The organism is Fodinicola feengrottensis (assembly GCF_039530045.1).
GTDB classification, from domain to species: domain Bacteria; phylum Actinomycetota; class Actinomycetes; order Mycobacteriales; family HKI-0501; genus Fodinicola; species Fodinicola feengrottensis.
Window position 1 is genome coordinate 114440 of record NZ_BAAANY010000036.1, and the last position, 50252, is coordinate 164691.

The window sequence follows — 50252 nt, forward strand, 5'->3', positions numbered from 1 at the left end:
GGAAGCCACTTGAGCATGCCGCCGACCGGCGCGGACCTCACGCCGACCGAGGTGGTGGGGGACTTGCCGCGAGCCCAGGTCGTCGGCCGTTCGCCGTGGCAGCTGGCCTGGCTGCGGTTGCGCCAGGACCGTTGGGCGCTGGCTGGCGCGATCGTGGTGGTGCTGTTCTTCCTGATCGCGATCGGGGCTCCGCTGCTCGCCGCGATCGAAGGTCAGGACCCGTACACATACCACGTCGACCTGCTCGACCCGGTCCAGGCGAACGCGCCGCGTGGTGCGTTCGGTGGGGTGAGCTTGCAGCACTGGTTCGGGGTCGAGCCGCTGACCGGCCGGGACATGTTCGCGATCGTGGTTTACGGCGCGCGAACGTCGTTCCTGATCGGCGTCGCCGCGGCGGCCACCTCGGTGCTGATCGGTACGGCCGCGGGCTTGGTCGCCGGCCTCTCGGGCGGCTTCGTGGACACCCTGATCGGCCGGATCATGGACGTGGTGTTCAGCTTCCCGGCGCTGATCTTCATGATCGCGTTGACCGTGATCGCACCGGACTGGCTGCCCAAACCGGTGCTGCTTATCGCGGTGATGGGCTTCTTCGGCTGGCCGACGGTCGGCCGGGTCGTACGCGCGCAGGTGTTGTCGCTGGTCCGCCGGGAGTTCATCGACGCGGCTCGGACGCTGGGCGCGCAGCCGCTGCGGATCATGGCCCGCGAGCTGCTGCCGAACGTGGCTACCCCGATCATCGTCTACACCACGATCCTGATTCCGAGCATGATCGGCACCGAGGCCGCGCTGTCCTATCTCAGCGTCGGTATTCCGCCGCCGACGCCGGACTGGGGACGCTCGATCAGCGACGCGGTGCAGTGGGTGCAGACCGACCCGATGTTCCTGATCTTTCCCGGTGGCGCGCTTTTCCTGGTAGTGCTGGCATTCAACATCCTGGGCGACGGCATTCGCGACGCTCTCGACCCGAGGCTCGGTCGCCTGTGATCCGATACCTGATCCGCAGACTGCTCGGCATTGTCGTCGTGCTGCTCCTGATCACCGCCGTGACGTACCTGATTTTCTTCGTACTGCCGTCGAATCCGGCGCAGCTGTCGTGTGGCAAGCCGTGTACGCCGGACCGGCTCGCGAACGTCCTGCATTTCGAGCATCTCGACCTGCCGGTGTACGTGCAGTTCTGGGAATTCCTGGTGGGTCTGGTGGCTGGCCGTACGTTCGGTGCCGGCACTGGCCTGGTGCATTGCGTGGCGCCCTGCTTCGGCTATTCGTTCCGGCTCGGTGCGCCGGTCACCGACCTGATTGCCCAGCGTTTCCCGATCACCGCGTCGATCGCGGTCGGCGCCGCGCTGCTGTGGCTGGTGGTGGGGGTCGCCGCTGGGGTGATTTCGGCCGTACGAAGGGGAAGTGTTCTGGACCGTACGTTGATGGTCAGCGCGCTCGCTGGGGTGTCCGCGCCCACGTACCTGGTCGGGTTGCTCGGTATTCTGCTTTTCGGTTTCGGACTGAACGCGGTTCCGGTCAGCGGATATGTGCCGTTTTTCGATAATCCACTGCAATGGGCCTGGCATCTGGTGCTGCCCTGGTGCGTACTGGCCTTCGTGTCGGCCGCTGTCTATACGCGACTGACCCGGAACCAGATGCTCGAAGTGCTGGGGGAGGATTACATCGTCACGGCCCGCGCCAAGGGCCTGACCGAGCGCCGAGTCGTCCTCCGGCACGGACTCCGCTCGGTGCTGGCGCCGATTATCACCGTTTTCGGGCTGGACCTGGGATCGCTGCTCGGCGGTGCGGTGATCACCGAGTCGGTCTTTGGCATGCAGGGCATCGGGCAGTTGTTGATCGAGGCGGTGCACCAACTTGACCTGCCGTTGGTGGTCGGCCTCACCGTCTTCTCCGGATTTCTGATCGTTCTCGCGAACCTGGTCGTCGACATCGCGTACGTCTTTCTCGATCCGCGGGTGACGTATGACCAGTAGAGCGCGAGTCAAAGCCTGGGCGAACATCCCTTCTCCGAAAGGAAGTCGCCAATGAAGAGACGTCGATCGCTGGTCCTGCTCACCGCTGGTCTCGCGTTGACCGCGAGCGCCTGCAACGCGAACCCGAGCGCGGGGTCCGGTAGTGCCGCGATCAGAGGCGGCACCCTGCACATCCTGGACGACTCGCCGACGATGAAGGAAGACCCGGCGAAAAGCCAGAACTTCGCGACCAGCGCGATCCATCTGATCGTCCGGGGTCTCACCACCTGGAAAACCGATCCGGGAAAGCCGCCAACCGTCGTCGCCGATCTGGCCACCGATACTGGCGAGCAGAGCGATGGCGGCCGTACGTGGACGTACCATCTCAAGCCGGGGCTGCGTTATGAAGACGGCAGCCGGATCACCACGCAGGACATCAAGTACAGCGTGGAGCGTACGTTCGCGCCGCAGTTGTCGGAAGGCTTGGCATATCACAAGACATTGCTGGTGGGCGGCCAGGACTACAAAGGCCCGCTGACTGGTCAGGACCTGCCGTCGATCCAGACACCGGACGCCAGCACGATTGTTTTCCATCTGAACAAGCCTTTTGGTGACTGGCCGTGGATCGCCAGCATGCCCGCGTTCACCGGAGTGCCGAAGTCCAAAGAGGACGTGGTGCACTACCAGGACCACCCGCTGGCTTCTGGTCCGTACAAGGTCCAGTCGGCGCAGCAGGGCACCAAGTTCGTGCTGGTTCGCAACAAGTATTGGGACCCCAAGACCGACCCGGTGCGGACCGCGATGCCGGACTCGATCGTGATTGACATGGCGTTGAACGACCAGGTCATCAACCAGCGGATCATCGCTGACCAGGGCATCGACCAGTCCTCTTTCTCATACGTGAATCTGCAGGCCGCGCTCGCGCCGAAGGTGCTGAACAACCCGCAGGTGAAGGCCCGACTGGCGATTTCGCCGAGTGGGCTGTTGAAATACCTCGCGCTCAACACCCACAAGGCGCCGCTGGACAATGCGGACGTACGCCGTGCCATCGAATACGCGGTCGACAAGAACGCCGTGCAGGTGGCGGCCGGCGGGCCGGTGATCGGCGGCGAGTTGGCCAGCACGTTGATTGAACCGGGCATTCCCGGCTACCAGAAATTCGACCTGTATCCGGCGCCGGCGTCCGGAGACATCGCCAAGGCCAAGGCGCTGCTGGCGCAGGCCAAGTTCACCCAGACCACGCCGCTGGTGTTGTTGACGGACAACGCCTCCGCGAACCTGGCCATCGCGCAGGCTATCCAGGAGTCGCTGGGCAAGGCCGGCATCAAGGTCACCCTGAAATCGGAGGACAACGACTCGCAGGTCGCGGACTCGACCAGCGGCAAACCCGTCTACGATCTCGCGCTGTCCAGTTGGGTGCCGGACTTTCCCAGCGCCCAGGGGGCAATCCAAGCGTTGTTCGGTAGCAGCGAGATCGGTAACAACGGTCGGAACATCTCCCAATACTCGAACCCGCGAGTGGACGCGGCGATCGGTGCGGCGGTGGGGCAGCTCGATCTGAGCAGGGCCGCCTCGCAGTGGGCCGCGCTGGACCAGCAGATCATGGCGGACGCGCCGATCGTTCCCTTATATTACGCCAAAAACACGTACTTACGCGGTTCCCAGGTGGCTGACTTCCAGTTGCCGCTTTATCCGCCCTATCCGAACACCCTGACCGTCGGCCTGGCCGGCAAATGAAAGGAAGTTTCCGGTGAAGAAGAGCCGGGTTCTGATCGCCCTGGTGGCTGCGGTCGCGTTGACCGCGAGCGCGTGCAACGCCAATCCGACCCCCGGGTCCGGCGGCACCGCGACCACGGGCGGCACGCTGCACATCCTTTTCGACAACCCGACATTGAAAGAGGATCCGGCGAAGAGCCAGAGCCTCGCGGTCAGTGCGATCCACCTGATGATCCGCAGCCTGACCACCTGGAAAACCGACCCGAACAAGCCGCCGACGGTGGTGCCGGACCTCGCGACCGACACCGGTACGCCCAGCGATGGCGGCAAAACCTGGACCTACCATCTCAAGCCGGGTGTCCTTTATGAGGACGGCAGCAAAATCACGTCACAGGACGTCAAGTACAGCGTGGAGCGTACGTTCGCGCCGCAGCTGTCCGAGGGTCTGGCGTACCACAAGACTTTGCTGGTCGGCGGTGAGAACTACAAGGGCCCGCTGACCGGCCAGGACCTGCCGTCGATCGCGACGCCGGATGCGAGCACCATCGTTTTCCACCTGAACAAGCCCTACGGTGACTGGCCATGGATCGTCAGCATGCCGGCGTTCACCGGGGTGCCCAAGTCCAAAGAGGACGTGGTGCACTACCAGGACCACCCGCTGGCTTCTGGCCCGTACAAGGTCCAGTCCGCCCAGCAGGGCAGCAAGATCGTGTTGGTCCGCAACAAGTATTGGGACCAGAAGACCGACCCGGTGCGGACCGCGTTGCCGGACTCGATCGTGCTCGACATGGCGCTGAACGGCGAGGTCATCAACCAGCGGATCATCGCCGACCAGGGCGCCGACCAGGCGGCGTTTTCGTTTGTCACCCTGCAGGCCGCGCTCGCTCCGAAGGTGCTGAACAACCCGCAGGTCAAGGCCCGGTTGGCGGTCTCACCCAGTGGTGCGCTCGACTATTTGGCGCTGAACACCCGTAAAGCACCGCTGAACGACGTGAACGTACGCAAGGCGATCGAATACGCGATCGACAAGAACGCCGTCCAGATCGCGGCCGGCGGCCCGGTCATCGGCGGGGACATCGCGTCGACGCTGATCGAGCCGGGCATCAGCGGCTACCAGAAATATGATCTCTACCAGGCGCCGGCGTCCGGTGACGTGGCGAAGGCGAAGGCGCTGCTGGCGACCGCGAAATTCAACCAGACCGCCCCGCTGGTGCTGATCAGTCAGAACGACTCGCTGCACGTGGCCGTCTCGCAGGCTATCCAGGCCTCGCTACAGAAAGCGGGCATCAAGGTCACGCTCAAGCCGGAGGACGACGACTCTTGGCAGGCTGACTCGACCGGGGGGAAGCCGAACTACGACCTGTCGCTTTCGGGCTGGCTGCCGGACTTCCCAAGCGCGCAGGGCTCGATCCAGCCGCTGATCGGGACCAGTGAGATTGGCAACGGCGGGTTCAACATCTCGCAGTACTCGAACGCGCAGGTGGACGCGGCCATCGCCGCGGCGACCTCGCAGACCGACCTGACCAAGGCCGCCGCGCAGTGGGGTGCCCTGGACCAGCAGGTCATGCAGGACGCGCCCATTGTTCCGCTCTTCTACGCGAAAAACGCGTTCCTGCGCGGCTCGAAGGTGACCAACTTCTATCTCCCGCCGTACCCGCCGTACCCGAGCGTCCTGACCGTCGGTCTGACCGGCAAGTAGGAGTTTTTGCCGCAACGCCCCGTTACTTGCGCTGGACGCAAGTGACGGGGCGTTGCGGACTCAAGGGCGGATTTACTTGACGGCGCCCATGGAGAGGCCGCGGACGAGTTGTTTTTGAGCGATCCAGCCGCAGATAATGACAGGCAGTGAGGAGAGTGTGGCGGCGGCCGAAAGCTGGGCCCAGAAGAGGCCTTCGCTGGTGATGAAGCCGACCAGGAAGACCGGTACAGTGGCGGCCCGCGCGGCTGTCAGGTTGACGGCGAAGAAGAACTCGTTCCAGGCGAAGATGACGCAAATCAGAGCCGTCGCGGCCATGCCTGGCGCGACCACTGGCAACATGATCTGGGTCAGGATGCGGGGCAGGCCGGCGCCATCGACCTGGGCCGCCTCGATGATGGCTTTGGGCACTTCCAGGAAGAACGAGCGCATCATCCACACCGCGATCGGCAGGTTCATCGCGGTGTAAAGGATGATCAGCGTCCAGATGTTGTCGAGCATCGCGAGTTGCTTGGCCACCACGTAAAGCGGCACGATCACCGCGGCGACCGGCAGCATCTTTGTGGAGATGAAGAAGAAAAGCACGTCCTGCGTCTTCTTCACCGGCCGGATCGACACGGCATAGGCGGTTGGTACGGCCAGCACCAGCACCAACAGCGTCGACACGATCGTCGCGTACGCGGAATTGAGCAGGTACGGTACGAAACCGCGAGCGAAGACGCTCTCGTATTGTTCGAGGGTCGGTAGGAAGAAGAGCCGCGGGGGATTGGTGTAAGCGTCGCCCTCACTTTTGAATCCGGTCAGCACCATCCACAGCACCGGGAAAAAGAACCCGACGCCGATGATCCAGGTGATCGCGGTCAGCGCGGACGAGCCGGGGCGCCATTTCCGTGGCGCGGGCCGCGGAGCGAGGGCCGCGTGGCGGGCGGTCTGGACGGTCATGCTTCCTCCCCAGCAGTGAAGCTCTTGAAAATGACCCGCAGTGCGACGGTGGCGACGATGATCGTGCCGACCACCACGACCACTCCGAGGGCGGCGGCCTGGCCGATGTCGAAGCCCAGGAATGCCCGCTGGTAAAGGTAAAACGGCAGGTTGGTGCTGGATGTGCCAGGCCCGCCCTGGGTCATCATGTAAATCTGGTCGAAGGTGTTGACGACATAAATCGCGCCAAGCAGCACACCCAACTCGATGTAGCGGCGCAAATGCGGCAGCGTCACCAGCACGAAGGTCTGCCAGCGGTTCGCGCCGTCCACCGACGCGGCCTCCAACACCTCGGCCGGCTGGCTCTGCAAGCCGGACAGCACCAGCAACATCATGAACGGCGTCCACTGCCAGACCAGCGAAGTGATCACCGAGGTGAGCGGGAACTGCGCCACCCAGGCGGTGCTGCCGGCGCCGAAGAGTCGCAGAACAGCATTGACCAGGCCGAAAGTCGGGTCGAACATGGTGGTTTTCCAGAGCAGCGCACCGGCCACCGGCATGATCAGGAACGGGGTGATCAGCAGCGTACGCACCACGGCCCGGCCCGGGAAGGCGCGGTCCAGCAACAAAGCCAGCCCGATGCCCAGCAACATCGCCACGATCACACAGCCGGCGGTGATCAGGATGGTGTTGAGGGCGGCTTGCCGGAAGGTGCTGTCGGTGAAGACTCGTACGTAGTTTTCCAGCCCGACGAAATGCTGGGATCCCGGTCGTACCAGGTTCCAGGATTGCAGTGAATAGAAAAGCGTGAAGAGAAACGGAAGCTGGGTGACGATGATCGCGAAGATCAGCCCGGGCAACAGCGGCACCCGGCGCGACCAGCCTTCCCGCCGGACGGCTTTCTTCTCCACCTGGGTGAGCGGGCGCATCGGCGTGGCGAGCGTTGTCATCTCCGGTCCCCCTTTATTGGCGGTAGGTTTCGCCGACGGTTTCGGCGTATTGTTGGGACTGTTGGAGCGCCTGGTCGACGGTGATGTTCCCGGCGATCGCGGCGGCTATCTGTTGGCTGACCCTGGTACCCAGATCCTGGAACTCGGGTATTCGGACGAACTGGATTCCCTGATAGGGCACCGGTTCCGCGGTGGGATGCGCCTGATCGGCCGCTCGCATCGCGGAAAGGGTGGCCTCCGCGTACGGCTTGGCGATCGCCGCGTACTGCGGGATCTGGTACGTGGAAAGCCGACTTCCCGGTGGTACCCGGGCCCAGCCGAGCTGGCTGCCCACGGTCGTCATGTATTTCTTGTTCGTCATCCACTGGATGAACTGCCAGGCCGCTTCCTTGTTCTTGGAGGTGGACGGAATTCCCAGCGCCCAGGTATAAAGCCAACCCGACGCGGGTGTCTTGACGACCGGCGCCGGCGCGTAGCCGATCTTGCCGGCGACCTTGCTGTTGGCCGGGTCCTCGATCGTGCTGACCATCGAGGTGGCGTCGTACCACATCGCCACCTGACCCTGGCTGAACTGCGTGACGCATTCGGAGAAACCGCTGATCGCGGCGCCCGGCTCGCCGTACTTCTGCACGGTGTTCACATAAAACTGGACTGCCTGTTTCACCTCGGGTGAGGTCAGCTGGGCGTTCCATTTCTGGTCGAACCACCGGCCGCCGTACGTGTTGATGACGGTGTCCAGTGGTGCCAGCACCTCGCCCCAGCCGGGCAGGCCGCGCAGGCAGATCCCGGAGACGCCGTGGGACGGATCATTGAGTTTCGCGGCCATCGCGGCGACCTGCGGCCAGGTCGGGTGGGCCGGCATGGTCAGCCCGGCCTTGGCGACGAGATCCTTGCGGTAGGCCAAAAACGAGGACTCGCCGTAGAAGGGCGCGGCGTACATGCCGCCCTGGTACGACACCGAGTCGCGGATCGACGGGACGAAGTCGTTGGCGTCGTAATCCGGGCTCGCCGACATGTATGGCGTGAGGTTGGTCAGCCACCCGTTCTGCGCCCACTGCGGCGTCTCGTAATTGCTGATCATGGCGATGTCGTACTCGCCGCCCTGGGTGGCCACCGATGCGGTGATTTTCGCGCGGGCCTCGTTTTCGGGCAGCGTGACGAACCGGAGGTTGATGTCCGGGTGGTCGGCGGTGAACTGTTTGGAGAGCTGGATAGCGTCTTTCATCTGCGGGTTGGCCACGATCGCGACGGTGAGGTTGGTGCTGCCGCTGCCGCCCAGCTCACCCGCGCCGGCGCAGCTGGTGAGCAGCGACAACGCGGTGGCGGCGGCGACCGCCAGCAGGACGGGGGACCGTGGTCGCCGACGGCGGGCATGGGGCACGGAGATTTTCACGGGCGCTCCCTGGGGTTGTGACCGGCATCTCTTTGGTACGCCACTGCAGGCACCGTACGGCCACGTAAGCGTTTACGCAAGCGCTTACGTGGTATCGTCACGCCACTCAGTCGGTCGAGAAGAGGTGATCGATGGTCAGGCCCGGTCGTGCCGGATCAGCGGTGACGATGGCCGAGGTGGCGCGGCTCGCCGGTGTGTCCATCGCGACGGTGTCGCACGTCCTCAACGGCACCCGAGTGGTCCGCGAGCAGACCCGCGAAGCGGTGTTGGCGGCGATCGGCGAGTCTGGCTACACGCACAACACCGTGGCCCGGTCGCTGGTCACCCAAAGCACCCGCTCTATCGGAGTCGTTGTCTCGGCGATCTCAAACCCCTCGCTCGTCGAGGTCCTGCAAGGAATCGAGGCCGCGCTCGTACGCGCCGGCTACACGTTGCTGCTCGCGGACTCGCACGATGAGCCGGCGGATGAGCTCGCGGTCGTCCAGACCCTGCACCAACGCCGGGTCGACGGCCTGATCGTGGCGCCCTCCACCGACCCGGTACGTACCATCGGCTACCTGGCCGACCGCGCGGTGCCCGCGGTGTTCGTGGACCGGATGGTCGACGACCGGTTCGACCAGGTCGGCCCGGACAACGCCGAGCCGGTCGCCGCCCTGGTCGATCACCTGGCCAGCAACGGGCACCGGCGGATCGCGTTCGTCCGCGGCCGGCCGGGGCTGAGTACGACGATCGAACGGGACCACGGCTACCGGCTCGGGATGTCCCGGCGCGGCCTGCCGATCACCGACGAACTGGTGGTGGATGGGGACTCCGAACAGCATGCCGGCTGCAAGGCGATGCACGCGTTGCTCGACCTTCCGGAGCGGCCGACCGCGGTGGTGGTCGGCAACAACAGCATGACTATTGGTGCCGTACGGGCGATCCGCGAAGCCGGTCTCACCGTGCCGGACGACATCGCATTGGTGGCTTTCGACGATTTCCCGTGGGCGGAGGATTTTTCTCCCCGACTGACCGTGATGGCCCAGCCCACCAGGGAAATCGGCACCTGCGCCGTACAACTTCTGATGGACCGGTTGGCCGACCCGACCAGGTCACCCCGCACCGAACGCCTGTCGCCGAGTCTCGTGCACCGCGATTCCTGCGGCTGTACGAAAAAGTAGTCAGGCTGGCCGGCGGGCGAGCACCACCAGTGAGACGCCGGGCAGTCGTACGGCGAGCCAGTGCGGCAGGACGGACTCGATCCGCAACACGATGGTCAGGATCCAGTTGACGATCGGATGGACCGGTGCCAGGTCACTTTTCGGGTCGCTTTCACTGTCAGGACTGGCATCCGCGGCCGCTTCCAACCGTCGACGGCCCATCGCGCGGACTGTTCGTACGGCTGGATAGAGCAGAATGTTCCAGCTCCACACCTGACTGTCGTCCAGCGCGAAACCAGCGTCTCGCATCAGGTCGATCAGCTCCGATCGGCGATAGCGGCGCTGGTGGTTGATGGCCACGTCGTGCGCGGACCACAGCGCGGGATGCGCCGGCACCGCCACCAGCGCGAAGCCGCCGCGGCGCAGCACCCGCAGCAGCTCGGCGGCGGCGCTGACATGGTCGGGGATGTGTTCGAGTACGTCCGAGCTGACCACCAGGTCGACGCTCTCGTCGGCCAGCGGCAGCCGGGTGGCGTCGCCACGGAACGCGCTGTGACCGCGGCGCCCGATCGCCGACGCGCCTTCCGCGTCCAGCTCGACCGCGAGCGCCTTCCAGCCGCCGTCGCGCAGCACGTCGGTGATTTGCCCGACCCCGGCGCCGACGTCGAGGGCGACTGGCTGGGCGTGGCCGTCGCAGTGGTAGCGACCGCGAATTTTGCCGGCATGCTGGGCGATCAGCCGTCGGCGACCCCGCGCCCACCAGTGCACGTCGGCCATCCGGAGGAGATTCTCTACGTCGTCGGCCATGTCGTGAGGACCGCGTGCCCTTCATGTCAGCGAATGACGTACACGATATCCACGTGCTGGCCAGGTCATTACGTAGGGTTGGGGGATGGGCGTGGCCGAAGGGTTGGACGTACGGCTGGAGGAGCACCGGATCGGGCTCACTGGCTACTGCTATCGCTTGCTGGGGTCCGGTTTCGAGGCCGAGGACGCCGTGCAGGAGGCGTTCGTACGCGCGTGGCAGAGCATCGACGGCTTCCAGGGCGGCCGGGCGTCGCTTAAGACCTGGGTCTACGCGATCGCCACGAACGTCTGTTTCGACATGCTCCGCAGTGTGCAGCGGCGGGCTCGTCCGATGGATCTGAGCGCTCCGAGCCAGCCCGGGTCGCCGATCGGGGTGCCGTTGCCGGACAGTGCCTGGGTGCAGCCGATTCCGTCGAGCCGCGTGCTGGCGGCGCACGCCGATCCCGCCGAGCTGGCGGCTCAGCGGGAGACCGTGCGGCTGGCCTTCGTGGCCGCCCTGCAGCAGCTGCCGCCAAAACAGCGCGCCGTGCTCATCCTGCGTGACGTGTTGCGCTGGAAAGCCGACGAAGTGGCCGATCTGCTGGACGCGTCGGTGGCCTCGGTCAACAGCGCGTTGCAACGCGCACGGTCCACTATGGACAGTCGAGAGCTGGCCGCTGGCCGGCCGATGGACGATGAGCAGCGAAAACTTCTCGGCCGGTACGTCGACGCCTTTGAGCGGTACGACGTGGAAGCGCTCACCGCGTTGTTGCACGAAGACGCGACCATGTCCATGCCGCCGTTCCGATGGTGGTTGCGCGGCCGGGAGGCGATCCGGGGCGCCTGGGTGGGCGGCGCCGACGGACCGTGCAAGGGCTCGGTGTTCGTGCCGGTCGAGGCGAGTGGCATGCCGGCGTACGGGCAATATGTCCCGGCGTCCGGTGGCGGCTACAAGCCATGGGCGTTGGTGCTCTTCGATATTCGCGGCGAACGGATAGCGGGCATTTGTACGTACCTGAATGCCGACCGACTTTTTCCGCTCTTTAACTTGCGCTTAACCGGAGAATCAGGAAATAGTTCGCAATTCTGACCGAATTTGGCAAGGAGTCTTGTCAAGACTTCTGAAGCGGGTTTAGGTTGCGCTGGCCGCTACCGCCAAGTAGCGGCGGTCTTGGTCCCATTTGCACGGTAATTAGCGGCTGTTCTTCACGAGGGCGGTGGCGGTATGCGGGTGTCCAAATCCGGCAGAACCAGGAAAATCATCAGATTAGTGGTCGCTGCGGCGGCCGCTTCTGCGTTGGTGGTGGCGGCGGCACCAGCCTCCGCAGCACCGACAAAACAGCCTAATACCCCCAATGCCGCCGCGGTGGCCAAGGCGGTACGAGCCGGAAATCTCGCCGCGACGCACGGCGTCCGGCACAACTGTCAGACCCAGCTGCGGGGCCGGCTCGTAAACCTCGGCTGCGACCTGTTGACGGTGACGACCAGCAAGGGCTCGGCCACCCCGATGACCACCGCGACGCCGACCGGCTACGGCCCGGGAGACCTCGCGAAGGCGTATTTCCTGCCGGCTCCGACCGTCGGCCCGACCAGCACCGAGTCGATCGTGGCGGTTGGGGCGTACCCGAATCTTGAGGCCGACCTCGGCACGTACCGCAGCTACTACGGCCTCTCGGCCTGCACAGTTGCCAACGGTTGCCTGAAAATCGTGGACTACCACGGTGGCCCGGCGCTCGCCCCGGACTCGTCGCTGGCCTCGGTCGAGGAATCGTACGCGACCGAGACCGCGCTGGACGTCGACATGGCGTCGGCGGGTTGCCCGACCTGCCACATCACCGTCGTACAGATTCCGATGAGCCTGCTCAAGCTGCTGGAGGCGGCGACGCTGCAGCTGCCTGGCGCGCTGGCCGACGACTTCGGCACCGCGGTCAAGGAGGCGGCGACCCTCGGCGCGAAGTCGGTGAGCATGAGCTATGGCCTGCCGCCGGGCCTGCAGGCCAGCTACATCGGCGCCGGCGCGCCGGCGATTGCCTTGCACCACAAGGGAATGGCCGTGGTGGCGTCCTCCGGTGACGGTGGATATGCCGGCAACACACAGATCTGGCCGCAGCAGCTGCCATGGGTGACCTCGGCCGGCGGTACGACGCTGACCACCACCGACGGCGGTCAGACCTTCACGCAGAAGGCATGGGGCGGCACGTTCACCAACTCGCAGGGCACCACGAGTTTCGTGGGCGCGGGCAGTGGGTGCGCGACGAACCTGGCGGCCGCGGTCGGCCAGTCGGCGGCGGCTTCGGCGAACTGCGCCGGTCACCGGGCCACCTCGGACGTGTCCGCGGACGCTGACCCGTACACCGGAGTTTCGGTGTACGACACGTACACACCGGACAGTGGCACCGGCGGCGGTTGGTTGACCGTCGGCGGTACGAGCGCGGCCTCGCCGTTCATCGCGGCGCTTTACACCCGCGGTGGCGCGCTGTCCTCGGTCGAGGGTCCGAACACGATGTACTCGGCGCCGGCCGGCAGCATCACCGACATCGTCGGCGGCAGCAACGCGCAGAACGGTGCCACCGACTGCAGCGCGCATGTGGCGCTCTGCACCGGCGTCGCCGGGTGGGACGGCCCGACCGGGGTCGGCGCGCCGCACGGCCTGGGAGCATTCAGCTAGGCCTCGCTCGTACGTACGCTCGCAGGGGGTCCTTTCACTCGAAGGGGCCCCCTGCGCTTTCGTTCGTAGGCGGCGCGACGGCGGACCCGTACGAACCGCGCTCGCCGGTTCGCTAGTGTCAGACCCGAAGCGAATGCCAGACCGACCGTGGTGGGGGTGGGACGGCGCGTCATCTTTGGGGGTGAAATGGGCCCGTCTCAGCCGGAGCGGCCGACGTTGGACGCGGTCGCGGCCCGCGCCGGGGTGTCGGCGTCCACGGTTTCCCGGGTGGTGCGGGGATCCACGCCGGTCAGCCCGGAGGTCGAGAAGAATGTCCGGGAGGCGATCGCCGCCCTCGGGTATGTGCCGAACCTCGCCGCCCGCCAGCTCGTCACCAGCCGCTCGGACACCGTCGGCCTGGTCGTCGCGGAGGACCAGACGCAGATGCTCGGCCAGCCGTTTTTCGCTGGCATGGTGGAAGGCGTGTCGGCCGAGCTGGCGGACACCCCGTACCGCTTCGTCATCGTGGTCGCCCGGTCCGCCACCGACCGGACCTGGCTGGAGGACTACGTCCGCGGCCGGCACGTGGACGGCGTGATGTTGTTGGCACCGCAACGCGGCGATTCCTTCGGTCGGATCTTGCAGGACACCGGAGTTCCAGTGGTTTTCCTGGGAAAACCGTTCGCCACCCCGGGTGCCTGCTATGTCGACGCGGACAATGTCGGCGGTGCCCGGCGGGCTGTCGAATATCTGTACGCGAATGGCCGCCGGCGAATCGCGACCGTCACCGGAATTCCGACAAAACGCTCTAGCCACGACCGGTATGCCGGCTACCAGCGCGGACTCGCCGCCGTCGGGCTGCCGGAAGACCCGGCTCTGGTGGTCTCCTCGGACTACACCGAGGAAGGCGCGCGGGCCGGCACCGCCGAGCTGATCTCCCGTGACGTGCCTTTCGACGCCATTCTGACCGCGTCCGATGTCAATGCCGTCGGTGTGCTGGAAGCTTTGCGTACGGCCAAGAAACGCGTCCCGCGCGAGGTCGCGGTGATTGGTTTCGGCGATGACCTGGACAGTGGGCGGGCCTGGCTGCCGTTGACCACGGTTTCGCAGCCGACCGTACAGATGGGCCGCGAACTCGCCCGGCTGATGGTTGCCGCGATCACCGGCGGGAAGACCCGCCGCAAGGTCATCCTGCCCACCGAGCTGGTCGTACGCTCGACGACCTAGGTCCAGCCGCCGCAGACCCAGCCGCGGGCGTACCGGTGCCCGGCCCGCACCGCCATTCGGCGTTCGCGCAGGCCCGCCACAGATGTGACGCTGGGCTGCCAGCACTGGAAAGAGCGCCTGTCGCCGACAATGATCAAGGTATGACTGACGCGTACACCATCAAGACCTCGTACGGCCGGCTGCGGGGGTTGCCGATGTCCGCTGGCGGGGCACTGTTCGCCGGAGTGCCGTTCGCCGAGCCGCCGGTCGGGCCGCTCCGGCTGCGGCCGCCGCGTCCCGTGCGGCCGTGGGAAGGCGTACGGGACGCGATCCGCTTCCCGCCCAAGCCGGCGCAGGCCGGGTTCGCCGGCATGGCGCTGGACTCCGCCACGTTCGGCGCCGACGGGGCAGCCGAAGAGGTGCCGATCAGTGAGGACTGTCTGTATCTGAACGTGTGGACGCCGGACGTGGCCGGGAGCCGGCCGGTGATCGTCTGGATCTACGGCGGTGGGTATGAGATGGGATCGGCGTCGCCGCCCGACACCGATGGTGCCGCGCTGGCGCGGCGGGCGGATGTGGTCGTCGTCGCGCTGAACTACCGGGTGGGCGCGCTCGGCTTCCTGCACCTGGCCGACCTCGGTGGTCCGGAGTGGGCCGGCTCCACCAACCTCGGCCTGCAGGACCAGGCGCTCGCGCTGCACTGGGTGAAGGACACCATCGCCGCTTTCGGCGGCGACCCGGACAACATCACGGTGGCCGGCCAGTCCGCCGGCGCGTTCTCGGTCGGCGCTCTGCTCGCGATGCCCGCGGCCGCCGGCACCTTCGGCAAGGCGATTCTGAGCAGCGGCAGCACCTCACGGATATTCTCCACCGAGACAGTCAATGACATCGCGGCGGACCTGATGGCGAAGCTCGGAGTGTCCACTGTGGACGCTCTGGTGGACGTGCCGACGGAGCGGTTCCTGGCGGTGCAGCCGACCGTGATCGACAACAACCTCGGCCGCCGCAACCTGCCCGGTGGTCGCTCCTGGGGTGCCGTTTTGGACGGTAAGGTCATGCCGCAACGTCCGCAAGATGCGGTGATCGCCCGCGCTGTGGTCGACATCCCACTGCTGGTCAGCGCGAACCGGGACGAGATGCGACTGTTCCAGGCGATGCAGGGACCCGCGTACGCACCGGCCAACGAGGCCGCCCTGCTCGCCGAGATCTCCTCCGCCGGTTTCGATCGGCCGGCGGATGTCCTTGCCGCGTACCGAAAGCGGGCTCCCCAAGCGGACCTCACCGAGTTGCGAACACTGTTCCTCAGTGACGCCATCTACAAAGTGCCGGTGATCCAACTGGCCCAGGCCCAGGTCGCCGCCGGCGGCCGGGCGTACGCGGCCCTCTTCGTCGCCGAACCCTTCGGCCCGGCCCTGGGCGCCTGCCACGGCGCCGAACTCGCCTATATTTTCGACGGCTTGGCCGCGATCAACGCGCAAACGCCGGAAAATCTGGCCGTACGCGACGAAATGATCGCCGCTTGGAGCCGCTTCGCCACCACCGGAAACCCAGGTTGGCCGGTCTACCACGGAAAGGCGCGTCAGTTCGGCTCCACCGGCGAGATGGTCACCGAACCCCCGGAGGACGACGTCACCGCCCTCTGGCGTACTAAGCCGTGATTCTCTGTCTGAAATCCTTCAGAAGGGCGGTTCGGCTGGCCAGGTGGCGGGTTTTTCGGGTGGGGGCGGCTGGACGCGTGGTTCGTCCTTGTCGTTTAGGTAGATCGATCCGCGTCGCCGGTTTCTGGTCGGAGGCGCGTCGTCTTCGCCGGGTGGTGGTGGCTCGGTGATGTAGGTGCGTCCGGTGGGGCTCATGACGGTGTAGGTGCCGTCGGGGTCGAGTCTGACTTTCCAGTCGGAATGTGTTTTGAGCCGGTGGTGGAAACGGCAGAGGCAGAGGAGGTTTTCTTTGCAGGTGCACCCGTCCGGAAACGGGGTGGAGTGGTCTTTGTCGCAACGTTGGGCGGCGGTACGGCAGCCGGGCCAGCGGCAGGTGATGTCTCGGGCTTCGATGAATTCCTGCAACGCCATCGATGGTCGATAACGTGCTCGACCGGCTTCCATGAGCTTGGTGGAGCTGGGGTCGGTGAGTAGTCGCCGCCAGGTGGAGTCTTTGGCGAGTCGGCGGGCCATGCTGGCCGGGATCGCGCCGTACCCGGCCAAAAACGCAGGCTTGTCGTCTAGGCCGAGCAGTGTGCCGGCCCCGACGACTACTCGCAGGTCAACGCCGGGCTTGCGCGGGCGCTGGTGGAAAGCGGAACCCGCTGCAGTTGCTGGGGAAGTGGACGGCTCGTACCCGCAGTCGTCGATGCCACCACCGCTTACACCGGTGTCGTCGGCTGCGGGTTGGTTGACTCCGTTGCTGTTGTCGGTGTCATTGTCCGGGAGGTCATTGTCCGGGAGTTGCGGTGACGGGATATCACCCAGGCTGCCGCCGGTGATCAGGTCCAGCAGCGCGTCCGCGCGGCGGACGTCCATTGATCGCGGGTCGTCGTCTGGGCAGGAGTGTGCGTACGCGTCCAGGATCGACATGATCGAGGCCAACTCATCAGCGGTCAGATAGGCCCGCATCCACGCCATCGAATCATCTGCTGGCGACGACTGCACCCGCCGCTGTTGCTTCGCCTCCTCGTGACGATCCTGGGCGGCCTGCGGATCGACCGCGATGATCGCCCGCTGGATCGCTTTACGCAGCTGCCCAGGCGTACGGTCACCCGCATCTGGCAAGGTCGCATCGATGACCTCCGCGGCGAGATCAGCGGGAAGTTTCTCCAGCATCTCCAGGAAGATCCTGGCCTTGGGACTGGTGATCACCCCGGCGGCCAATGCCTTCCAGACGGCAGGGAAGTCGCTATAGAGCTGGATCGCGGTGTCCAGGCGGTGTTGGGCGGTCACCTGCGCCACCCGCAGAGCCGGCGCGAAATCCGCCGCACACCACTTCACCACCCGCTCACGCGTCGCGGTCATGGACTCATTCACCAACGAAGGCCCGGCAACCACACGGCGACGCGCCAACTCAGCGAAAGACGCCACCTGACGGGCATCAATCATTGCCCGCATCCGCTCGCATTCCACCACGTCCCCAACCAGCGCGTCATCTCCCAGATCAGCCGGCGCCGCCGACTGACCATGGGACCACCGCACTGTCCAACCCATACCGAACATCGTACGCCTGTTCGAATAGCTGAATTTCGTTGGGGTAGCTAACTAAAACAGCCCCACCAGCAACACCGGAAGCCTTCTCTAGGAGAGGGTGGCATTCCTCGATTAGCTAGAGGGGCGGTTTATTTGGCGGCGGACCAGGCGGATTCGATGGCGGCGGTGAGGAGTTCGCTGGGGCGGCCAAGGGTGTGGTGGCGGCCTTGGCGGACCACGATTCGGCCGCCGACGACGGTGAGCAGCACGTCGCTGGCCGTTGCGGCCATCACCAGCTGGTCGGGCTGGGCGCCGGCGGTACGAGGTGAGTCGGTCTGCAGGCATACGACGTCAAAAGGCGCGCCGACGACGAGCTGTCCGGCGTCCTGCCAGCCGAGGCTGCGGTGGCCGTTGACCGTACCGAAGGAAATCAGCTCGGCCGGGCTGAAATGCACCCGCTGGCCGGACTTTTCCTCGCCGAGGCTGGCAAAAGTGCCAGACAATAGGCGTTCGCCGTATTCCAGCGCGCGAATCTCGGCGAGCGGGTCGATCTGTGCGTGCTGGTCGCTGCCGATGCACAGGGGCGTGCCGGCGGCGTGCAACCGGCCGGCCTGGCCGATGCCGTCGGCCAGGTCAGCTTCGGTGGTGGGGCAGAAGGCGATGCTCGTACGGGAGTCGGCCAGCGTCGAGATGTCGGTGTCGGTGAGGTGAGTCGCGTGCACGGCCGTGGTCCGCGGGCTGAGCGCGCCGTGGTCGGCCAGCAGGCCGGTCGGGGTGCGGTTGTACGCGGCGAGGGTGTCCTCGTTTTCCGCTGGTTGCTCAGAAAGATGGACATGCAGCGGAGTGTCGGCGTCCACTGTGGACAGGATTTTGTCGATGGCGTTCTCGGGCACCGCGCGGACCGAGTGAATGGCCGCGCCCAGCCGGAAACTCCGGTCGTCCGGGAAGACTTCCCGCAGTTCGCGCCAGCGCCAGGCCCACCGATCCGCGCTGCCGTCGGAGAATCGGAGCTGTCGCTCGGAAAGCGGGATAGGAGTGCGGTCCGGGCCGATCCCGGCACTCAGGTAGCAGGTGTCCAGCAGGGTCAGCCGGATGCCGACCTCGGTGGCCGCCCGATGCAGCGCGGCGGTCATCGCGTACGGGTCGTCGTACGGCTTGCCGCCGGGTTGGTGGTGCAGGTAGTGAAACTCGCCGACCGACGTGTAGCCGGCTGCCAGCATTTCAGCGTAAACCGCCCGCGCCAGCTGGAATACCAGGTCGGGTGTCAGGATGTCGGCGAGCGCGTACATTCGCTCCCGCCACGTCCAGAAAGTGCCGGCCGCATCGTGTACGCGACCGCGCAGCGCCCGGTGGAAAGCGTGCGAATGGGTGTTGGCGAAACCCGGCACCACGAGGCCGGGCAGATGGGTGGCGTCCGGGAAATGGCCACCGGTACGGATCGCCACAATGATGCCCTTGGGATCGACCTCGATCTCGATCGGGCCGACGAGGCCGCCCGGCAGCCACGCGTGCCGGAGCCGGAAGGCGGTCATCGGGCGAGCTCCCGCAGCACGGCCGCGAGGGCGCGACTGCCGGCCTCGATGTCGGCGGTTTCGGCGTGTTCCTCGGGCGCGTGGCTGATGCCGGTCGGATTTCGTACGAACACCATCGCGGTCGGTACGGACGAGGCCAACACGCCGGCGTCGTGACCGGCGCCGGTGGGCAACACCGGCGCGCCGTCGAGAGTTTCCAACAGCCGGTCCCGAAGTGCGGCATCGAAAGCCACTTCGGCGAGGAACGACTCCTTGGTCACCACGACCTGGCACCCCTCTTCCCGGCAGGCCGCCTCGGCCGCCGCCGTGATGTCGTCGACCACGTTCATAACCACGGTTTCGCGGTCGTCACGGGCATCCAGCCACATGTCCACAGTGGACGCGATGACATTGGTGCCGCCGGGCACCGGTTGCAACCGGCCGACGGTGGCTCGGGCCTGGTGTTTGGCGGCCGTACGCCTTGCCGCCAACACCGTCGCGGCGGCCGGCAGCATCGGGTCGCGACGGTCCTCAAGCCGTGTCGTACCAGCGTGGTTTCCCTGGCCGGTAAACCGAAAACGCCACCGGCCGTGGGCCAGAATGGATGAGGCGACCGCCACTGGGGTGTCCAGGTCGGCGAGCCCGCGGCCCTGCTCGACGTGCAGCTCGACGAACTGGCCGATCCGCGCGACCCGGTCTGGATCCGGGCCGAAAGCAGCCGGATCGAAGCCGGCCCGGCGGGCCGCGTCGGCCACGCTGACGCCGTCAGGATCGGTACGCCGTAAGGCATCCGCCGGGTCGACCGCGCCGGCGGTGAGCGCCGAACCGAGGCAGGCCCGGCCGAACCGGCCGCCTTCCTCCTCGGCGAACACCGCCAGCGCGAAAGGCTTGCCAGGCTGGAAATTGTCGGCTCTCAGCAGGTCGACGGCGGCCAGCGCGCTGGCAACTCCGAGCGGCCCGTCGAAGGCGCCGCCGCCGGGCACTGAGTCCAGGTGACTCCCGGTGATGACAGCGCTTGCTCCGGGCTCACCCCACCATGCCCACAGGTTCGTGTTGCCGTCCACCTCGACCGTCAGCCCGCGCCGGGCCGCCGCCTCGGCGAACCACTCCCGCAAGCTCAACTCCGCGTCGGTGAACAGATGCCGCGAGTAGCCACCGCGATGCGGATCGGTGCCGGTGCTGGCGATTTCGGCCAGCAGCGCCGAAGTTGGCTCCTGCCCAGCGATCACACGGCCCTCCTGGGTACGTATAGCGGTCAACGCATCCTATGGCAGGACCACGGGTGCTTTGTACGGTCTCTGGACCCGTGACGCTGAGTGTGTGGATCAGCCGATCGACCGCAGCCGGGGGAGTAGCTCGGCGACCTTCTCGGCCTGGGCGATCGGATTGTCCCGGACGATCAGGACCGGCTCTGTGACGCCGATCTTCGCGTACGCCTCGACCTGCGACAACAGCGTCTCCACGTCGTCGGGCACCCGCAGCTGCACGGACCGGCGAATGTCCGCCGGGTCGCGGCCGATGTCGGCGCAGTGCTGGTCGAGCACCCCGGACAGTTCGGCGATCTCGGCCGGCTCACCGCCCGCGGCGTTCCACACGTCGGCGTATTCGGCGGCCATCCGCAATGTCCGCTTCCGGCCGCTGCCGCCGATCCAGATCGGCGGATACGGCCGCTGGACGGGCTTGGGCTCGGCGATGGCCTCGGTGATCTGGTAGTGCTTGCCGGCAAAAGTCGTCCGCGGCTGGGTCCACAGCGAGCGGATGATCTGCAACGACTCCTCCAGCCAGTCGGCGCGGTCCCGAACCGTACCGAACGGCAGCCCGAGCATGGTGTGCTCCTCGTCGGCCCACGCCGACCCGATGCCGAACTCCAGTCGGCCACCGGAAAGGTGGTCGACGGTGACGGCCATCTTGGCGAGCACGCCTGGATGGCGGTAGGTGTTGCCGGTCACCGAGCACCCAATTCGGGTCCGGGTGGTCAGCGCGGCCATGCCAGCGAGAGCGGTCCACGCCTCGAAGATGTCGCTCTCACCGCCGTCGAACAGGCTCGCGAAATGGTCCATGTTCCAGCAGTGGTCGAAACCGGACTCGTCGGCGATCCGCCAGATCGCCCGCAGCTCGTCGATGGTGGCGCCCTGGCTCAGCTTGAGCCCGAAACGAAGAGGATTCATGTCCTCATTCATACCCCGCGGCCTCGGGGCCGGCGAAACCTGGGAATTCTCCCGGCGCGAGCCAGTCCGACTGTCCGACAGGCTGAACGGACACTTGTGCGTTAACAGACGGGGATTGAGCTTTGTCTACTAAAAGGACATGTCAGGCCGCGATGGTGGTCGTGATCACCACATTCGCGGCGAGCAGATGCGGGCTGTTGACCGACAAAGCCGCCTCGCCGCACGGCGCGTCGCCGACCGCGACGGCGCCGCCGTCCGGGACGAGGCAGCCGCAAACGGCGACGCCGACCGCGACCGGCGGGTCGACGGACATGGGTACGCTCCCGGATCCGTGCACGCTGCTCACCGATGCCGACGTGACCGCCATCAGCGGCCGTCCGGTGAGCGACCACACCGCGAGTACCAGCGACCGCAGCAGGGATATGCAGGTGGGAGCCGGACGACGGCGCGTTGCAGATCACCCTCAACCCGACCACGCCGGACGCTTTCCAGGCGGCGTCGACCAGCGACCCGAACTCCAAACCAGTGACCGGCACTGGTGATCAGGCATTCGTCAACAACTACATCCTGTCGTTCCGGCACGGGATGATCTGGGTCGACGTCAACTGGACGAGTTTCACCGGCGGCGCGGACTCCCGGCTACCAGCCGAGAAGACCCTTGCGGCCAAGATCATCGCCAAACTGGGGTGACGCTGTCGTCCTCGCCGCACCGAGTGACCGGATCATCCTGCCGCCGGTGCGCGGCGCGGCTGCCCGCGAAATATCATCTGGTACGTGACTCAACACTTTGACGTCGTGGTCCTGGGCGCTGGCCCAGGTGGGTACGTGGCCGCCATCCGGGCCGCGCAGCTGGGATTCAGTGTCGCGGTGGTGGAGGAGAAGTACTGGGGCGGCGTGTGCCTGAATGTGGGCTGCATCCCGTCCAAGGCGCTCCTGCGCAACGCGGAGCTGGCGTACGTTTTCCAGAACGAGGCCAAGACCTTCGGGATCCACGTCGACGGCACGGTGAGTTTTGACTACGGCCAGGCGTACAAACGCAGCCGGCAGGTCGCGGACGGACGGGTCAAGGGCGTCCACTTCCTGATGAAGAAGAACAAGATCACCGAGCTGTCCGGCTGGGGCACCTTCACCGACGCGTCGACTTTGCGGGTCAAGCTGACCGATGGCGGCGAGGAGACGGTGACCTTCGGGCACTGCATCGTCGCGGCCGGCGCCACCACCAAGCTGCTGCCGGGCACGTCGCTGGGGGAGCGGGTGGTCACGTACGAGGAGCAGATTCTCAGCGCCGAGCTGCCCGAGAGCATCATCATCGCCGGCGCCGGCGCGATCGGGGTGGAATTCGCGTACGTGCTGCACAACTACGGCGTGAAGGTCACCATCGTGGAATTCCTCGATCGGGTGGTTCCGGCGGAGGATGTCGAGGTTTCCACCGAGCTGGCCAAACGTTACCGGCGGCTCGGCATCGACGTGCTCACCTCGACCCGAGTCGAGTCCATTGAGGACACTGGCACGAACGTACGAGTGACAGTCACAAAAGATGGCAAACAGCAGGTGCTGGAGGCGGACAAGGTCCTGCAGGCGATTGGCTTCGCGCCCAGGGTCAAGGGCTACGGCCTGGAAAACACCGGTGTCCAGCTGACCGAGCGGGGCGCCATCGAGGTGGATGGCCGGTGTCGTACGAACGTGCCGAACATCTTCGCGATCGGGGACGTCACAGCGAAACTCATGCTGGCGCATGCCGCCGAGGCAATGGGCATTATCGCGGCCGAGACCATCGGGAACGCCGAGACGATGGAGCTCGACTACGTGATGATCCCGCGTGCTACCTACTGTCAGCCGCAGATCGCCAGCTTCGGCTGGACCGAGGCGCAGGCCCGCGAACAGGGTTTCGACGTGAAAGTGGCGAAATTCCCCTTCACCGCGAACGGAAAAGCGCCCGGCCTCGGCGACACCGGCGGTTTTGTGAAGATTCTCAGCGACGCCAAGTACGGCGAGATCATCGGCGCCCACCTGGTCGGACCGGACGTGACCGAGCTGCTGCCCGAGCTCACCCTCGCTCAACAGTGGGACCTCACCGTGCACGAGGTCGCCCGCAACGTACACGCCCACCCGACCCTCGGCGAAGCCGTCAAGGAAGCGATCCACGGCCTCGCCGGGCACATGATCAACATGTAGGTCAGAGGCGGTATTCGGCGTGGACGAGGTCCAGGAGCTCGGCGACCGACGTGTCTTTTGACGCTTTGTCAAAGGTGATCGTGCCGTGTTGGAGTAGGTTGACGCGGTCGCACACGTCGACGATCTGGCTGTAGTTGTGGGCAATCAGAATGATGGCCAGGTCGCCGCGCTCCTTGAGTTGCATCAGCAGTCGAAGGATCAACCCGCCTTCTTTCGCGCCCATGGCAGCCAACGGTTCGTCCAGGAGCAGGACCTTCGCGTCCGAGAAAACCGACCTGGCCACCGCGATGGCCTGCCGCTGGCCGCCGGACAGCTGGCTGACCGGGTCGGTGACCGACCCGATGGTGATCCCGATCGAGTCCAGCGCTTCCCGGGCCTTGCGACGCATTTCCTTGCGACGCAGGAAAGGCAGCGGCCGGTGCACCAGCTCCTTGTTCAGGTGCAGGTTCAGGTAGACCGGCAGGTCGTCGATCATCGCCAGGTCCTGGAACACCGTTTCGATGCCGAGAGATCGGGCATGCACCACCGAACGCAGGTGGATGGGCTCTCCTTCGAAGAAAAGCTGGCCGCCATCGGGTTGGTGATATCCGGTGAGGATCTTGATCAAAGTGGACTTGCCGGCGCCGTTGTCGCCGATCAGCCCGAGAATTTCCCCTTTGCGTACGTGCAGGTTCACGTCCTGAATAGCGGTCACCGGCCCGAACCGCTTGCGTACGTGCTCGGCGCGAATCATATCCGTGTCGGTCATGTCCGCCCCCGTACGGCGCTGGCCCGCCGGCGCAGCACGCTCAGATAGGTGTTCAGGAACATCGCGACCAGGATGGCGACGCCCAGCACCACATTGAAGGCGTTCGCGTTCACCCCGGTGAGGTTGAAACCGTCGTAGACGATGCCGAGCAACAGCGCGCCGAGCAGGGCGCCGACGACCGTTCCGGACCCGCCGAGCAGTGCCGTACCACCGATAACCGCTGCCGCCACACCGAAAAACATCGTGTTGAACCCACCGTTGGTGGGATCGAACGATCCCACCCGCATGCCCTCCAGAATGCCGCCGAACCCGGCGAGGGCGCTGGTCACGGCGAAGTTGACGACTTTCACCCGGCTCGTACGGATGCCCGATTCCGCGGCGCCGACCGGATTCGAGCCGGTGGCCTGCGTGTAGATGCCGAATCTGCTGGCCGACAACACGATCTGCATGACGGCGATGATGACCAGCGCCCAGGTCAGTTCCGACCAGCGGGCGCCACCGAATGTCGTACGCACCCAGGTGTCCGCCGGTGCCGGCACCGGCGAGCCGTTGGAGATGATCAAGGACAGGCCCTGCAGGAGAAATGCCATGCCCAGGGTGGTGATGAAGGACGGCAGGTTGAAAAGCGTACGGATGAGGCCGTTGACCGTCCCGATCAGCGCGCAGATCACCACAGTGGCGAGCAGTGCGACGAACAGCGGCAGACCGTTGTTGTTGAGCAGCACCAGAACGAACGGAGCCAAGGTGAAGACGAAACCGGCGGAGAGGTCGATTTCCCCGCAGATCAACAACATCGCCTCGCCCGCTCCGACGATCGCCCAAGGCGCGATGTACTGCGCGATGGTGTGGCCGTTGTCGAGGGACGTGAAACCGGTGCTGGTCAAGGCGAAGTAGCCGGCACAGGCGATCGTCACGAGCAGGATGCTCAACTCGCGGATCCGTACGAGACTGCCAATCAGCGTGTTAGTGGCCAACGGTCGTCTCCGGCGGCAACGGGATCGCCTTGGGCATGGTTCCGACAGTATTTTTCGGGCCACCCTCGTACCTGCTGTCCGCGGACGCGTACCCGGCGACGTTGTCCTTGGTGACGAAGGTCAGCCCGGTGTCGGTGAAGGGTGGAGTGACCAGTGTGCCGGACAATCGGTAGAGATAAAGGTAAAGAACAGGCAACAGGCCCTGTAGGTAGGCGGACTGGTCGATGGTGAAGTCGAGCGCTCCGGCGCCGACCCCCTTGATAGTGTCGGCGAGCAGGTCATATCCGCCGGCATGGATCTTGCCTTGCAGGTTCTTGCTGGTGATCAGCTGCGCGATCGAGGCGGTGCTGCCGGCATCGACGGCATAAATGCCTTTCGCGGACGGATGTCCGGTGTAGGCGGCGGTGATGGCGTTCAGCTCGTTGGCCTGTTCCGCGCCGGTGTTGATGGACAGCACTCGTACGGCCGGAGCGGCCTGCTTCAGCGCCGCGGTGATCCCGTCGAGCCGCGGTTGCACGTTGTTGCCGCCCGGCTGGGAAATCCCGACCAGGATGTCGCCGGAGCTGACATCCTGGGCGATCCGTTGTCCCATCAGGAATCCGGATTGGTAAAGGTCCTGCCCGACATAGGTCAGCACGTAGTTCTTGGCCGCCGAGGCGTTGTACGCCAGCACCGGAATTCCCTTGGCGAGGGCCCGTTTGGTCGGCTCGACGAAGGCATTGCTGTCGGTCAGTGCAATCGCGATCCCGTCGGCGTTGCCGTTGATGGCGGTGTCGAAGGCGTTCACCATCTCCGAGACGTTGCCGGACTCCGAGCCAGTCCATTGTGGTGCCGGCAGGCCCAGGAGGGCGGCCGCGTCGGCGAGGCCGTTCCGGGTGGGTACGAAGAACGAGTTTGTGGTGACGTGGTTGACGAAGACGAACTTCCACTTCGGCGTGGCCGGGAAGGAGCCGGCGGCGCCCGATGCCGCCGTCGGTTTCCCGTTGACGCCCGTACAGGCGCTCAACAGCATCGCCGCGGCACCGCCGGTGCCCAGGAGCTTCAGCGCCGTACGCCTGGAGGAACTGGCCGGTTGGGTCTCGTGCATGGATGACCACACATCCCGTCTGGTCCGGGTGCGGGCCGGGCTGGTCGGTCCGCGTGTGGGTGAATCATTGGATGATTCGTCGATAGAGTCAAGAGCCACGGTTTGACATAATCACCGAATGATTCGATGATTTTGCGGTGAGCACGACCCGCGGCGGCCCGCTTGGCCGGCACCGCACGATGCATGGCCAGGTGGTGGAGTGGCTGGGGCTGCGCATCGTGTCCGGCGAGCTGACCAGCGGCAGCCAGCTGCCGAATGAGGTGGAGCTGGCCGCGCAGCTGGAGGTCAGCAGAGGGGGAGTGCGGGAGGCCGTCAAGGCGTTGGCGGCCAAGGGGCTGGTCGAGCCGCGGCCGCGGCTGGGCACTCGGGTGCTGCCGCGGGCCGACTGGAACCTGATGGACCGGGAAGTCATCGAGTGGCACGGCCGGGCCGGCGACCCGGACTTTCTCGCGCACTTGCTGGAACTTCGGCTGGTAGTGGAGCCGGGTGCGGCCGGCCTCGCCGCCGAGCGGGCCAGCGCGGCCGAGGTAGCCGCGCTGCAGGCCGCGTACGACGGGATGGCCGAGCACGCTGGTGCGTTGCCCGAGTCGGAGGACGACTTCGTCCGCGCGGATCTTGCCTTTCACCTGATTTTGTTGCGTGCGAGCGGCAATCAGCTGATCGAGCAGCTCGGCCGGCTACTGGAGACCGGCCTTCGGCATTCTCTGCAGACCACCTCGCACCTGCCGGGCGGGGTGCGCGCGACACTGCCGCTGCACCGCGCCGTCCTGCTGGCTGTGCAGGGGCACCGGCCAGCGGCCGCGTCGCGAGCGATGCGCCGGCTGATCGACACCACGGCCGCCGCGGCCGCTGCCATGATGTCGCCGCGCTGACGGGCGCTCGTCGATTACCATTCGGCTTTATGCGCAGTCTTCGGACAGTGGCGTCCGCCGCCCTCGCCGTCTTGCTGGTCAGCGGTGTGGTGGGCTGCGCGGCCAGCAAGGTCGACCCGAAGGCGATGGTCGATCTGCACGGCGGCCTGCTCCGGCCCGATGGCAGCGCGGCGCCCAAAATTGCGGCCGGGCTGTTCCGCGCACCGGACCCGGCGGAACTGCTCACCGTCGGCCTGACAGCCGGAGCCGCCCTGGTTTCCTGCCTGAGTAAGGAATCGCTGCCGATCTGCAAAACGGTCCAGCAGCAGCGTACGGACGCGAACGGCGGCTACCGGTTCCGGATGCGGGGCTCGGACGTGCAGGGTTTCTTCGGCGAGGCCAGCTTCTTCTCGCTCGCCGCCAGCCTGCCTCCGGCCGGCGCCGAGGTGGCCGGGCCGAGCGTGGTGTCCGACTTCAAGATCCAGCGCACCGACCTTTCGGTGCCGGCTCTGACCTTTTGGCGACCCAGCCACCTCGCGGCGGCTGCTGGAGGCCAGGTGACCGTACGCTGGGACGCCCTGCCGTCGCCGGTTTCCGGCTACACGGCGGAATTCGTCGACGGCGACGCGCAGGTGTGGAGCCAGCCGGCGAAGCCCGGCGACCGGGTCGACGCCCGCGCCCTGGAAGACACCCGGGCCGGGTTTCGAGTCACTGCCAGCAGTTCCGTGGACGGGCCGGACACCACCTTCGCGATTACCCACCAAAGCCAGCAAATCCGCACGGATGGTGGCGTGGGCGCGCCACTTTCCCGCGGCGCGGCGTGTTTCGTGCAGGGCTGGACCGGTGCCGTACGGCTGGATCCCTGTCCGCTCACCGACGGCCGATTCGGTGCGAGTTTCCCCCTCCAGCCCTGCTCGGACGGATCGACGCCCGCGCCCACCGGTAAGTCCTGCCCAGCTGACACCGCTGTCTGGGTGGATTTGGGGGAGTCGCGGCCCGTCCGTACGATCTTCGCGCACGGCTTGGCCGCAGCCGCACTGACCGTCGACAGCAGCGACGACGGCGTGCGGTGGACAACTCGCAAGACCGTGCACGCATTGTCGGCATTCGAAGAGATTTCCCTGCCAGTGACGGTGAACGCGCGGTTTGTCCGGTTGAAAACGACCGGGCAAAGCGCCCAGATCACGTCGTTGACGGAAATGTCGGTCTGGCCGACCGCCTGATCGCTGAACCCCCAAGTGGGCAATGACTGTGGGCACGGCGACGGCTGTCGCCGGCACCGATTTTATCGGTAAAGTGATCGGTCTGTCGCCTTCGACTTCGGTCCGGTTCTGGCCACCACGAGCCGATCCTCATGTGGTCATTGACTCTTGACAGTCGTCTCGCGATAAGGCCGAATTCTCCGGGACGGTGTTCGCCAACTGCCAGTTTGACCACAGTGGCCGTTTGCTCTTGACAGATAACGTTTTCTGCCTTTACTTAGTTCAAGTCTTCACCAAAAGGTGCTTCTGGCTGTGGTTCGTCCGACCCGCACGGAAAACTGGAGGTGATCCAATAATACTCGTCGACCTGGCGCTCATCTGCGCCAATGCGGTACTGGTGACGATCTTGTTGAGGGCTGCCGCGACAAAGATCGTCAAACCTTCGACGACCGCGAGTGCGTTGCGTGAGCTGGTGCCAGCCTTGCCGCCCAAGCTCCCCGTCGCGGTACGGGTGTTGGCCGCGTTGGAGTTCGTGGCGGCATTCACGTATGCGATCCCTCCGGCGCGGCTCCCTGGCCAGTTCCTGGTCGCGTTGCTGGGCGCCGGTTTTGTGGTGCTCGGTGTCGCCGGCATGGTGCGCGGCAGCAGCGAGCCTTGCGGCTGCTTCGGTGCGGAAAGCACGAAACCGTTGGGGCTCACCAACATCATGATGGGCGTGGCGCTGGTGGCCGCTGGGGCTGCGAACCTGGTCGTATGGCCAGTGCTCGACGCGCAGACATGGGCGGTTGGCAGTGCCTTGACGGCCGTCGTGCTGTCGGCGGGCTGGCTCCTCATCTCGCATCGCAAGCAGATCCTGGTGATCGCCGGGAACGTTCTTAACAGATCGGAGTCGGCCACATGATCGTTGTTGGTGCTCTGGCTTTGCTTCTTCTGACGGCCGCGGTAGTGGTGCTTTTCGCCATGGTGGGTGAGTTGTCCACTCGAATCCCGGTCCCCGCGGACGATCCCGGCGTCGCGTCGCACAGTGATTTCATCGCTGGCGCGGTGATGAACGACTGGCCGGAAGCCCTTGGTGGTCTCGCGCATCGCCGTTCGGCGACTGTGCTGGTGTTGAGTTCCATCTGCAGCACTTGCAACAGCGTGGCTGACGAACTGGCGAACTACCGCCCGGAAAAGCTGGCGGACATCGGTGTCGTGGTGTCCTGCGGGGTGGCGCAGGTCGGTGAGGATTTCGTCGGCCAGCACTCGATTGGCCATCTGCCGCATCTCGTCGACGCCGGCGGCAGTTGGGTTTCGACGAATTTCGGCGTCAAAACGAGCCCGACGGCGCTGCGCTTCCAGGACGGTGTCCTGGTCGAGGCGTATTCGTTCAGCAGGCTCGAGCCCTTGCTCGGACGGATTTCCACCGTACTGGAAGGAGTGTCATGACCGCACCAGAACAAACTCCTGGAGTGATCGAGAAGCCAGTGCTCCGCAGGCGCATCCTGACCGCGATCGGCGCCACCGGCGTGCTGGTCTCGGCCGGCGTCTTCGGCGGCAAACCCAAGGCCGCGTCTGCCGCGCCGGCGTCGCCCAACGGCCCGAACTGCTGCAACCTCGCCCACTACCCGGCCAACACCACGTACGACTACTGCCACGCGCACGCCGCCTACATCTGGTACTGCTCTGAGCCAGGTGGATTCCTGCATTGCTCTTGCTGCGAGACGTCGGGTGACCAGTATTCGGCCGCGGACTGCCACTACAACTAGGTCAGCGTAGGCCTGCCAACCCAAAGCGACAGGTGGACTCTCAGGTGGCCGTATGGCTCGTGATCGGTGGCGTGGCCGCGATCCTGCAGATTTTCAGCCCTTGAGGCCAATCCATGGCCGGGGTCGCCGGTCCTATGCTCAGGCGCAGCAAATTCCAGGGCGCGAGATTTCTGGCTGGTCTGTGGGTCGGAGGCATGGTCGCTTCGGCTTTGTTGGCGACGGTGGCTTTCGGGCTGGGATCGCTGGCTTCCTGGCTGCTGCCTCCACTGGTACGGCAGATTGCCGCTGGCGTGGTGCTGGTGGGTTTCGCGGTGGCCGACCTGGCCGCCAAGACGCCGCACATCTGGCGTCAGGTTCCTGTCCAGTACTTGAAAACCATGCCGCCGGGCAAGTTGGGAGTGGTGTGGGGTTTCGACCTTTCGCTGCTTTTCACCACGCAGAAATCGACCTCGCTGACGTGGGCGGCGTTGACCGGCCTGGTGCTGCTGGCTCCGAGCGCGTCCTGGTTGACCTTGTGCGGGATGACCACCGTGGGGGTGCTGACGATCGTCGGTCGCAGCATTCTCTTCCAGCTGCGAAGGCCGTCGCTGTTGGGGGATTTCCGGCAACCGTGGTTCCATCTCGTGCGGCGTACCACCGGAGTCGCGTTGGTCGGAGTCGCCGTTTACATCGCGTTGGGAGCGTAGCGGCATGAGCAATCATGAAAGAGTCAGCGACAAACGCGGTCAGGTGGTCATCACCAGGTTCGCGTGCCCGTCGCTGAGTGGATTGTTCCGGCTGATGGTTCTGCACATCCACATCAAGCGTCAGGTGCGCCGGCAGGCTCCTGGCTTTGTCGGGGGCAAAGCGGTGATCCTGTGGCGGCAGCGGACGATGCTGAGCATTACGCTCTGGCGGCACCTGGACGACATCTATGACATGGGAAAGGTGAACGCGCATATTATGGCGGCGCGGGTTCCGGCTCGGCTGGGAATCCAGACGTCGTGCGGCATCTATTCCTACAGCGGCGACTGGCGCGCGATCATGTTCGGCACGCCGGCCACTTCCGCGGACCCGTTGGTCGCCGCTGCCCCATCGCCTACCGCCGGCGTCGCCGGCGCTGACTTGGAAAGGAAAACATCATGAGCTTGCCCACTGATCGCGGCATAGCCTTTATTCTGAACAATGCCGATGGTACGAGGAATGTCTACGTAGCGGCGGCCGCTAGTGCGTCCAACGCTCCGCAAGACGTCTTCGCTATGCACCTGAAGCAGAAGAACGTGAAAGTGGATCCGGCCGTCACACTGATTCCGGCCGGCACCATGTCAAGGACCACCGAGGTCGTGCACGTGACGGGCGACAGCAACGGACAGGTGTTCGTGCAGTCGCACGCAAAGAACCTCGGACCGATGATCAAGTAGGTTCGATTTCATCGAGGCAGCACCGCTCCCGTACGTTTGACCGTACGGATCAGCGGTGCTGTTTCGAGTGTCTGGACATCTTCGAATGATCCGATTTCTCCGGTGACGCAGTCAAAAAGGGCGTCCGAGTCGGGGCATGCCAAGGCCACCATCAGGTTCGTCGGTCCGGTGGTCACGGCGGCGAACTGCACATACGGGTGGTTGGCCATCGCCTGCGCGACCGCGATCAGACCGGTTGGTCGGACGGTCATCCACAGTCGCGCTTCGGCGTGAAATCCCAGCGCTTCCGGCGAAATATCGAGTTCGTAGCGGAGAATGCCGGCCCGCGCAAGACCGTCGATCCGCCGTCGTACGGTCGACTCCGACCAGCCGGTCGCCGCCGCGAGATCGGCGTGCCCGGCTCGTCCGTCCCGCGCCAGGATTTCCAGCAGCGCCTGGTCCGGGTCCGTGAGCTCAGTCGTCCCGGTTGCCGCCTCCGGCTGTGGTGGCCGCAGTTTTTCCACTTGAGCGGCGGAAAGTCGGGCTATGCCAGACCAGCCGCTGGGCGCCGCATAACCGCGCAGCATCGCGTGCGCGGTCATCGCGAGCACCCGGGTCGTCCTCGGCAGTTTTTCCAGCAACAGAGCGTCGCGTTCCTCAGTCGTATGCGCCTGGATGAAACAGGAGATCTCGGTGCCGCCGGACAGGATGTGCACCCAGTAGGTGTCCGGCCGGCGGGCCAGCGCGGCGGCGATGGCGGTGGCCGCGTCCGGGGTGCAACGCAGCCGGATCGTCCACGACGAATAGCCGAGCCGGGCGCCGTCGACGCCGCCGACAACCCGCAGGATGCCGGCCGAGCGCAGTCGCCGGTAGCGGCGGGCGACGGTTTGCTCCGAGACGCCGAGCACGTCGGCGATCCGCGCGAAGGGCGCGCGACCGTTGATCCGCAGCGCGTCCGCCAACGCCCGGTCGAGATCATCCATGGAAGATTCCACCCCACGATCGTACCGATTGGCGGATTTCGTCGCCTTCGCTGTTTCGGCTGGTTGCACAAGCTGGTTCCATCCCATGCTGGCGGAACCGAAACCGCTGACTTCTGTGGGGCTGAGATGCGCGAGATCCTGGTGACCGGTGCGACCGGCAATGTGGGCCGTCAGGTCGTCAAGCAATTGCTGGCCAAAGGCGTCGGGGTGCGCGCTCTGACGCGCCGTCCCGATGCATCGCTCCCGGCTGGCGTCGAGGCCGCGTACGGCGACCTCGAGAAGCCCGAATCGCTGGCCGCCGCTGACGTGTCGGCCGTCTTTCTTGTCTGGCCGCTGCACACCGCCGAGACGCTGCCCGCGGTGCTCGAAGCGATCGGTCGGCCGGTGGTGTTCCTGGGGTCTGGCGGCGTCCGTGACTGCACCTTCGACCAGCAGATTGAGCTGCTCCGACGGTCCGGTCTGGAGTGGACCTTCATCCGGCCGAGCACCTTCGCCGCCAACGCGCTTTGGTGGGCGCCGCAGATCCGCGCCGGCGATATCGTCCGCGGTGCGTACGGGCAGGTCGCGATGCCGATGCTGCACGAGGCGGACATCGCGGCAGTGGCCGTACGCGCGCTGCTCGACGGCCGGCACGCGGGTGCGGTTTACGACCTGACCGGGCCTGAGCTGGTGGCGCAGGCCGACCAGGTCCGTCTCATTGGTGAGGCGATCGGCCGGCCGCTGCGCTGGGAGGAAGTCGACCGGCCTCGGGCGCGCGCCCAGATGGTGGCGGACGACTTCCCGGAGTCCTTTGTGGACGTACTTTTCGACGCGTACGAACAGATGGTCCCGGTGCCCATCACGAACACCGTCCAGGAGGTCGCCGGCCGGCCGGCGCGTACGTTCCTGACGTGGGCTCGTGATCACGCGGCTGACTTCACCGCCAGGTAGGGTGGATCACCGGTGTGCCGGGAAGTCTGGTCGGCGAACCCGGATCGCGACCGCGGTCCGGGTTCCGGTCGACGGGAGTTTTGGCGTGTCGGATGTGATGCCCTTCGGGGTGCTGGTGGGGCTGGTCGCGGCCGCGATGCTGCTTGCCGTGTTGTCGAACCGGTTGAGCACCCGGCTGCGGGTGCCGGCGCCGGCGCTGTTCCTGTTGGCCGCCGCGGTCGCCTCGGATGTGGTGCCGCAGCTGCGGGTCGTCCCGATCGAAACCGTGCAGCGGATCGTGACGGTCGCGCTGGCCGTCATTCTTTTCGACGGCGGCATGCACATCGGCCGTCGTCGGTTGCGGTCGGCGGCTGGGGCGATCGTGTGGATCGGCACCGCCGGCACGTTGGTCACGGCCGCCGCGGTGGCGGTGCTGGCGCATTTTCTGTTCGGCCTGGATTGGGTGCCAGCGCTGCTGATCGGGACGGCGTTGGCGCCGACCGACCCCGCCGTGGTTTTCTCGGTGCTCGGTCGCCGCGAGGTTTCCGGCCGGTCCGGAGTGATCCTGGAAGGCGAGTCCGGCGCCAACGACCCGGTTGGCATCGCCCTGATGGTGGCGTTGCTGGCGGCGAGCGGCGCCAGTGGCCTCGGTGCGGTGTGGACCGGGGTGGGGGAGTTCGCGCTGCAGATGGTGGTCGGCGCGGCGGTCGGGATCGCCGGCGGTTTCGGGCTGTCTCTTTTCATTCGGCGGGTGCCGTTGCCCAGCGAGGGACTTTACGCACTGCGTACGCTCGCCAGCGTTTTCGTGATCTATGGAGTCGCGACTTTCGCTCACGGGTCCGGATTTCTCGCGGTTTTCGTGGCCGGCATCATTCTCGGTGACGTACGAGCGCCGTACAAGCGGGAGATCGAGCGGTTCCACGGTTCGCTTGCCAGCTTGGGAGAAATCGTCGCGTTCACCGTGCTGGGGTTGACTGTTTCGTTGCGATCACTGCCTGACGGGCACGCGTGGCAAATCGGGCTGGTGCTGGCGGTTTTGCTGGCTTTCCTGGTCCGGCCGCTCCTGGTGGGGATTTTGCTGTTGCCGGTCAAGCTGCACTGGGGGGAACGGATTTTCGTCCTGTGGTCAGGGTTGAAGGGCGCCGTACCCATTCTGTTGGGTACGTTCGTGCTTGCCTCCGGTCTGCCTGGGGCGACGCAGATTTATGACATCATTTTCGTGGTGGTCGCGTTCTCGGTGATTGTGCAGGGCGGACTGGTGCCGTTTCTCGCGCACAAAGCGGGAGTGCCGATGCGTTTGGTGGAGCCAGAACCGTGGTCTTTGGGCGTCCGGCTGCGCGAGGAACCCGACGGTGTGACCAGGTTTTTCGTGAAAGCCGGATCGGCCGCGGACGGGACCGCTATTCAGGACCTGGACCTCGGCGAGGACGTCTGGATCAGCATTGTCGTAAGGGACGGCCGGTTGTTGCCGGTCCGGAGCGACACCACTCTGGAGGCCGGCGACGAGGTGCTGGCTGTGGTTGATCCGGCGTCCTCCGGTGAATCGACCCACGTTTTCACCGGAGTCGACAAGGAGTAGCCGATGGCCTGAAGTGGACCACGCCATCGGTCGTACGCCTGTTGCCTGGATCACCTGTTAATGGCATCCTCCCGGTAGGCGAACGTTCGCCTACGGGTGGCCCGCGTGGTGAGGAGGCCGGTGTGTACGCCTCGCTCAAGGATGTCGCGGCGCACGCGGGCGTCAGTTTCCAGACGGTCAGCAAGGTTCTCAAAGGCGCGCCGGTCGCGGTTTCCGACGCCACCCGGCAGCGCATCCTGGCGGCGGCGGAAGAACTGGGTTATGTCCCGAATGCGGTGGCGCGCGGCCTGTTGGGCCGTTCGACATATTCCATTGGCATTGTCGCCGACGATCTCGACGACTGGGCACTCGCACAGTTCGTGGTGGGCGCTGAACAAGAGGCCCGCGGGAATGGTCACGCGGTCATCATCGGCACCGCGTTGGGCGAGGATGGGCCGGGGTTTGTTCGGAAACTGTTGGAAAGGCGAGTGGACGGCATTCTGTCCGCGGCGCCCAGAATGGAGAAGAACGCCGAGATCGGTGTTCTGCTGCGTGGCCAGGTGCCGGCGGTGAGCATTCACCATGTGCCCGGCGGCGGGGTGCCGGTGGTCGGATCGAGCCACGGCGGCACCGGTCGAATGGTCGCGAACCACCTGGTCGAGCTGGGTCGGCACAATGTCGCGATGGTGGCCGGCCCGGCGCAGCGGCGGGTGGTGACGAGCCGGTCGCGCGGTTTTCGGGCCGGGCTGGCCGATCGGGACGTACGCCTGCGCGCCGACCATGTCGTGGAGGCCGCGTGGACCGCCGAGGGTGGATTCGGGGCCACGCTTGAACTGTTGGAGCGCGATCGGACGATCTCCGCGGTTTTCGCCCACAACGACCTGATTGCCTTGGGAGTTTTGTCGGCGTTGCACCAGCGGGGCGTACGAGTGCCGGATGACTGCGCCGTGGTGGGCTGCGACGACATGCCTTTCGCCGCGTACGTCACGCCGTCCCTGACCACCGTGCGCATTCCCATGCGGGAGACCGGGCGGCGCGCGATGACGTTGCTGTTGGACCGGATTCGCGGCGAGCAGGTGCATGGCAGCGTGCTGCTGCCAGTGGAACTGCTCGTTCGCGGGTCGACAGTCGGCTCGGCTGGCGAGAGTCGAGGGCAGCCATGAAAACCTCAGTCGGCGCTCGCTCCCGCGTACCGCTGGACTGCTGGGCCTCAGCGGTTTCAAGTAACGAAAGGACATTTGCGTGCCATCAGCTCGTCTCGTGGTCGACCCGGCTTTCCGGATCGGGGAGGTCGACCCGCGCTTGTACGGCTCTTTCGTCGAGCACCTTGGCCGGTGTGTCTACACCGGGATTTACGAGCCCGGACATCCCACCGCGGACCAGGACGGCTTCCGCGAGGATGTGGCCGAGTTGACCCGAGAGCTTGGGGTGCCGATTTTACGTTACCCAGGCGGCAATTTTGTCTCGGGATATCGCTGGGAAGACGGCATCGGCCCCAAGGACCAGCGGCCCACCCGGTTGGATCTCGCCTGGCGGTCGGTGGAGAGCAACGAGGTTGGCACTGACGAGTTCTGTCGGTGGACCCGCCAGGTCGGCTCGGCGCCGATGCTGGCGGTCAACCTCGGCACCCGGGGCGTGGACGCGGCGGCCGCCCTGGTTGAGTATTGCAACCATCCGGGCGGCACGTACTGGTCTGATCTGCGCAGGAAAAACGGCGCCGCTGATCCCCATGACGTAAGGGTGTGGTGCCTGGGCAACGAAATGGACGGCGACTGGCAGATTGGCCACAAGACCGCGGACGAATACGGCCGGTTGGCGGCCGAGACGGCGAAGGCGATGCGGTTGGTGGACCCGACTCTGGAGTTGGTCGCGTGCGGCTCGTCCAATTCCCGGATGCCCACCTTTGGCAGCTGGGAAGCGACCATTCTGGAACACTGCTACGAGTACGTCGACTACGTGTCCCTGCATTCGTACTATCAGGAGCGAGACGGCGACAAGGCGAGTTTTCTGGCCTCTGCGCTGGACATGGACACCTTCATCGACGCGATCGTGGCCACCGCCGATCACGTACGGGCGAAGGGCCGACACAAGAAGCGGATCAATCTTTCCTTCGACGAGTGGAACATCTGGTATCAGGTCGGCACCGAGATGAGCCACGACTGGGCGCACGCGCCGCGGCTGGTTGAGGACGAATACACCCTGACCGACGCGGTGGTGGTCGGCAACCTGCTGATCAGCCTGCTCCGGCACGCGGACCGAGTGAGCATGGCCTGCCTCGCCCAGTTGGTGAACGCGATCGGTGCGATCCGCTCCGAGCCGAATGGCGCAGCCTGGCGCCAGTCGATTTTCCACCCGTTCGCGCTGACCAGTCGGTACGGCCGGGGAACCGTGCTGCGGACCGCGGCGACCGGTCCGTCGTACGAGACCGCCTGGTTTGGTGAGGTGCCAGTGCTGGACAGCGTGGCGGTGGAGTCGCCGGACGGCACCGCGGTGACGGTCTTCGCAGTCAACCGGGACCAGCGGGAAAGCCTGCCACTGACGGTGGATCTGCGCGGATATCCGGGCCTCGCGGTGGCCCATCACACGTACGTCGGCGACGGCGACCCGCAGGCCACGAACACCGCCGCGCATCCGAACCGGGTCGCGCCGCGGACCGCGGCACCCTCCACAGTGGAGGGTGGGAAACTGGAGATCTCCCTGCCGCCACTGTCGTGGAACATGATTCGGGTGTCTCCATCCCAGGGTTGAGGCGGAAAGGTCCACCCGTGTGCTGGTGCCGTCGATCCGATATCGCCGTACTGTGATCTCGGCGCCGCGGGACCGATTCGCGGTCACGTTGTGGAGGGGGAGTCGGTGACGGTTGCCAACGTGTTGATCGGGCTGGCTGTGTTGGCCTACCTGGTCTTCCGGCAGTTGCAGGCGCGCCCGGTCAAACAGAAGTCGAACCAGATTTTCCTGTTGGTCGTGGCGGTGTACGGCCTTTATTCGTCGGCGCAGGTGCTGCAGGGCCATCCACTGTCGCCGGGCGGGCTCGGTTTGGTGTTGGTCGGATTGGTGCTGGCCGGTGCTTTTGGTCTGGCGCGGGCGCTGACCGTCAAACTCTGGCGAGATGGTGACCAGTTGATGCGCCAGGGCACCTGGTTGACCGCGTCGCTCTGGGTCATCGGTGTGGCTGTTCACCTCGGCATTGACGTGCTCGCCGAAAAACTGGGTGCGCCGGCCGGGTTGGGCTTCGCGAGCCTGCCGCTTTACCTGGCGATTACCTGGTTTGTGCAGCGGGTCGTCGTCAACAACCGGGTGCGAACCGCATAGTTGATGGCCGCCTCCACCCGCGGGTGGAGGCGGTTTTTCGGTCCAGGGGTGAATGCGCTGGACCGCGTCCTCGCGCGAGGGTGGTTCGTACGAGCCACGAATGCATGGAGGACGTGCGTGAGAATTTTCCTTGTCTTGACCACTTTGATAGCCGGCTTCGTGCCGATATCCCCGGCGGCCGCCTCGCCGGGGATGACAACCCCGCAGTGGGGAGTGTGTCCACCCCAGACGCCCGATGCCTCCGGGCAGTTCGTCGATCGCGATCAGCGTCAGCAGTGCGCGAGGATTCAGGTCCCGCTGGATACCAGCATCCGGACGGGCCGAAAATCGACCTCGAGATTTCGCTGCTCAAGTCGGCCAAACCCGCCCTGCGCAAGGGATATCTGCTGACAGTGCCCGGCGGCCCAGGGGTCACTGGCCTGGATCACCCGAGCGAGCTGGTCCGCCAACTGCCGGCCGCGGTGACCGACGCGTACGACCTGGTCGGCCTGGATGATCGCGGGGTTGGCCAGAGCACTCCGGTCAAGTGCGGACTGTCCGACGCGGACCGGGCGGCCGAGAAGGGTTTCCCCTTTCCGTCGCCGAACGGGGACATCTCGAGCAGCCTGTCCGACGCTCGCAGGATCGCCGACACCTGCGCCCAAAACGCCGGCGACTATCTGAGCTACCTCACCACCGCGAACATCGCTCGCGACCTGGACCACATCCGCCAGACCCTTGGCGTACCAAGGATTTCCTTCTACGGCACCTCGTACGCGACATATCTCGGCGAGGTGTACGCGACGATGTTCAGCAGCCACACCGATCGGATGGTGCTGGACAGCGTGGATCCGCCGGGCGGCGTCAAGCAGGCGCTGAACCTGGACGGTCTCGGCGCCGAGCAGACCTTCCCGGATTTCGCGAAATGGCTGGCCGCGCAGGACAGTACGCTGCATTTCGGTACGACGGCTAGCCAAGTGCGAGCCACCTATTTCCGGCTGGCCGCGCAGCTGGACCGTACGCCGAAGAAGACGCCGAGCGGGCGGGTGTTGGACGGTAACGGCCTCCGGGCGGTCACCGACATTTCTTTGACCGGCCCTCGGTATTACCCACTCGCGTCCGCCGTCTGGCAGTTCGCGGCCGCACCGGCGGCAAAGGCGGCCGTGCCATCCACGACGCTGCCGACCGTCGTGCCGGACAACCTCGTCTCGGCGCAGGACGCGGTCATCTGTGGGGACGTGGCCTGGTCCCGAGATCCCGCTACCTACGCCACCCAGGTCCGGGTCGACCGGGCGCTTTTCCCGCTGACCAACGGAATGCCGGGCAACGTGTGGCCGTGCGCGTTCTGGCACTACCCACCGCGCGAGCCGGCCGTACGGCCGAATACGAACGGGCCGCGCAATATCCAGCTGCTGCAGAACCTCCGCGATCCATTCACGTCATACATGGGCGCCCGGCAGACGCTGGCGGCCTTCGGGCGGCGGGCCGCGATGGTCAGCATCGACGCCGGCGGGCACGGCGTCAATCTCGCGAATCCGTGTGTCAGCAGCGCATTGTCGGCATTCCTGCTGGATGGCCGACCGGTCGAGTCCCGCTGTCCGCAGTAAAACCCTTCAGGCGTCCCGAAAACAGCGACCGGTGCCGAGCAGTGCCAGGCCATGCAGGTCGCCTGGTCCGTAGTCGGTGGTGCTGACCGAGGCGTCCGGGTTCATGATCTCGTGCGGGTCGTGGACGTGCCCGAGGCCGACGAGGTGGCCGAGCTCGTGCTCGATGATCGCCCGGGCCCGGGCCCGGCCGCCGCTCTGTTTCAGCCACTCGTTGATTTGTGGCCCGTCCAACACGACCGTGCCGCTCACGTAGCGGCGCTGGCCGGGATCGCCGTACGAGTCGCTGTAGCCGATGCCGACCACCGGGCCATCGAGGTCGGCCAGGTCCTGCGGGTCGGACCAGCTGATCAGCACCGGTGCCCACCGATTGCCGTAGCGCTTGGGCTGGAAGTCCGGCCGGTGCGGCACCGGCACCTCGGTGGTGGCGCCGTCGTCGTGGAAGTGCAGGCCGGTGGCCGCACCGAGGCGGGCGAGCGCCTCGCGCAACACGGCGTCACCGTTGCGCGGCTTACTGGCACGGTTGGTGACGTAGTGAATCGGCCGGCACGGGTCGTACGCCACCGGTGCCTGGGAGGTGCCTTGCGTCAGGGTGATCTTGTACGGGCCGGTGTCCGCCGGCAGCGGCCCAGGTCGCCCCAGCGGACGGGATCGCGCGTCGGCCGGCAAGGGCGGCGGGGTGAAGACGTTCGTCTCATGGCTGGCCTGCCGAACCGGCAGCGGATCACAGCCGGTGACGGCCAGGACAGCCACGAGACTCACGACAACGACGAGCGCTTTGCGAAGACGGTCAGAGGCCGTGCGACGCGTCATTCGGCGGATACTTTTTCAGATACGCGGTGAAGTCGTCGCTGTTGATCGCCTTGCCGAGCGCCTCGACGCCGGTCGAGCTGACCCGCTCGTAGTCGGTGCCGCCCATCTGGATGGTGCCGTTCATCGGCATGGTGCTGAAGGTGACCGCGCCCAGGCCAAGCGAGCGGGACGCGAAGACCAGGTCCTTGACCGGCGTGGTGGTCTCCACGGTCACCGAGCCGATGACCGTCTCCAGCAGTGCGTTGAGCTTGTACGGGTTGCTGAGCACGCCGCCCGTGGTGGCCTTGGCGACCAGCGCCCGGATGACCTGCTGCTGGCGCTTCATCCGGTCGTAGTCACCGGCTGCGAGTCCGTGCCGCTGGCGCACGTAATACTCCGCGTCCATACCGGTCAGGTGGTGGATGCCCTTGGTCCAGGTGCGCTTGAACTGGTTGTCGTACGTCGTCTTGTCGACGTTGACATCCACGCCGCCGACCGCGTCAACCGCCTTGATCAGCGCCGAGAAACTGACCACCGCGGCGTAGTTGATCTTGATGCCGAGGAGGTCCTGGACGGTACGGAGGGTCAGCGACGGGCCGCCGTACTGCAGCGCGGCGTTGATCTTGTCCTTACCGCCCTGCCAGGAACCGCCGGCCGGGATCCGCACGTACGAGTCGCGCTCGATGGAGAACGCGTACACGTGCTGGAAGGACTTGTCGATGTGGAACAGGATGATCGAGTCGGACCGCTGACCGTCCACGCCCTGGGTTTTGGCCCGGGAGCCGTCGGCGTTGTCCGAGCCGAGCATCAGGATGTTCAGCGGGCCGGTGACCGGGGCGCCGGACGGCGGCACACTGGCCCGCTCGTTCTGCGGGACACCGCCGAGGATGTCACTCTTGTGAACCTCGTCGGCGTAGTGGTTGATCACCTGGTTGGCGGCCACCCAGCCACCGCCCGCGAGGACCACCACCACGATGCCGATGATCAGGCACAGTCGCGCCCATCGCGGCGACTTGGACTTCTTGGTCTTGCGCGGCCGGTCGTCGTCCTGCCGCGAGGCCCTGCTCGCCAAGCTCACCCAACTCCTTTGTTGTCTGCTTGAGTGCGGAGGATACCTGACTGGTGTCCATGCTCCTCGCGCCCTGTTTGGTGACGACGCTAGGGGGTGGTTGGTTCCCTCAAACCGCGAAATCGGTCCTTTTTGTAACGTTTTTGCTCTTCGTTTGCCGATGACTTCCCGTCGGCTTGCCGGTCTACCCCGACATGAACCCAACCCAACCCAGCATCATCCATTGTGCCGACCAGCCGTACGTGGCCATTGGCGGCACCGTCACGATGCGGACCATCGGTGAGATCGCCGACCGTATCCCGGCCGTCTTCGGATGGCTCGCCAGTCGTGGCATCGCGCCGGCGGGCCCGCCGTTCCTGCGCTACACCGTCATAGACATGAGCAGCCACCTGGAGATCGAGGCCGGCGTACCGGTCGCCACCGAGGTGCCGGGCGACGAGGACGTACGACCAGGGGTGCTGCCAGCGGGCCGGTACGTCACGGTGACCCACCTTGGTTCGCCCGAGCAGCTCGTCAGCGTCGTACGCGCGGTGCTGGAGTGGGGTGGCGAGCGGGGTCTGCGCTGGGACCGGGAGGACACGCCAGCCGGCGAGAAGTGGGGGTGCCGCTTGGAGTCGTACAAGACGAATCCGGTGATCGAGCCGGACATGTCCAAGTGGGAGACCGAGCTGGCCTTCCGGTTGGCCGACTGAATCTCGGCGCGCCGAGCCGGGCCGCGGTGGTTTACGGTGTGACCGACTTGCGGTGATCAGGTCCGGGCACACGGAGGCAGAGCCGGCGATGAGCTACTTCGAACTGGGCAACGACGGCCCGCTGGTGATCCTGGTCGGCGTGGACGGTTCGGACTCGTCGATGCACGCGGCCGCGTACGCGGCTGGCATGGCCCGGCGGCACGGTGCCGAGCTCGTCATCGTGTACGTCGGCAGCACACCGCAGATGTCGGCGTTGGTGCCGTCGCTGGCCGGCTCGGTCGAGGAGACCTTGGAGGAGGTCGCGCAGGATCTGCGCAAGCAGATAGAAGAGGCGGCCTCCCGGGAGCACACGCTCAACTACCGCTTCCTATCGGTGCATGGCGACCCGTACACCGAGCTGACCAGGATCGCCGACGAAACCCGTGCCGACGCAGTGGTGGTCGGCGCGTCCGAGCAGGCTGGCCACCGGCTGGTCGGGTCGATCGCGGTCCGGCTGGTACGCAGCGGCCGCTGGCCGGTCACCGTGGTGCCGTAGGGCCGGGAATCAACCGCGGCCTTAGTTTTCTTGGTGGCGGCGTTTTCTAGAAGATCGGGCCGCTGGGCCGGCGGCGGAAGCCGTGCTCCTGCCTGGGCATGACCTGCTCGACCGGAACCTGGGGCGGCGGCTGGGTTTTGCACTCCTCGACGGCTTCCCGCAGGAGCGCGGCGGTGTCCGGGAGGGTGGGCAGCGTCGGTCGCGGGGTGCCGGCGAAGTTGATGGCCTCGACGAGGTCGCCGCAGGTGGCCCGCCGCCAGTGCGTCAGGTTGGGCACCTCGACGCCAAACCTGGTTTCGAGTAACCGCAGGACCGAGGTGTGGTCGTACGTGTGACTGCTGACCAGGCCACCGCGGGTGAACGGCGAGATCAGCATCGTCGGCACCCGCGGTCCAAGACCGATCGGGCCGGCGATGCCAGCCGCCTCCGGAGTGGTCGCCAGCGCGGCCGGCGTCAGGTATTCGCCCGGCGTGCCCCGTGGCGCCTGCGGTGCTCGTACGTGGTCGAAGAACCCGCCGTTTTCGTCGTACGTCACGATCAACAGGGTTTTCTGCCAGACCGCCGTGTTTGACGTAAGCGCTTCGAGCACCTGCTGGAGAAAATAGGCGCCGCCGGCCGGCATGTATTCCGGGTGTTCGGTGGACCAGGACGGGCCGACGATCCAGGAAACCTGGGGCAGATTGCCGTTTTGTACGTCCTGGCTGAGAATGTTCGGCACCTTGCCGCTGGCCAGCACCGTACGGCCGCGCCGGAAGAGGTCGCTGGTGCGATCCTGGTAGGCGGCGAAATGATCGAGCATGTTGTCGCCGAAGTCGTCGCCTTCTCGGTAAAGGCGCCAGTCGATGCCAGCCGCCTGCAGCCGCTCCGGATAGGTCGTCCAGCTGAAACCGTTCTTGAAGTTGTTGATGCCCGGCCCGCCATGTGTCGCGGCTGGGTCGATTGACGCGGACATCAAGTAGAGGCGGTTCGGGATGGTTGGCCCGATGACCGAGCAGAAATAGCGGTCGCAAACCGTGAAAGTGTCCGCCAGCGCGTAGTGGAAGGGCAGGTCGTCGCGGGTGAAGTACGACATCACCCTGGCGCCGCCGTTGACGATCGCGGCCGGGTGGTCGGAGACCTTGGCGATCTGGGTGTCCGGAGTGACATGGCTGGACACCCAGGTGTCGTTTTTCCCGCCATTCATGGACTGATGCTGCACTTGCCAGGTATGCGACACGTCGGTGAGGCAGTGTGCGGAACTCGTCGCGACCGGCAGGTGCCACGGGAGCAGCAGGCCGTTGGCGCCGTCCTGCGCGGACGGGTCGAGCTGCTCGAAGGCGGTCCGGCCGGTCCGCCAGTCCCGCGGCACCAGCGGGTCGTCGAAGCCGGCAACCCCTGACAGGGTGCCGAAATAATGGTCGAATGACCGGTTTTCCTGCATCAGGATCACCACATGCTCGATGTCGGACAGTCGCGATCCGGGCCGGGCGACGCTGGCCAGCGCGCTGCGGGCCGAGGCCGACAGCGAACCGAAGCCGGCCATCGCGCTGACCAGCCCGCTGGCGAGCACCTGACGACGAGTGAAGGAGGCCATGATTTGTCCGCTTTCGTCAGGCTTTAATGGGCGCTATGCGGAGCTACCCGTTCAGCCTGACCAAATACGGACCTTTGGTCAAGGTATTTCAGGGCAACAAAAGGGGTTCAGTCCGTGTCGCCCTGAGGTTTCCGGTGTCCTACCAGCCGCGAGCCGCCCACTCGTCCAGGTGCGGGCGCTCCACGCCGAGGGTGGTGTCCTTGCCATGGCCCGGGTAGACCCAGGTGTCGTCGTCGAAGCGGTCGAAGATCTTGGTGCGTACGTCATGCAAAAGCGACTGAAAAGCCTCGGGACTGCCCGTTCTTCCCACCCCGCCAGGGAAAAGCGAGTCACCGGTGAAGACATGCGTGTGCCCTTGGGGATCTTCGTACGCCAACGCGATGGATCCCGGAGTGTGGCCGACCAGGTGGATGGCGGTCAGCGTGCAGTCGCCGACGACCAGCTCGTCGCCGTCGTCCAGCGGCACATCCACCGCCACCGGCAGCCCTTCGGCGTCCGGCCGACCGGCCGCGGTGGTGGCGCCGGTGGCGGCCACCACGGCGCCGATCGCCTGCCAGTGGTCCCCGTGCTGATGCGTGGTGAAGACCGTGCCGAGCTCCCCGTTCGTACGCTTCGCCAGCAGCGCGATCAGTGTGTCGGCGTCGTTGGCCGCGTCCACCAGCAGGGTGTCGCCGGTCTGCCGGCATTTCAGCAGATACGCGTTGTTGTCCATCGGGCCGACCGAGACCTTGCTGATCTCCAGGTGGGTCAGCTGCCGGGTCTGGGCCGGGCTGCCGACGCTTACTTCACCGCTGTATGTGTCCGTCACGGTTCGTCATCGTGCCACTGTCAGGGTTGGGCTTCCAGCTGCGGGACCCGGGCCGCGAACCACTGGCGGGTGGTGGCCGCGTCGGTGTGTACGACCGAGACGATGCCGACCTCTTGAGCGGCCTCCACGTTGTGCTCGATGTCGTCGATGAAGGCGACCGTCTCGGCCGGCAGCGCGAGCCTTTCCAACAGCAGCTGGTAGATCGCCGGATCGGGCTTGGCCAGCCCGACTTCGGCGGAGATCACCGACACGTCGAAGATGTCCGCGACGAGGTCGAGCGGGTAGTCGTTGGCCCAGCTGTTGGACAACATAGCCGTCCGCAGGCCCGCCGCGCGCAGGGCTCGTACCAGCTCGACCATCGCCGGGTCGACGGTCATGTCGGCGAACATCCTGGCCAACAAGCCCGCCGCGACGACCGGTCCGCCATCGGTCAGTTGGAGTTTGGCCGCCAGCAACCGTTCGAACTCCGGTCCGGGCATCTCGCCGGTCTCCAGCCGATAGGCCGGTGACGTGCCGGTGGACCGGTTGAAGACCCATTCCGACATGACCGTCCGGTAGCCGTCGACGGCGATGCGCTCGCGGGTCAGCCAGGTCATCACCGCCCGGCCCACCGAGCCGGTGAGCACGCCGCCGAAGTCGAACACCGCGGCCCGCAGGGGAGCACCATCCATGGCTCGCACGATACCTGTCGTTCCCGCCGCTGCCCGACCGACCGCCCGGTATGATGACGGGGTGGAAGCAGCGATGCCGGGCGAGTCATCGGCGCTGGGCGCGCCGGAGAAGCTCGCCCGTACGGGCGTGCCCGGCCGGTTGTTGGAGGCCGCTACCCGGCTTTTCGCCCAGCAGGGTTTCGAAAGTACCTCGGTCCAGGAGGTGGTGGAAGCCGCCGGCGTGACCAAGGGCGCGATGTATCACTACTTCGGCTCGAAAGACGACCTGCTTTACGAGATCTACCACCGGGTCCTGTCCGTACAGATGGAACGGCTGGAAAAACTTCTCTCCGGCGACGGCTCGTACGCCGAACGTGTCCACGCGGCCGCCGCCGACGTGGTCATGACCAGCATCGCGAACCTCGACGACACCGTCATCTTCTTCCGGTCCATGCACATGCTGGGCACCGAAAAACAGGCGCTCGTACGCGCCGAACGCCGCCGCTACCACGAACGTTTCCGCGAGGTTATCTCCGACGGTCAGGCGGCCGGCGAATTCCGTACCGATGTGCCGGCCGACCTGGTCGTCGATTACTACTTCGGCGCTGTTCACCATCTGGGCATCTGGTATCGCCGAAAAGGGCGGCTCTCCGGTCGCAAGGTCGCCGAACACTACGGCGACATGCTGATCTCCAGCCTCCGCACCCAATCACCCCTCGCGAAAACCTAGCGAGTCTCGTACTTGCGCAGCTCGCGATGTGCCAGCGACCGCTTGTGCACCTCGTCCGGCCCATCGGCCAGGTGGAGCGTACGAGCGTGCGCGTACAAGGCGGCGACTGGGAAGTCCTGCGAGACGCCACCGCCACCGTGTGCCTGAATAGCCCGGTCGATGATCCAGGTGGCCACCGAGGGTGCCGCCACCTTGATCGCCTGAATTTCGGTGTGTGCGCCCTTGTTTCCGACGGTGTCCATCAACCACGCGGTTTTGAGGACCAGCAGCCGCAACTGTTCGATCTTGATCCGCGAATCGGCGATCCATTCCTGTACGACGCCCTGCTCGGCGATCGACTTGCCGAACGCGACCCGCGAGGTGACCCGGCGGCACATCGCCTCCAGCGCCCGCTCGGACATCCCGATCAGCCGCATCGCGTGATGAATGCGGCCGGGGCCCAGCCGGGCCTGGGCGATCGCGAAACCGTCTCCCTCACCGGAAATGATGTTCTGCACCGGCACTCGTACGTCGGTGAACTCGATTTCGGCGTGGCCGCCGTGGGATCCGTCGGTGTAACCGAAAACGTGCATGCCGCGCTTGATGTTCACGCCGGGGGCGTCGCGGGGGACCAGGATCATGCTCTGCTGGCGGTGCCGGTGCGAGCTCGGGTCGGTCTTGCCCATCACGATGAAGATCTTGCAGCGCGGGCTCATCGCGCCCGATGACCACCATTTGCGGCCGTTGATCACGTATTCGTTGCCGTCGCGCTCGATTCTGGTGCTGATGTTGCTGGCGTCCGAGGACGCGACATCGGGCTCGGTCATGCAGAAAGCGGACCGGATCTCACCTTCCAGCAGCGGTTGCAGCCACTGCTCTTTCTGTGCTGGTGTGCCGAACATCGTCAGCACTTCCATGTTGCCGGTGTCCGGCGCGGCGCAGTTCAGCGCGGCTGGCGCGAGCTCCGGACTGCGGCCGGTGAGCTCGGCGAGCGGCGCGTACTGCAGGTTGGTCAGCCCGCCACCATGCTCACCGGGCAGGAAAAGGTTCCACAGCCCGCGGCTGCGGGCCTCCTGCTTGAGATCGTCGATGATCGGTGGTTGTTCCCACGGATTCTCCCGCTTTTCCAGCTGCTCCTCGAAGATCGGCTCGCTGGGATAGATATGCGAATCCATGAACTCGGTCAGCTGACCCCGCAGTTCCTCGGTACGGGCGTCGAACGCGAAATCCATCGGTGCTCCTCACCTGGCCGGGCCGTTGCCGCGAGCATACCGACTGGTCGGTTGACAGTGTAGTGTCCGGTTGGATACGTCATACCGAACAGTTGCTTCGAGAGAAGGATCCTGCCCGGATGAGTCCGACTGCCCCAGCGTTGCAGGAACAGGTACGCGACTTCCTGGCCGCCCATGACCCGACCGGCATCTCTACCGACGAGCAGCGGCTGGAGTTTCTCCGCGCACGCTTCGACGCGGGCCTCGCCTGGGTGCACTTTCCGTCTGGCCTCGGCGGTTTGGACGCGGCGCGGTCGCTGCAGACCGAGGTGGACGAGGCCTTCGCGGCGGCCGGTGCGCCGGACAACAGCCCGCGCCGGATCGGCATTGGCCTCGGCATGGCCGCGCCGACGATCCTTGCCTTCGGTACGGACGAACAGCGACAGCGATTCCTGCGGCCGCTCTGGACCGGCGAAGAAGTGTGGTGTCAGCTGTTCAGCGAACCCGGCGCCGGCTCCGATCTTGCCGCGCTGGGCACCAAAGCCGTCAGAGATGGCGAAGAATGGCTGATCAACGGCCAAAAGGTCTGGACCTCGCTGGCGCATCAGGCCCGCTGGGCGATCCTGGTCACTCGAACCGACCCGGACGTGCCAAAACACCGCGGCATGACCTATTTCGTCTGCGACATGACCGACCCCGGGGTGGACGTACGACCGCTCCGGCAAATCACCGGCGAGGCCGAGTTCAACGAGGTTTTCCTTTCTGACGTAAGACTTCCGGACTCGTACCGGCTGGGCGAGGTCGGCGACGGTTGGCGAGTCGCGCAAACCACGCTGATGAATGAGCGGGTGTCGATCGGCGGTGGCGCGATGCCACGCGAAGGCGGTGCGATCGGCACGCTAGCCGCCACCTGGCGAGAGCATCCGGAGCTGCGTACGCCCGGCACGCACGATGCTTTGCTGCGGCTGTGGGTGGACGCCGAGGCGGTCCGGCTGACTGGCCGCTGGCTACGCGAGCAGTTGGCCGCCGGCGTACCAGGCCCCGAGGGGTCCGCGGCGAAACTGGCCTTCGCCCAGCTGAACCAGCAGATTTCCGGCTTGGAGGTGGAGTTGGCCGGCGAAGACGGGCTGCGCTACGACGACTGGACCATGCGCCGACCGTCCGATGTGGACTTCTTCGGTCGTACACCTGGCTACAGATACCTGCGAGCCAAGGGAAACTCGATCGAGGGCGGCACGTCGGAAATTCTCCGGAACATTATTTCCGAACGCGTCCTCGGGCTGCCGTCCGAGCCGCGGGTCGACAAGGACGTGCCGTGGAAGGACCTCCCACGATGAGCCAGCTGCTGTATTCCGAGGAAGAGTCCGATCTGCGCGCGAGTGTACGGGCGCTGCTCACCGACCGATCCGGGCCGGACGTGGTGCTCGGCCGGATCGAGACCGACCAGCCGTACGACATGGCGCTGTGGAAGGCACTGGCCGAGCAGACCGGCTGTGCCGGGCTTCCGATCGCCGAAGCACAGGGCGGTGCAGGCGCGTCTTTCCGGGAAACCGCCGTGGTTCTGGAGGAGCTGGGCCGATCCGTCGCGCCCACCCCGTTCTTCGGCAGTGCGGTGCTGGCGACCGCCGCGCTGCTGGCGGCCGGCGAGACCGAGCTGCTGTCGGAGCTTGCTGGGGGAGCGGTCTCGGCCACTCTCGCGGTGCCGTTTTCGTTCTTCGGCAACGACTTTCCTTCGGCCGTACGAGCCGAGGGCGGCACTTTGAGCGGGACCGTGACGACTGTCGTCGACGCCCTGACCGCGGACTATTTCGTCGTACCAGCCGAAGGTCCGGCGCTGTTCGTCGTTGCCGCGGCGGATGTCACGCGGTCGCCGATCGTCACGCTCGACCCCACCCGGCCGCTTGCCGATGTGACGCTGGAAAAAGCGCACGGCCGGCAAATCGCGGCGGGCGACGATGCCGTAGGAGCACTCACCGCGGCCTTGCGTACGGGCGCCGCGCTGCTGGCATCCGAGCAGTTGGGCGTCGCCGAGCGCGCGCTGGAAACCACGATTGAGTATTTGAAGACCCGCTACCAGTTCGGTCGCCCGCTCGGCTCGTTCCAGGCCCTGAAACACCGGCTCGCCGATGCCTGGGTGTCGGTGACCCAGGCCCGCGCGGTGGCCCGCTATGCGGCGACCTGTGTCGCGACCGACGACCCGGACGCCGACATCGCCGCCGCGCTGGCCCAGGCCCAGGTGTCCCAGGTCGCCGTCACCGTCGCCGAAGAGGCCGTCCAGCTGCACGGCGGCATCGGCTTCACCTGGGAGCACCCCGCACACCTCTACCTGAAGCGAGCGAAGAGCACCTCCCTCGCGCTGGGCACGGCCGCGAACCACCGCGCCCGCCTCGCCACCCTGGTGGACCTGCCGCTCTGACCACCTCTTGATCCGCAACGCCCCGCTGCT

49 protein-coding genes are annotated in these 50252 nt (G+C 66.0%); 30 read left to right on the plus strand and 19 right to left on the minus strand.

Annotated features, from left to right (window positions below; genetic code table 11):
• Positions 1-15: 15 nt before the first annotated feature.
• The 4 genes from ABD301_RS34640 to ABD301_RS34655 are packed head-to-tail and all read left to right on the plus strand — an operon-like array spanning position 16 to position 5367.
• Complete coding sequence (locus ABD301_RS34640; protein WP_344314473.1) at positions 16-984, plus strand: ABC transporter permease; 969 nt, start codon at positions 16-18, stop codon at positions 982-984.
• The gene (locus tag ABD301_RS34645) at positions 981-1973 is read left to right on the plus strand and encodes an ABC transporter permease (RefSeq protein WP_344314399.1); all 993 of its coding nucleotides are present in this window, start codon (positions 981-983) and stop codon (positions 1971-1973) included. The genes ABD301_RS34640 and ABD301_RS34645 overlap by 4 nt, the downstream gene beginning before the upstream one ends.
• 51 nt (positions 1974-2024) lie before the next feature.
• Positions 2025-3689, plus strand: coding sequence for an ABC transporter substrate-binding protein (locus ABD301_RS34650; protein ID WP_344314400.1), 1665 nt, complete (start codon positions 2025-2027; stop codon positions 3687-3689).
• 13 nt (positions 3690-3702) lie between these two features.
• Positions 3703-5367, plus strand: a complete 1665-nt coding sequence (locus ABD301_RS34655) for an ABC transporter substrate-binding protein (protein WP_344314401.1) — start codon at positions 3703-3705, stop codon at positions 5365-5367.
• 72 nt (positions 5368-5439) lie between these two features.
• On the opposite strand, the gene ABD301_RS34660 is transcribed toward ABD301_RS34655, so the two are convergent.
• From ABD301_RS34660 to ABD301_RS34670, 3 genes are read right to left on the minus strand one after another with little or no spacing between them, the layout of a single operon-like run.
• The gene (locus ABD301_RS34660; protein ID WP_344314402.1) at positions 5440-6306 is read right to left on the minus strand and encodes a carbohydrate ABC transporter permease; all 867 of its coding nucleotides are present in this window, start codon (positions 6304-6306) and stop codon (positions 5440-5442) included.
• A complete protein-coding gene (locus ABD301_RS34665) occupies positions 6303-7235 on the minus strand; it encodes a carbohydrate ABC transporter permease (protein WP_163567191.1) in 933 nt (310 codons plus the stop codon). The genes ABD301_RS34660 and ABD301_RS34665 overlap by 4 nt, the downstream gene beginning before the upstream one ends.
• 13 nt (positions 7236-7248) lie before the next feature.
• Positions 7249-8622 carry an ABC transporter substrate-binding protein gene (locus ABD301_RS34670; protein WP_486320505.1) on the minus strand — a complete coding sequence of 458 codons (1374 nt, stop codon included), beginning with the start codon at positions 8620-8622 and terminating at the stop codon, positions 7249-7251.
• A gap of 137 nt (positions 8623-8759) precedes the next feature.
• Here ABD301_RS34670 and ABD301_RS34675 point away from each other — a divergent pair, with 137 nt between their 5' ends.
• Positions 8760-9788 (plus strand): LacI family DNA-binding transcriptional regulator, encoded by a 1029-nt coding sequence (locus ABD301_RS34675; RefSeq protein ID WP_344314403.1) that lies wholly within the window; start codon positions 8760-8762, stop codon positions 9786-9788.
• Here ABD301_RS34675 and ABD301_RS34680 read toward each other — a convergent pair whose 3' ends face one another.
• Positions 9789-10574 carry a class I SAM-dependent methyltransferase gene (locus ABD301_RS34680; RefSeq protein ID WP_163567190.1) on the minus strand — a complete coding sequence of 262 codons (786 nt, stop codon included), beginning with the start codon at positions 10572-10574 and terminating at the stop codon, positions 9789-9791. It lies immediately after the preceding gene.
• A gap of 85 nt (positions 10575-10659) precedes the next feature.
• Between ABD301_RS34680 and ABD301_RS34685 the strand changes: the two genes are divergently transcribed.
• The 4 genes from ABD301_RS34685 (at position 10660) to ABD301_RS34700 (ending at position 16064) form a co-directional block, all read left to right on the plus strand.
• A complete protein-coding gene (locus ABD301_RS34685) occupies positions 10660-11643 on the plus strand; it encodes a sigma-70 family RNA polymerase sigma factor (RefSeq protein ID WP_344314405.1) in 984 nt (327 codons plus the stop codon).
• Positions 11644-11823: 180 nt separating this feature from the next.
• Entirely contained in the window at positions 11824-13221 is a 1398-nt protein-coding gene (locus tag ABD301_RS34690; RefSeq protein ID WP_344314406.1) for a S8/S53 family peptidase, read from the plus strand.
• Between the two features lie 186 nt (positions 13222-13407).
• Positions 13408-14427, plus strand: coding sequence for a LacI family DNA-binding transcriptional regulator (locus ABD301_RS34695; RefSeq protein WP_344314407.1), 1020 nt, complete (start codon positions 13408-13410; stop codon positions 14425-14427).
• Positions 14428-14567: 140 nt separating this feature from the next.
• Entirely contained in the window at positions 14568-16064 is a 1497-nt protein-coding gene (locus ABD301_RS34700; protein ID WP_344314408.1) for a carboxylesterase/lipase family protein, read from the plus strand.
• Between the two features lie 18 nt (positions 16065-16082).
• Here the strand turns inward: ABD301_RS34700 and ABD301_RS34705 are convergent, their stop codons facing one another.
• From ABD301_RS34705 to ABD301_RS34725, 5 genes are all read right to left on the minus strand, one after another.
• Positions 16083-17609, minus strand: coding sequence for an HNH endonuclease signature motif containing protein (locus ABD301_RS34705; RefSeq protein WP_344314409.1), 1527 nt, complete (start codon positions 17607-17609; stop codon positions 16083-16085).
• A 119-nt stretch (positions 17610-17728) separates the two neighbouring features.
• The gene (locus ABD301_RS34710; protein WP_344314410.1) at positions 17729-19111 is read right to left on the minus strand and encodes a formimidoylglutamate deiminase; all 1383 of its coding nucleotides are present in this window, start codon (positions 19109-19111) and stop codon (positions 17729-17731) included.
• Positions 19108-20319: an allantoate amidohydrolase gene (locus ABD301_RS34715; RefSeq protein WP_344314411.1), complete on the minus strand. Its 1212-nt coding sequence runs from the start codon at positions 20317-20319 to the stop codon at positions 19108-19110. The genes ABD301_RS34710 and ABD301_RS34715 overlap by 4 nt, the downstream gene beginning before the upstream one ends.
• Before the next feature lie 96 nt (positions 20320-20415).
• Positions 20416-21258 carry an LLM class F420-dependent oxidoreductase gene (locus tag ABD301_RS34720; protein ID WP_344314412.1) on the minus strand — a complete coding sequence of 281 codons (843 nt, stop codon included), beginning with the start codon at positions 21256-21258 and terminating at the stop codon, positions 20416-20418.
• Positions 21259-21400: 142 nt separating this feature from the next.
• Complete coding sequence (locus ABD301_RS34725; RefSeq protein WP_344314413.1) at positions 21401-21571, minus strand: hypothetical protein; 171 nt, start codon at positions 21569-21571, stop codon at positions 21401-21403.
• Positions 21572-21708: 137 nt separating this feature from the next.
• Here ABD301_RS34725 and ABD301_RS34730 point away from each other — a divergent pair, with 137 nt between their 5' ends.
• Both ABD301_RS34730 and lpdA read left to right on the plus strand, forming a co-directional pair.
• Complete coding sequence (locus ABD301_RS34730) at positions 21709-21948, plus strand: hypothetical protein (protein WP_163567181.1); 240 nt, start codon at positions 21709-21711, stop codon at positions 21946-21948.
• 84 nt (positions 21949-22032) lie between these two features.
• On the plus strand, positions 22033-23433 hold the full coding sequence (gene lpdA, locus ABD301_RS34735; protein WP_344314414.1) for a dihydrolipoyl dehydrogenase: 1401 nt from the start codon (positions 22033-22035) through the stop codon (positions 23431-23433).
• A 1-nt stretch (position 23434) separates the two neighbouring features.
• Here lpdA and ABD301_RS34740 read toward each other — a convergent pair whose 3' ends face one another.
• From ABD301_RS34740 to ABD301_RS34750, 3 genes are read right to left on the minus strand one after another with little or no spacing between them, the layout of a single operon-like run.
• Entirely contained in the window at positions 23435-24181 is a 747-nt protein-coding gene (locus tag ABD301_RS34740) for an ATP-binding cassette domain-containing protein (RefSeq protein WP_344314415.1), read from the minus strand.
• Positions 24178-25155: an ABC transporter permease gene (locus tag ABD301_RS34745; protein WP_163567180.1), complete on the minus strand. Its 978-nt coding sequence runs from the start codon at positions 25153-25155 to the stop codon at positions 24178-24180. Before ABD301_RS34745 ends, ABD301_RS34740 begins: the two co-directional genes overlap by 4 nt.
• A complete protein-coding gene (locus ABD301_RS34750) occupies positions 25145-26242 on the minus strand; it encodes a substrate-binding domain-containing protein (protein WP_163567179.1) in 1098 nt (365 codons plus the stop codon). Before ABD301_RS34750 ends, ABD301_RS34745 begins: the two co-directional genes overlap by 11 nt.
• A gap of 137 nt (positions 26243-26379) precedes the next feature.
• Here ABD301_RS34750 and ABD301_RS34755 point away from each other — a divergent pair, with 137 nt between their 5' ends.
• The 8 genes from ABD301_RS34755 to ABD301_RS34790 all read left to right on the plus strand — a co-directional run bounded on the left by ABD301_RS34755 (position 26380) and on the right by ABD301_RS34790 (position 31443).
• Positions 26380-27114, plus strand: coding sequence for a FadR/GntR family transcriptional regulator (locus ABD301_RS34755; RefSeq protein ID WP_344314416.1), 735 nt, complete (start codon positions 26380-26382; stop codon positions 27112-27114).
• A gap of 29 nt (positions 27115-27143) precedes the next feature.
• Positions 27144-28316: a discoidin domain-containing protein gene (locus tag ABD301_RS34760; RefSeq protein ID WP_344314417.1), complete on the plus strand. Its 1173-nt coding sequence runs from the start codon at positions 27144-27146 to the stop codon at positions 28314-28316.
• 187 nt (positions 28317-28503) lie between these two features.
• On the plus strand, positions 28504-29196 hold the full coding sequence (locus ABD301_RS34765; RefSeq protein ID WP_344314418.1) for a MauE/DoxX family redox-associated membrane protein: 693 nt from the start codon (positions 28504-28506) through the stop codon (positions 29194-29196).
• On the plus strand, positions 29193-29723 hold the full coding sequence (locus ABD301_RS34770) for a hypothetical protein (RefSeq protein WP_344314419.1): 531 nt from the start codon (positions 29193-29195) through the stop codon (positions 29721-29723). The genes ABD301_RS34765 and ABD301_RS34770 overlap by 4 nt, the downstream gene beginning before the upstream one ends.
• Positions 29720-30043 (plus strand): hypothetical protein, encoded by a 324-nt coding sequence (locus ABD301_RS34775; RefSeq protein ID WP_163567175.1) that lies wholly within the window; start codon positions 29720-29722, stop codon positions 30041-30043. The genes ABD301_RS34770 and ABD301_RS34775 overlap by 4 nt, the downstream gene beginning before the upstream one ends.
• Positions 30044-30237: 194 nt before the next feature.
• A complete protein-coding gene (locus ABD301_RS34780; protein ID WP_344314420.1) occupies positions 30238-30729 on the plus strand; it encodes a hypothetical protein in 492 nt (163 codons plus the stop codon).
• Between the two features lie 4 nt (positions 30730-30733).
• The gene (locus ABD301_RS34785) at positions 30734-31168 is read left to right on the plus strand and encodes a hypothetical protein (protein WP_344314421.1); all 435 of its coding nucleotides are present in this window, start codon (positions 30734-30736) and stop codon (positions 31166-31168) included.
• Positions 31165-31443 (plus strand): hypothetical protein, encoded by a 279-nt coding sequence (locus tag ABD301_RS34790; protein WP_163567171.1) that lies wholly within the window; start codon positions 31165-31167, stop codon positions 31441-31443. Before ABD301_RS34785 ends, ABD301_RS34790 begins: the two co-directional genes overlap by 4 nt.
• Positions 31444-31451: 8 nt before the next feature.
• Here the strand turns inward: ABD301_RS34790 and ABD301_RS34795 are convergent, their stop codons facing one another.
• The gene (locus tag ABD301_RS34795) at positions 31452-32417 is read right to left on the minus strand and encodes an Lrp/AsnC family transcriptional regulator (RefSeq protein WP_344314422.1); all 966 of its coding nucleotides are present in this window, start codon (positions 32415-32417) and stop codon (positions 31452-31454) included.
• Positions 32418-32531: 114 nt separating this feature from the next.
• On the opposite strand from ABD301_RS34795, the gene ABD301_RS34800 reads away from it, so the two are divergent.
• The 6 genes from ABD301_RS34800 (at position 32532) to ABD301_RS34825 (ending at position 39770) form a co-directional block, all read left to right on the plus strand.
• Positions 32532-33335 carry an NAD(P)H-binding protein gene (locus ABD301_RS34800; protein WP_163567169.1) on the plus strand — a complete coding sequence of 268 codons (804 nt, stop codon included), beginning with the start codon at positions 32532-32534 and terminating at the stop codon, positions 33333-33335.
• Positions 33336-33420: 85 nt separating this feature from the next.
• Positions 33421-34893, plus strand: coding sequence for a potassium/proton antiporter (locus ABD301_RS34805; RefSeq protein WP_344314423.1), 1473 nt, complete (start codon positions 33421-33423; stop codon positions 34891-34893).
• A 122-nt stretch (positions 34894-35015) separates the two neighbouring features.
• Positions 35016-36035 (plus strand): LacI family DNA-binding transcriptional regulator, encoded by a 1020-nt coding sequence (locus tag ABD301_RS34810; RefSeq protein WP_344314425.1) that lies wholly within the window; start codon positions 35016-35018, stop codon positions 36033-36035.
• Positions 36036-36114: 79 nt separating this feature from the next.
• The gene (gene arfA, locus ABD301_RS34815; protein WP_344314426.1) at positions 36115-37620 is read left to right on the plus strand and encodes an arabinosylfuranosidase ArfA; all 1506 of its coding nucleotides are present in this window, start codon (positions 36115-36117) and stop codon (positions 37618-37620) included.
• Positions 37621-37725: 105 nt separating this feature from the next.
• On the plus strand, positions 37726-38184 hold the full coding sequence (locus ABD301_RS34820) for a hypothetical protein (RefSeq protein ID WP_344314427.1): 459 nt from the start codon (positions 37726-37728) through the stop codon (positions 38182-38184).
• Positions 38185-38459: 275 nt separating this feature from the next.
• Positions 38460-39770 (plus strand): alpha/beta fold hydrolase, encoded by a 1311-nt coding sequence (locus tag ABD301_RS34825; protein WP_163567166.1) that lies wholly within the window; start codon positions 38460-38462, stop codon positions 39768-39770.
• Between the two features lie 6 nt (positions 39771-39776).
• Here the strand turns inward: ABD301_RS34825 and ABD301_RS34830 are convergent, their stop codons facing one another.
• Both ABD301_RS34830 and ABD301_RS34835 read right to left on the minus strand, forming a co-directional pair.
• A complete protein-coding gene (locus ABD301_RS34830; RefSeq protein ID WP_344314428.1) occupies positions 39777-40529 on the minus strand; it encodes a matrixin family metalloprotease in 753 nt (250 codons plus the stop codon).
• Between the two features lie 28 nt (positions 40530-40557).
• A complete protein-coding gene (locus tag ABD301_RS34835; RefSeq protein ID WP_344314430.1) occupies positions 40558-41637 on the minus strand; it encodes an LCP family protein in 1080 nt (359 codons plus the stop codon).
• Between the two features lie 185 nt (positions 41638-41822).
• Between ABD301_RS34835 and ABD301_RS34840 the strand changes: the two genes are divergently transcribed.
• Positions 41823-42320 carry a GyrI-like domain-containing protein gene (locus tag ABD301_RS34840; protein ID WP_163567161.1) on the plus strand — a complete coding sequence of 166 codons (498 nt, stop codon included), beginning with the start codon at positions 41823-41825 and terminating at the stop codon, positions 42318-42320.
• 88 nt (positions 42321-42408) lie between these two features.
• Complete coding sequence (locus ABD301_RS34845; RefSeq protein WP_163567160.1) at positions 42409-42855, plus strand: universal stress protein; 447 nt, start codon at positions 42409-42411, stop codon at positions 42853-42855.
• Between the two features lie 46 nt (positions 42856-42901).
• Here ABD301_RS34845 and ABD301_RS34850 read toward each other — a convergent pair whose 3' ends face one another.
• The 3 genes from ABD301_RS34850 to ABD301_RS34860 all read right to left on the minus strand — a co-directional run bounded on the left by ABD301_RS34850 (position 42902) and on the right by ABD301_RS34860 (position 45907).
• The gene (locus ABD301_RS34850) at positions 42902-44428 is read right to left on the minus strand and encodes an alkaline phosphatase family protein (RefSeq protein WP_344314431.1); all 1527 of its coding nucleotides are present in this window, start codon (positions 44426-44428) and stop codon (positions 42902-42904) included.
• Positions 44429-44567: 139 nt separating this feature from the next.
• Positions 44568-45236, minus strand: a complete 669-nt coding sequence (locus ABD301_RS34855; RefSeq protein WP_279579364.1) for an MBL fold metallo-hydrolase — start codon at positions 45234-45236, stop codon at positions 44568-44570.
• 20 nt (positions 45237-45256) lie between these two features.
• A complete protein-coding gene (locus ABD301_RS34860; RefSeq protein WP_344314432.1) occupies positions 45257-45907 on the minus strand; it encodes an HAD family hydrolase in 651 nt (216 codons plus the stop codon).
• A 61-nt stretch (positions 45908-45968) separates the two neighbouring features.
• Here ABD301_RS34860 and ABD301_RS34865 point away from each other — a divergent pair, with 61 nt between their 5' ends.
• A complete protein-coding gene (locus ABD301_RS34865; RefSeq protein WP_344314433.1) occupies positions 45969-46616 on the plus strand; it encodes a TetR/AcrR family transcriptional regulator in 648 nt (215 codons plus the stop codon).
• Here the strand turns inward: ABD301_RS34865 and ABD301_RS34870 are convergent.
• Positions 46613-47827 (minus strand): acyl-CoA dehydrogenase family protein, encoded by a 1215-nt coding sequence (locus tag ABD301_RS34870; protein WP_344314434.1) that lies wholly within the window; start codon positions 47825-47827, stop codon positions 46613-46615. The genes ABD301_RS34865 and ABD301_RS34870 overlap by 4 nt on opposite strands.
• A gap of 119 nt (positions 47828-47946) precedes the next feature.
• On the opposite strand from ABD301_RS34870, the gene ABD301_RS34875 reads away from it, so the two are divergent.
• Positions 47947-49143, plus strand: coding sequence for an acyl-CoA dehydrogenase family protein (locus ABD301_RS34875; RefSeq protein ID WP_344314435.1), 1197 nt, complete (start codon positions 47947-47949; stop codon positions 49141-49143).
• Complete coding sequence (locus ABD301_RS34880) at positions 49140-50222, plus strand: acyl-CoA dehydrogenase family protein (RefSeq protein WP_344314436.1); 1083 nt, start codon at positions 49140-49142, stop codon at positions 50220-50222. The genes ABD301_RS34875 and ABD301_RS34880 overlap by 4 nt, the downstream gene beginning before the upstream one ends.
• The last annotated feature ends 30 nt before the right edge of the window (positions 50223-50252 follow it).

Bases quoted from the DNA above. Each gene is read 5' to 3' on its own strand.
- ABD301_RS34640 (WP_344314473.1), top strand. From the start codon at position 16: ATGCCGCCGACCGGCGCGGACCTCACGCCGACCGAGGTGGTGGGGGAC.
- ABD301_RS34650 (WP_344314400.1), top strand. From the start codon at position 2,025: ATGAAGAGACGTCGATCGCTGGTCCTGCTCACCGCTGGTCTCGCGTTG.
- ABD301_RS34660 (WP_344314402.1), bottom strand. From the start codon at position 6,306: ATGACCGTCCAGACCGCCCGCCACGCGGCCCTCGCTCCGCGGCCCGCG.
- ABD301_RS34665 (WP_163567191.1), bottom strand. From the start codon at position 7,235: ATGACAACGCTCGCCACGCCGATGCGCCCGCTCACCCAGGTGGAGAAG.
- ABD301_RS34675 (WP_344314403.1), top strand. From the start codon at position 8,760: ATGGTCAGGCCCGGTCGTGCCGGATCAGCGGTGACGATGGCCGAGGTG.
- ABD301_RS34680 (WP_163567190.1), bottom strand. From the start codon at position 10,574: ATGGCCGACGACGTAGAGAATCTCCTCCGGATGGCCGACGTGCACTGG.
- ABD301_RS34685 (WP_344314405.1), top strand. From the start codon at position 10,660: ATGGGCGTGGCCGAAGGGTTGGACGTACGGCTGGAGGAGCACCGGATC.
- ABD301_RS34695 (WP_344314407.1), top strand. From the start codon at position 13,408: ATGGGCCCGTCTCAGCCGGAGCGGCCGACGTTGGACGCGGTCGCGGCC.
- ABD301_RS34700 (WP_344314408.1), top strand. From the start codon at position 14,568: ATGACTGACGCGTACACCATCAAGACCTCGTACGGCCGGCTGCGGGGG.
- ABD301_RS34705 (WP_344314409.1), bottom strand. From the start codon at position 17,609: ATGTTCGGTATGGGTTGGACAGTGCGGTGGTCCCATGGTCAGTCGGCG.
- ABD301_RS34710 (WP_344314410.1), bottom strand. From the start codon at position 19,111: ATGACCGCCTTCCGGCTCCGGCACGCGTGGCTGCCGGGCGGCCTCGTC.
- ABD301_RS34720 (WP_344314412.1), bottom strand. From the start codon at position 21,258: ATGAATCCTCTTCGTTTCGGGCTCAAGCTGAGCCAGGGCGCCACCATC.
- ABD301_RS34725 (WP_344314413.1), bottom strand. From the start codon at position 21,571: ATGTCCGTCGACCCGCCGGTCGCGGTCGGCGTCGCCGTTTGCGGCTGC.
- ABD301_RS34740 (WP_344314415.1), bottom strand. From the start codon at position 24,181: ATGACCGACACGGATATGATTCGCGCCGAGCACGTACGCAAGCGGTTC.
- ABD301_RS34750 (WP_163567179.1), bottom strand. From the start codon at position 26,242: ATGCACGAGACCCAACCGGCCAGTTCCTCCAGGCGTACGGCGCTGAAG.
- ABD301_RS34760 (WP_344314417.1), top strand. From the start codon at position 27,144: ATGCGCAGTCTTCGGACAGTGGCGTCCGCCGCCCTCGCCGTCTTGCTG.
- ABD301_RS34770 (WP_344314419.1), top strand. From the start codon at position 29,193: ATGATCGTTGTTGGTGCTCTGGCTTTGCTTCTTCTGACGGCCGCGGTA.
- ABD301_RS34775 (WP_163567175.1), top strand. From the start codon at position 29,720: ATGACCGCACCAGAACAAACTCCTGGAGTGATCGAGAAGCCAGTGCTC.
- ABD301_RS34780 (WP_344314420.1), top strand. From the start codon at position 30,238: ATGGTCGCTTCGGCTTTGTTGGCGACGGTGGCTTTCGGGCTGGGATCG.
- ABD301_RS34785 (WP_344314421.1), top strand. From the start codon at position 30,734: ATGAGCAATCATGAAAGAGTCAGCGACAAACGCGGTCAGGTGGTCATC.
- ABD301_RS34790 (WP_163567171.1), top strand. From the start codon at position 31,165: ATGAGCTTGCCCACTGATCGCGGCATAGCCTTTATTCTGAACAATGCC.
- ABD301_RS34800 (WP_163567169.1), top strand. From the start codon at position 32,532: ATGCGCGAGATCCTGGTGACCGGTGCGACCGGCAATGTGGGCCGTCAG.
- ABD301_RS34840 (WP_163567161.1), top strand. From the start codon at position 41,823: ATGAACCCAACCCAACCCAGCATCATCCATTGTGCCGACCAGCCGTAC.
- ABD301_RS34845 (WP_163567160.1), top strand. From the start codon at position 42,409: ATGAGCTACTTCGAACTGGGCAACGACGGCCCGCTGGTGATCCTGGTC.
- ABD301_RS34850 (WP_344314431.1), bottom strand. From the start codon at position 44,428: ATGGCCTCCTTCACTCGTCGTCAGGTGCTCGCCAGCGGGCTGGTCAGC.
- ABD301_RS34860 (WP_344314432.1), bottom strand. From the start codon at position 45,907: ATGGATGGTGCTCCCCTGCGGGCCGCGGTGTTCGACTTCGGCGGCGTG.
- ABD301_RS34870 (WP_344314434.1), bottom strand. From the start codon at position 47,827: ATGGATTTCGCGTTCGACGCCCGTACCGAGGAACTGCGGGGTCAGCTG.
- ABD301_RS34875 (WP_344314435.1), top strand. From the start codon at position 47,947: ATGAGTCCGACTGCCCCAGCGTTGCAGGAACAGGTACGCGACTTCCTG.
- ABD301_RS34880 (WP_344314436.1), top strand. From the start codon at position 49,140: ATGAGCCAGCTGCTGTATTCCGAGGAAGAGTCCGATCTGCGCGCGAGT.